Consider the following 57,671-nt stretch of genomic DNA (forward strand, 5'->3'; position numbering starts at 1 on the left):
GTATTGTTGCTGAACTAAAGCGTCTGGAAGAAGCCGGGGAGTTAACGCCGGAGATCTTGGCTGCCTTCATGACAGGCAAGAAAAAGCTTGATCAAAATAGCTGATAATTCCAGCTTGGAATGACATATATTTAAACGGTATCTAATATTAGATGCCGTTTTTTATAGTTGTTTCATTCGTTATCATAATATTGTTATACAAAACGCATTTCCATTACTCCCCAAAACAAAATGTGTCAAATCAATGTATTATGGGTGTCAGTAATTTGGCATTTTGAGAAGATAATTGATTAAAGTCTCATTATGGTGTTTTTAAGGGATAACGGATGAAAATACTGTTTGATACAAAAGGAATGAATAACCGCTTCAAAGTGGTAAAGAAAAATCACTATTATTATTTATATGTCCGAAAGCTTGGTTTTTTCTGGATAAGTGATGGCCACGTGTATGATTCAAAACAAGAGGCGACACATGCCATTCCTTTTTGAATTCTGGTTAATGTAGTGACAAGAATGATTAATTGCTTTAAATAAGCTCCCCAATGTATTGCCCTATTGAGGAGCTTTTTTAAAAGATATTGTTAGTTGTTCAGGTTGCTAGGTTGGTTAGCCCATAGCTGGTTGTTGGATTTTAGCTTGTCGGTTTGCCAGAAACAGGCATGTAAGGATCAATGCGCAAGGAGTCAGCCAGCTTAAGTGCTGCTCGAAAAGCGGCAACCACTGTTTCAGCATTTGTTCTGTTGTGGTATCGAGCATCTCTAGGACTGAAAATGTATCGATTGTGCCGAATACTAAAGCGGTGAAAACCAGATATTTCAATCTTATGTTATTGGTGAGTGACAAAGCTGCAGCTAGAACCAAAGCAATGGAAACCGGACATAGGATCAGGATTAAAGGTAAGCTGAATGTGATTAATTGCTCCAGTCCGACATTAGAAATAATAGCCGTAAGGAGGATGGCAATTGTTGCGCCTTTGGCAAACGGGAATTGATAGGTTTTCTTAAAATATTCAGCATTAGCGTTAGTTAGCCCTATCACCGTGGTCAGGCAGGCTGTCAGAGTGATGGATGCCAGCAGTACCTGGCCTAATGGGCCGAGTATGGCTGCTGCATAACGAGTTAGGATAATGCCGCCATTGCTTGCGTCAGCGGAAATAGCTGACGAACTTGCGCCAAGGTAACCCATAGCCAGATAACACGTTGACATTAAAATCACATAGATTAGTGCAACCAGGTAGCTGTAGTAGCTGATTTTCTTTTTTTCGGTAATGCCTTTATCTCTGATCGCTTGAATGATCACCCAGCCAAAAGCGACGGCAGCAATCGCATCCAAAGTCATATAGCCTTCTAGCATACCGTTCACCAGTGGTGTTTGCTGATAGCTTTCACTTGCCATTGAGGTAGAGCCTTGCGGGTTGAGCATAGCAGTGACTACCAGTACACCAAGCATGATAATCAAAGCTGGTGTCATGAATTTCCCGATAATATCGATAATTTTGCCTGGTTTGATGGCAAGTAGCAGGCTCACAGCACAGAAGCAGATTGAAAAGGGCAATAAATAGTTTTCAGTCGTAAAAGGTTTAATACCCATTTCATAGGCAACTGTGACAGCTCGTGGTAGGACAAAAGCAGGGCCTAATGTTGCAAAGACCGTTAGCCAGAAAGAGCGCTCCAGCCATTGTGGTAAAGCACTGGTCAGTGCATTCACTGAAGAAAGACGGCCAAGTACGATAATTGTCAGTGCCGGTAGCCCGACGGCTGAAATAAGAAAACCTGCCATTGCAACCAGCCAGTTGTCACCGGCTTGTTGGGCCATCATTGGGGGAAAAATCAGGTTACCTGCACCTAGGAACAGCGCAAAAGTAGTAAAGCCAATGGCTGTGATATCACTTTTTCTCAACGGATCCACCTTCAACTTAGTTATCAGCTGGGTGGTGAAAAAAGAGAGGGGGGCTCCGTTTTCGCCAGCCATGCTGACGAAAACAAAGTCGTCAGCGTCAGGATACGACGACGACGACAGAGACAAGTGTGCGAGCAGCACAAGTCATTGCTTGTGGGTAATCAAACTGATTTTCAGCGATTGGATTACGCATGCTACACACCGAGAGTTCATTTAATGCTTATTAACATAATGTTAGGATGATTAACTGTAAAGCATTATTTCTCGCTATGTAACAATAAATATCCAGATTAATATGTCACTGTTTTATCCGTGAGTTATAAGATATTGATATCTAGATATATACACGAAAATGGATAAGGCGGGTTACAGAGTTTTTCTGGTGACCCGCAGAATTGGCTGGTTTAAAATTAACCAGTTAACAATGTGTTTAGCTCATTAAGGGAGCTAACTTGGTAGTTAGGGCTGATACCATTTGGTGTTTGGTGACCTTGAGTATTGAGCCAGCAGGTGTGGATTCCGGCATTCATGCCCCCCAAGATATCTGAATGCGGGTTATCACCGACCATAAGAATATCTTTCTTTTCAGGGTATCCCATTTGTTCGAATGCATAATCGAAGATCCCTCTGTCAGGTTTGGCAACACCGACTTGCTCTGAAATGATAAGTGCCGAGAAGTAATCCTGAAAGCCGGTACGTTCTAGCCGAACTTGTTGCAGCTCGGTGAAACCATTCGTGATAATTCCCAGTTCAACCTTATCTTTCAGGTTATGAAGCAACTCTTTGGCACCGGGAAGTGGAGAGCATATATCAGCCATCGCCATCAGAAATGATCTATTAAGTGTTTGGGTAGTAACTTTTAGTTTTTCGGCCCATGATTCAAACCGAATATTTTGAAGTTGTTTGGCGTTGATCACACCGTTCTGGTAATCCTCCCAAAGAGGCTTATTGATTTTCTGGTACTCGATAAAGTCTAGCTGCGTAAAGTCCACATCAAAATGTGAAAACATTAAATTTAGACCTTTGAAAGCATCAAAGTGAAACAAGGTTTCATCGGCATCAAAGAGGATCCATTTATAATTCATTTGCTATCATCCACTGTTAAATCTTTTTCGAGTAAAGAAAATTTCGGCGTATTTTATCTTTTTTCTTTGCATCAATTCCAGAAGAACCTTTCTACTAATTAAGAGGTATATATACCTAATTGGTATAATTGTGTTGAAATATTGTTAACTTAACTATACTTGAGAGTATTTAATTTAAGGCATTGAGTTGAACTCGATAATCGGCAGTTGTTTATATTAATTTGATGCAAAGGAGTGAAATGAATGATTGATGAGATAAAGTTTTACGAGCCTCAAGATAGTCACGGATTTTTATCAAATTTTTCCCCAAGTCCCATAACTCTGAGTAGTGTTGTTTGGCCTACCAGCGAACATTATTATCAGGCGCAAAAGTTTGTTGACCCTGAAATACGGAAACAAATTTTAAATGCGGAAACCCCGACCGAGGCGTTTAACTTAAGTCGTCAATATACAGATAAGGTCAAGGATGACTGGATGGATGTTCGAGAAGCGGTTATGCGTTATATCGTGTTTGAGAAATTCCGTCAAAACAAGCAACTGGCACATTTGCTTGTCAGTACAGGTGAGCGGGTTATCAAAGAACATTCTCATAAAGATCCCTTTTGGGGAGACGGCGGCGACGGCAGTGGTCGCAATGAACTTGGTAAAATCTTGATGGAAGTTCGTGGATACTTTGCTGATAGAGAACCCTATAACTTTGTCCATTTTGTTGAGAGCGCTAAGCTTCCGACTCAATGGGGAACATTCCAGATGTATGGTTTTGTTGAACAGTCGACGGGAAAAGAACATTTGGCGCTGGTCTATGGAGAACTGGATCCGGAGAGCCCGCCATTGATTCGCTTGCATTCAGAGTGCTTAACAGGTGATGCTTTATTCAGTGCTCGTTGTGATTGTGGCTTTCAGCTTTCTCGGGCGATGGAGAATATCGTCAGTGCTGGTAGTGGTGTTTTATTTTATTTGCGCCAGGAAGGCAGAGGAATTGGGCTGATTAATAAAATTCGTGCTTATCACTTGCAGGATCAAGGTGCCGATACTGTAGAAGCCAATGAGCGACTCGGCTTTGCTGCAGATATGCGCGATTATTCTTTTTGTCGTGGAATGCTGAGTTTTCTTGATATCAAGTCTGTCAACTTAATGACAAATAACCCGCGTAAAGTGAGAGCTTTGGAAAATGCCGGAATTAAAATAGAAAAGCGAGTTCCGTTGCAAGAAGGTAATAATCCTCATAATGAAAATTATCTAAAAACGAAAGCCGTTAAGTTAGGTCATATGTTTGATAAGGAATTTATTAAATAGCAATCTTCAATTGGGTGAATTGTTAGTTAAACAGCCATCATTATTGGTGGCTGTTTTTATTTTTTTTACTTGGTTTGATTCGAGCGTATGAAGAATAGCTTAGTGATAGCTGTTGATTATTTGGCTTATTCTACCCGAGGTTTTTAGCTCTTTAAGTTTTGAATTTATAAAATTTTGAATTTCTGAATCCATCTTAGGATCAAAGGCGAGATAAACTGGGTAGTCAGGAATTACTGAACTAAATGGTTGGAGATCAAATTTTGATAGGTCTTCGTTTTTTTTATTCAGGTTATATTTAACTCGTGATTCCATTTCAACGAATGTAGTATCCCCGGGTAATTTTTTTATTACCCGAAATGCAGCACTGTAATCTTTAACTCGTAATTCTTCGACTTGGCCAGAGTTAAAATATGGAGCAAGCTGCGGATAATCAAAACCGTGGAGAACGACCACTACCTTATCAGTCAGATCATCCATCGTTTTGAATGAAAAAGTGTTTTTATGGCTGCTTACTAACACATGTTTCACATTGTAGATAGGTATATCCGATAGGTTCTCAGCCTGGACGCTTCCCCAGCCTGGGCTGCCATAGGTGATCCAGTTGGGTTTACCACCTGCCTCAAGAAGTGAAATCATTCGGTTGAAGGGGTAAGTATGATAGTCCAGTTCATATTGACTGTCTTTAAAAATGGCTCTTACGATATCAGTGACAATGCCGCTATGGTTTCCTGCGTTGTTCTCAATTTGAAATGGAGCTGCTTGTTTGGCAATAACGTAATAGTTGATCGTTTCAGCATTCACAGTAAAGCTTGAGCAAGCTAACGTAAATACTGATGCAATAGAGAAAAATCGCTTCATTTTGTGTCCTTACCTTAACTATCCTGTTTTAAAAGCTATTATTATACTAGTTGAATAAAAATAAGATGCGAGTTTAAGGATGAATAAAGCGTATCAGCAAATTAAGCCAAAACGAAAACTCGGGATAGCAAAGCAATTATTAATCTCAATTTTGTTGATTAGTTCACTATTTACTTTGTTTACAACCTGTCTGAATCTTTATCTTGACTATCAGGAAGACTTGGCAAGTATTGATGAGCGTTTTGTTCAGATTGAAGAAAGTTTCCTTTCAAGTTTGATTTCCAGCCTTTGGGTTGAAGATCGGGAACAGCTATCTGTGCAAGCTGAAGGAATAATGCATTTACCTGGTATTCATTATTTGGAAATCAAGGATAGTGATGGTGTTATTCTACAATTAGGGGCCGAATTACCTAAATATATGCACGAGAAATCGTGGGGTATGGTGTACCGTTCGGCGAATAAAGACTTCAATCTGGCAACATTAACGGTGCAGTCAGATTTATACGTTATTTATCAAGGTTTGCTAGATAAATTTTTGATTTTATTACTAACCCAGTCGGTTCAGATTTTTGTTGTTGCCGTATTCATTATTCTTATTACCTATCGGCTAATTGTTCAACCACTGACTCAGATGTCTATTGCCGTTAATGAGTTTGATGATGATAAAGTACCGAAGCCTGTTTACCTTCGTGAGCGTTGGTTTAATGATGAGTTTTTGACTTTGTCACAACGGTATAACCTTTCGGTTGGCCAGATTCGTGAACATTATAGTCAGCTCGAAGAAGCCCGTGAATTTGCAGAGCAAGCGAACCGGAAGAAAAGTGAGTTTTTGGCCAATATGAGCCATGAAATCCGGACTCCGATGAATGGCATTATTGGGTTGTCTTCATTAATGAAAGAGATGGAGATGCCGGATGATCAAAAAGAGTATGTGAGTATGCTTCATACATCATCCTTATCTCTTTTGGATTTGATTAACGATATTCTCGATTTCTCAAAGATTGAGGCCGGACGGCTTGAGCTTGAACATAATATCTTGAATTTATTCGAGCTGAATAAAGAAGTGGAATCTGTGTTCTTGGTTCGTGCTGCTGAAAAGAGTCTGGCTTTTCAATGTACTATTGATCGCAATATCACACCAATGTTGCTGGGGGATGCAACTAAGCTTCGTCAGGTACTGAATAACCTTGTCAGTAATGCCATTAAATTTACTGAGCGGGGATATGTTCAACTTCATATTCGCCGCGAAAGTGAAGAGCCGCAATCTGTAACTGTCAGGTTTGAAGTCAGTGACAGCGGAATAGGGGTTTCAGAGGACAAGCACGACGCGATTTTTGATAAGTTCCAGCAAGCGGATGGCAGTACTACCAGAAAATACGGTGGAACGGGGCTTGGGTTGTCGATTTGTCGGGAAATTGTTCGCTTAATGGGGGGAGACCTTCAAATTAGCAGTGAGCCAGGAAAAGGCAGTGTATTTTACTTTTCTGTGACACTTGAAAAAAATATCTTACCTGCCGCTGTCGGGGAAGATAAAAAGCTTCTTTCTGAGCTTTCTGTCTTACTTGTTGATGACAGTATGCTTAATATGCGTATTACTTCGGCACAGTTAAGTAACTTCGGTGCTATATCGACATGTTGTGAGGATGCAAGTAGGGCTGCTGATTATTTACTGGAGGCGATCAATCATCGTAAGCCGTTTGATTTGGTGGTGATTGATAAAATTATGCCTGCAATTAATGGTTTTGATTTGGCCAAGCAACTGAAAGTGCAATTTGCAGAGCGTTGCCCCACAATGATGATGATATCGGCGGGGCCGGAGGTCGGTGACGAAGAAAGAGCGAAGAAGGTAGGAATTGGAACTTATCTGGCAAGGCCATATAAAGAGAGTAATTTGAAGTGGTCGGTACAACATGTGCTTCATACTGCTGATATAGAGGAAAAAGAGGTCAGGCTGGATCTTTCGGCGGAGGGTTTTATTGATGAAAAATCATTGATATCGCCAGTTCAGACGATGCCGGAAGCTTATTTCCAGTCGGTTAAGCAATGTTCTCATTATAATGAGCCGGGTTTTGACAATACTGAAAGTGCTCATTTGTCTGATGTGGAAGTGTCTGAGATTGATGGTGAAAAAGCACAGGCTGTAGTTTTAGTTGTAGAAGATACGACAGTAAATCAGAAGGTTGCCCGTATGATGTTAGAAAAGCTTGGCGTTCGGGTGGTAATTGCCGATAATGGCCGCGAGGCAGTATCAAAGTACAGTGATAACCATTTTGATTTGATATTTATGGACTGCCAGATGCCCGTTCTGGATGGCTTTGGCGCAACGCGAGCCATTCGTGATTTGGAAAGTGAAGGGCGGCGGATACCGATAGTTGCACTGACAGCCAATGTTATTAAGGAAGAAAAAGATAAATGTTTTATAGCAGGAATGGATGATTTTGTTTCCAAGCCAGTTAGCCAGAAAATGCTGGCTTTGATGCTTGAAAAATATTTGCCTGTTACGAATACTAAGCTAAATGACTATCTTGCTTTTCAGCGGGATTAAGTTTTCGATTTAGCGGAGATAAAGCGGGAGCGGCTTTAGCGTTGTTCTCCCGTTTTTAAGATCTTCTGGCGGCTTGAAGTTTTAGTGGTTATATAAACCGACAACGACCGTCAAGGTTTCATTAAATGTGTTCTCAGATAAATTCTGGATCACATAATAGTCTGATTTTTTATTTTTTATCGACTGATTTACCAGACGCTGAAAATTGTCGTCAATGTTGCCATTAATCTTGATTGTTTCGACGAGCTTATATTCACCATGTTGCAATTTTGTTGATGGAATTTCTTTTGGTAACGCTAAAGCTTGCGTTGATAGGCCTAAAAGTAGGAAGGTAAAGGTAGCGCGTTTAATCATGGGGTGACCTTTAAGTCGTGTTGCCAGCCAGGGATTTATAATTTGTTTTCATGGCTTGTTTATCTATTTTCACAGAAAGACAAGCGGGCATTAATACTTTGCCATAGTTAGAGATTGAATTGTCAGGCTAGAGTTAAAAAAAGTTTGTTGTTGCGAGCATGATCAAAACTGATGCTTAGCGGTGATTTTCATAGAGCTTTTCCAAAGCAACAGACAAGCCGTTTTCTGTGACGATGCGGATGTGTGATTTGTTGAGCTCTCTGACATTTTTTAGTCCGCAAGAGTGGGCGATAAGGCCGATTCCGTAATGGATATATTTGTTGTAGTTGGCGACACGTTGCATTTTATCTTCAACATTAAGCCCTTGCTGTAATCGTTTGTTGTGGGTAGTGATGCCGGTAGGGCATGTATCCTTGTTACATTGAAGAGCTTGGATACAGCCAAGAGCAAACATGTGACCTCTTGCTGAGACAACAAAATCAGCACCTAATGCTATAGCCCAGGCCACTTTCGATGGAGTAATGAGTTTACCTGACGCTATAATTTTGATTCGATCTTTCAGTTGGCGTTCTTCAAGCATACTAACAACGATCGGCAAGCTCTCTTTTAGTGGTAAGCCGACGTAATCCATCAAAGGCTGCGGTGCTGCTCCTGTTCCACCATCGGCGCTATCGATAGTGATAAAGTCAGGTGCACAGTCATTGCCACGTCGTTCTATTTCTATCAAAAATTGCTCAAACCAATGCATTGAACCAAATACAGCCTTGAAACCAACGGGTTTCCCGGTAACTTGACGAATGAAGACTATTTTGTCCAGTAAGTCACTGATAGTGCGAATATCTTTATGGCCGTTCGGGCTGATAGAGTCTTGTCCTTCTGCTATACCCCTGATCTGCGCAATCTCGGCGGTGACTTTTTTGCCGGGAAGAATACCGCCTTTGCCTGGTTTGGCACCTTGGCTGATTTTAAGCTCAAACATTTTTACTTCAGGGTGGGCTGCGATTTCTCTGAGTTTTTCTTCGCTTAAATTGCCGCTTTTATCGCGTACACCGTATTTAGCTGTTCCAATTTGAAAGACTAAATCTGCCTGTCCTTCTAGATGATAAGGGCTTAGCCCTCCTTCCCCGGTATTCATCCAGCAACCTGCAATATGAGCGCCTCTGGAAAGGGATCTGACGGCTGGCTTGGATATAGCGCCGTAACTCATACCCGAAATATTAAAAATTGAATCAGTGGTATAAGGATAGCGACAACGAGTACCGATAGTGACGGGGGCTGGGGCAACCGCATCCTCTTTTAGGGTGGGAAAAGCACAGTTCATGAACATGATTGTACCTGTAGGATCCAGGCTGCGGGTTGAGCCAAATGCTATGGTGCGGTCGACATTTTTGGCTGCTTTATAGATCCAGCTGCGCTCGGCCCGGTTGAAAGGCATCTCCTCGCGATCCATGGCAAAGAAGTATTGGCGGAAGAACTCCCCTTGTTTTTCAAAGAGGTAACGAAAACGCCCTATAACTGGGTAGTTATGCCGAATGGCTTGTTTGTGCTGTCTGATATCAACGAAATACATGTAGATCACGAGCAGTACAACGAGTCCTACTAGGAAGACAAATAACCCTGACAGGAAGTCGATAGTTAATAGAATAAAATTACCCATGACCCACCCAAATCTTATTTAATAAAAAACTTGAAAGGTTGCTGAGTTAACTGTGCGTTTAGACACAGAGCCGCTCGGCAGAGGCGCAAAAATCAAACCATACTAATATAGATCACTTATAGCATATGAGTGGCTTGTGCATGTGAAGTTAGTGCTCACATTAATAAGAACGGATAATCCAGGGGATGGAGAATGAGCAAACAACATCACTTGATTGCCATGGATATGGGGATTGATACACACCAAGAACCGGTCGTTTATATGCGAAATGATTGCCATATTTGCCGGGCTGAAGGCTTTATGGCGAACTCTCGGGTCGCAATTGAGCTTCGAGGGAGGCTATTGATTGCGACCCTGAACGTTGTTGAGCAGTATGTACTGCCCCGTCATCATATCGGATTTTCTCAGGTTGCGGCAAAGCGACTGGGTATTGTTTATGGCGATAAGGTACAGGTTAAACATGCGCCTGTACTTTTATCTGTCAGTGCCTTACGTAAGAAAATTTATGGTAATGAACTGAATGAAGCTGAAATTCAGTCGATAATTGGAGATATCAATACCCATCGTTATAGTGATATTGAAATCGCCAGCTTTTTAAGTGCTTGTGCTGGGCATCGCCTGAGTTCTTCTGAGATTATTTTTTTGACTCGATCGATGGTGGATTGTGGTAAGCGATTGGAATGGCCGGGCCATGAACAAGTATTTGATAAGCACTGTATTGGTGGTTTGCCAGGTAACCGGACAACTCCTCTGGTTGTGGCCATTGTGAGTGCTGCCGGATTGATTATCCCTAAAACCTCATCACGTTCCATTACTTCCCCTGCGGGTACGGCAGATACGATGGAAACTTTGACCAATATTGAGTTGAGCCTGGATGAAATCCAGACTGTTGTCGCACATACAGGCGCCTGTCTTGTATGGGGGGGAGCCGTGAATTTGAGCCCTGTTGATGAAGTGTTGATCCGAGTGGAACGCGCTCTGGATCTTGATGGTGAAGGGCAGCTTATCGCATCTGTGCTGTCGAAAAAGATTGCTGCTGGCTCGACCCATGTACTGATTGATATCCCTGTAGGTGAAACCGCAAAGGTGAGGACACAGGTGGATGCGAAGCGAATCTCTGCTTTGTTTGTTGAAGTCGGTGCCGCACTGGGTTTAGCTGTACGTTGTATTATTAGTGATGGTAGTCGTCCGGTAGGTAGTGGTATCGGGCCTGTCGAAGAGATTCGCGATGTGCTTGCGGTGTTGCAAAACCATAAAGATGCACCTCAGGATCTGCGACAGCGTGCATTGTTTTTGGCTGCACAATTACTTGATTTTGCCCACGGTAAAGGCGTCGATGAGGCGTTAATTCTCGCGACTTCGGTGCTTGATAGTGGCAGAGCGTGGCAGCAATTCCAGCATATCATTGATAGGCAGGGAGGCCGGAAAGAATTGCTGCAGGCCAAGCATCAGGATATTCAGCATTCTTTGCAAAGTGGTACTTTGTATGATTTGGACAACCGTCGGCTATCGCGGCTTGCTAAACTGGCGGGAGCGCCTGGAGAAGCCTGTGCCGGCCTGCGCTTGCATGTTAATGTCGGCGATAAGGTGAAACAGGGTGATCCTTTATTCACCTTGTTTACCGCTAGCCTGGGTGAGCGGGATTATGCTTTGTCCTATTACCGGGATAATTTCGATATGTTTGAAATAGGAGACTGATGATGAATACAACGTCAGCTGAAGCGGTTTTGTTCGCCCTTGAGCCACATTCTCTTTTTTACAGCCTTTGTAAGAAACTTTCGCTAAATCCCGGGTTTCATAGTTTTCGGCGCTTTCCAGATAACGAGTCCTATTTGCGGATAGAAAACGACGTTAAAGAAAAGCACTGCATTATTTTGGCCGATTTATCCCATCCTGACAGTAAGTGCTTGCACCTGCTTTTTCTTGCTGAAACACTGCGAGATCTCGGTGCGGCGTCTGTTGGGTTGGTTGCACCTTATTTGTGTTACTTACGCCAGGATAAACGTTTTGTCGCAGGGGAAGCGGTGACTTCCCGGATCTTTGCCAGTTTACTCTCGCAGCATATCGACTGGTTGGTAACGGTTGATCCGCATTTGCATCGTTATCACTCTTTGAATGAGGTCTATTCGATACCGTGCCGAGTGGTTCATGGCGCGTCATTGTTGGCGGCGTGGCTGGCCTCTCAGCAGGATATTTTGTTGGTTGGACCTGATGCTGAAAGCGAGCAGTGGGTAGCCAAAGTAGCAGAACAAAGTGGCCACCCTTATGTTATCGGAGAAAAGCAGCGACTCGGTGATCGCGAAGTTGTGGTAACTTTGCCTGAGCTGGATTCATATAAAGTGAGTTCAGCGGTGGTTATAGATGATGTTATTTCCAGCGGACATACTTTGATGCAATGTATAGAAGCTTTGCATCTTCAAGGAATTGAAGATGTTTCATGCGCAGCTATTCATGGTATTTTTGTTGGCGATGCTGAAGAGCGTTTGTTGGAGACAGGGATAAATAAACTGGTAACAACTAACTCGATTTCACACCCTTCGAATGAACTCGACTTGAGTGAAAGTTTAGTGATGCCAATATCTGCAAGTCTTGCCGAACTTAATGAGTTGAAAACCAAAGGATAGTGGTAACGGTAGTTACTCTTGGAATTCAATAAAGATAAGTAAGCCCACGATGACGTGGGCTTGGATAATTTCGAGTGTTATGAAACTTCACTGGTGTTTATCTGTTCTGCTCCTCGCAACATGGCGTGGATCAGCTCATTGGCTTCAAACTTCGTGAGCGCTTCATGGGCTCCGACCTGATGAGCCTGAGATACACTGATTTCACTGGAAAGTGAAGTGTGCAGGATGATATAGGCATGGTTCAGCTTATCGTTATTTTGCACTTCAAAAGCAAGCTCATAGCCGTCTAGTCCCGGCATTTCAATATCACTGACTAAGATATCAAACGGTGCTCCGACATCAGCGGCATGGTCAAGCATATTGAGTGCATCTCGTCCATTTGTCGCGATGAAGTAGGGGATGCTGATACTGTCTAGTGCTTGAGATAGCTGGCGGCGCGCAACGGCTGAGTCATCGACCAGCAGTATTTTCAATGGTCGCAGAATTTCACGCTGAACATCTGTCAGTACCGGGTGGAGGCTATCAGGGTTATCAGGGAAAACTTTAGATAGCAGCAGTTCTACGTCAAGTAGCTGAACAAGCTTGTTTTCAACATTCATGACACCTGTCACAAATACATTTTTACCGAGTGCACTCGGTGGCGCATCGATTTTGTGCCAGTCACACTCCGTGATCTTGTCGATCCCGCGAACTAAGAAACCTACCAGCATTCGGCGGCAGTCAGTAATGATGATGTAGCAGTCTTTGAGTTCGTCTTTTCTGAGAGGCGGATAGCCCACTGCTTTTGCCATATCGATGATGGGAAGGGTGTCCCCACGTAAGTTTGCAGCTCCGAGAACTGTCGGGTGAGAGTGGGGAATTGCCGTTAGTTGTGTGTAGGGAACAATTTCTTTTACTTTCAGCGTTCCGATAGCAAATGATTGCAATGATGTTAGCTGAAATAGCAGCATACCCTGAGATTGATTTGTCGCGGATTTGATCATTTTTCAATCCCTGTTCGCGCGTTATTAAGATTTGGAACTTTTGACCAATATTCTAGCTGTTTATAGGGTTAATAGGAATCAATGGGTAGCTATTTTCAGGTGTTTATTGATCTGAATCTGATGTATATCGTCACTTCTATTTGTAACTGACTATCGTCTATCTAAATGTTTTGTAAATAATCAATAGCAAAAGATATTCTTATTTTAGCTTGTAAACCTTCTTAGTAATGACTAGCTGAATATTATGCAAGCATTGGTCTTTTTGGGATTAATGATTGGCATTTTGCTTCTTGATTACATCTTAATTGCACCTTTGCTTGAAGTGTTATTGAAAAAAGTCAAATAGTTTCGCTAAACAAAAAAAGATAGCTAACACTTAATTCGTGCTTATTGTACAGGCTTTTAGACAGCCAGTTCGTTGGATATCAAGAAGTAGTTTGGATGATATAACTTGGCCATCTCATAAAGTCGGACGCGATAAGTGTACATCGGTAACCGTAGAGAGAAGTGTTACCAGACTTTATTGATAACCGTTACGTGGAGTAAAACATGCAAAAAGGACTGAACCTTAGCACGATAGCTGGTGCTGTAGCCGCTATGTTGATGACAGGGATTGGGAGTACCGCCATGGCGGCTCCGACTCATGATAAGAATGTGATTGGTTACATTACCCAATGGGAAGCATGGAAAGGCCCTAACGAAGGCTTTACTGCAAAGGGGGAAGCTAACCACTTAAACGTAAATATGGATATTTACTCTATCCTGAACTTTTCTTTCTTCGGTGTTGCTAAAGATGGTTCATTGCACAGTGGCGACTTGAGGAACAAGAGCATTTATCAGCCAAATGCTGTCCAGGAGCCCGGTCCTTTATTGCATCCGGATGTTTATTCAAGCTGGGACTTCCATCTTCTTTGGGGGGAGTTGGAGTATATACATCAATTCCCAAGTAATGAATCCTGGAACCAGGAAAATTATTTAAAAGTAAAAGAACAAGGTTTTGTGCCACACGGCAATGGTTGGTTACATGAACCTACAGGCATCACAGGGCAGTTCCCGATTCCACTGAAAAAGGCTGGTGGGGCTCCTGGTCTGATTGATCTTGCCCATTCAAAAGGTGTGAAAGTTATGGCATCGCTCGGTGGTTGGAGTATGTCTAAGCACTTCCCTGAAATGGCGGCCGATCCAACTAAGAAAGCGCGTTTCATGGCTGATCTCGATAAGTTGATGGCTTTAGGGTTTGATGGTATCGATATCGACTGGGAATATCCGGGAACTGGCGGCATGAACTTCAAGGGGAACCCTGAAGATTACGCTAATTTTGAGTTGCTGATGGAAGATATCCGTAAACGGATTGGTCCTAATAAGCTTCTTACTGCGGCATTCTCCGCTTCGACTGCAAAACTGGAAGGGTTTAACTGGTCACGCCTGTCGTCGAGCATGGATTACTTTAATATGATGACTTACGACCTCAATGGTGGTTGGTCTAATGTTGCAGGCCATAATGCGCCGCTTTATCCGTACCCAGAAGAAGAATATGCAGGTCTGAACCTTGATCACCTTCGTAACTGGATGGCAGCTAAAGGTATTCCTTCCAATAAGATCAACTTCGGTGCGGCGTTCTACGGCCGTGGTGTTCAGACAACAGAGGCTCAGGCTTATGTTGGTGCGCCAACGGATAAACGAACGGTGAACTTCAGTGTGGACGGTCCTACAGAGTCAGCTGTTGACCTGGATAACTGGAAAGTATTTGAAGGCCAGCCTAACTATAACTACATCGTTAAAACGCCGGGATGGGAACATAAGTGGGATGCAAACGCAGAAGTTCCTTATGCTATTAAAGGCAAATACTTCCTGAGCTATGATGACGTTCCTGCGATAGAGAAGAAAGCCCAGTACATCGTCGATAATAACCTCGGTGGTGTCATTGTCTGGCAGGTTCATGGGGATATTAAATGTGAAGGTTCAATTGTCAGCCGTGGCCGTATGCTTAAAGAGTGTACGAAGTTAAGCTCACCACTGGCTGAAGCTATTGACCGTGTATTCAGTGCCGGTAACGGTACTGTTCCGAATAATGCGCCTGTTCTGACTGTACCAGCTGCTCAGTCGACTCAGCCTGGTCAGACTATCAGCTTCACTGTTTCTGCTACAGATGCTGATGCCGGTGATAAGTTGTCTTTCAGTGTTACAAATGCAACTGTTGTTGATAATGGTGATGGCACTGCAACGGTAACTTACAAAGCGCCAAACACTGCAACAAATCTGAAAGAAGTCGTAAGCGTTAAGGTGACAGATGGCCGTAAGAGCGTGACAAAAGATGTGGTTGTGAATGTTAACGTTACTAGCACAGGTGAAACAACCTGGGATGCAGGGAAGGTGTATGTCGGCGGTGACGTTGTCACCTTTGGTGGCGTGAAATATAAAGCCAAGTGGTGGACAAAAGGTGACAAGCCTGGTCAAAGTGATGTTTGGCAACAGATCTGATTGATGTCTTAACAGCGATTGAAAATGTACAGCCCTGATTATTGTCAGGGCTGTTTTTCCTTAAATGATGTCATTGAGCAATTTGTATATTGAAGTTACATCCCTATATTCGTTCAATCTTAGGAAAAATACTCATGTGAGCACTATAGTTAATAAGGTAGTTGGTGATTTGGATATTTTCTGAGGTGGGTGAATATGGAACTACGTAATAAATCAGGAGAAATAGCTAAACTCGCGGATAACCTGACCATAAAAGAGATCATTGATATGGGGTTCTCACTGGATATCTGTGACGAGACCTACGACCCGAATGAACATTGGACAGTGAGTGGTAAAACACCTAAGGGTAAAGAAGAAAAAGACTACCCATCAAGCTGAGATTGAGCCGTACAGTTTTTATAACGGGAGCCGGACATTTCCGGCTCTTGTTTTTTGAGCTTGTAGGAATACCTTACAAGATCTTATGTGATTGTTTTTTAAACGTTTGGTTGTTATTTTTGTGATCTCTGTCATATAAGGGAAAGCAGCACTTTATTTTGCTGCCAGATCTGACATTATGAATCCAGTTCGATGCACATCACGTTGGTATTCAATCAACGAATCAAATAAGCGGGCATCGTATAATGGCTATTACCTCAGCCTTCCAAGCTGATGATGCGGGTTCGATTCCCGCTGCCCGCTCCAAGTTTCTTTTCTTGCAATAACAAATCTATCTACTTGAAAATAAAGCGCCTTGTGGCGTGTTTTGGCGTACCTAGCGTTTGGCTGGTAATGGCTGCAAATCTGCATTGTGGCCAACTTGTGACCAGAATGGTGTCCACTGCTCGTTATTTTTATTTAGAAAATTACTGGCTCAGTAAACACCATGAGTCATCAGCTCAACATGAGCAAAACTAATCATTCCCTTCTTTCTGAAACTCGAACAGTTCACCAACAGAAACGTTAAGGTAGTCGCACAATGTATCGATTACTTCTAAATCCACTCTTGTCGCAGTCTCATTATATAGGCGTGTAATCGTTCCTCTGTTGATACCGGTATCACGCGATACGTCAGAGATCTTCAATCGTTTTTCGCCCATCAACTTCGATAAATGACACTTCAACATGTTCTTCTCCTGATAAAAATGTTCTCCTGCAGGTCAAAAATGGTTGCAATAGGTAATTATTGTGATACATTTTAATCTGTAGGAGGTCATTTGGGCCTTTTGTAAAGCAAATAGTGTTATAGGAGATTCTACGATGAGTAATACCTATCTGACAACTAGTGAGCTTTCAGAGCGGATAAAGTACGACGCGCGCGTTATTCGTGAGCAATTGAAAGACTCCGTGCTATTTGAAGGGGTGCACTACATTCGTCCATTTGGAGGACGAAAAATTCTATTTATTTGGGAGCGTGTTGAAGAAGAAATGCTTCATGGCATCACAACTGATTCACTTTCAACTGGTTTGTGAGCAGGAGGATGTCATGGGAGTCATTAATATAAGAAGCGGCAAGCTAGTTATTGATTTTCGTTTTAAAGGTCAGCGGTGCCGAGAGCAAACCCAGTTAACAGACACGCCAGCAAATCGTAGGCGTTTAGAGAAGTTACTGAAGTGTATAGAAGCTGACATCACACTTGGCACTTTTGATTACGCCAAATATTTCCCGAAAAGTAAAAAAGTCAAAAAGTTCGCTGCACTTGCCGAACGGAAGCGCAAAGCGAAGGCATACTTTGAGTCACCAGATGCCCCAAGACTCAATGAATTTGCTGAAATCTGGTTATCCGAAAAGCAAATTGAGTGGCGCAAAGGCCATTATGAAGATGTTGACGGTATTCTCAGGAAGTACATCATACCGATGTTCGGCAGTAAGAAGATCAGCGCCATCACCAAGCAACAAATCTTAAGCTTTCGATCTACACTCGCCAAAGTCCCAGGTCGAAAGGGGAAGGTACTAAGCCCATCTCGCATCAATCATATCATGACGCCATTAAGGATGATGCTGAACGAAGCCGCTGATCGTTATGAGTTTACTTCGCCTTGGAAGAATATTAAAGCATTAAAGGTTGGCCGTACTGAAGTTGACCCCTTCAATTTACAGGAAGTGGAGTTGGTAATTAAAAATGCGCCTGCAAATTTTCAAGCGTATTACATCACACGCTTTTTTACTGGGTTAAGAACCAGTGAAATTGATGGTTTGATGTGGAAAGATGTCGATCTGAAGAACCAAACGATCACGGTAAATCAGAGTTTGGTTCGCGGTGAATTGTCGGATCTCAAGACAGAAGGCTCTTACCGTGTCGTAATGCTGCCAGATAGGGTAGTGGAAGCATTAGCCGAACATAAGAAAACTTCAATTATCAAAGACAAATATGTCTTTACTAATGCCAAACATCAGCCCCTTAACTATCAAGTGGTTTCCCGCTCCGTTTGGTATCCCACACTGCGCAAAGCCAGGCTACGGCCAAGAAATCCCTATCAGACCCGCCATACCTACGCAACGTTGTTGTTGGCCTCCGGTGAATCTCCGGAATGGATAGCAAACCAGATGGGCCACACCACAACAACAATGCTGTTTCGTGTTTACTCAAGGTATGTGCCGAATCTGACTCGTCGTGACGGTAGTGCTTTTGAACGGTTTCTTCAGCAAGGAGGTGACGTATGAATTACTCGCCATTAACGATTCACTGTGCAAGCTTGTGCCTTGATGTCATTTATTCTCCAAGCTTTATGAAGCTAACTATGCAAGACATTTTGTCAGCAGAGGATGAGATTGCAGATATGGTTTACGAGAGAGCGTGTTTGCTGACTCAAAAGAATGATAGAGAGCGGAGGTTAGCTAGAGTGGTCGCGAAGTGTTTAGTTGAAGTCACGTTAAGTCACCGTTTTGAACCAAGACCTGTTGGAGTTGAATGGTTACTGGGGAGGATAGAAGCAGAGATAGAAATGAATACTCAGTTTGATTAAAAAAGAACATAAGTTGATTAAAAGTACTAGTTCAGGCTAGATTAATATAAATTATCATATAAACTGATTTATGTGCCATTTATATAAAGCCGAACTAGTACTAAATTTCATATAAAGAGTAACTTCTATATTTGTATTAACACATATCCTTACTTATATAGTTGTCAGTGTGGTTATGCGGTTGTGTTACTGGTTCTTTCGGTATGTCTTTGGGCAGCTTAATATGCAAAAGCTCTTCTGCATCGTGGCTAAGTCCAAATGCTAAGGAAAGACGATGAAAGTTACTCTTAACTAAGCCATCAGCTAGCAAATTATTTGGTATAAATAACTCAGTGAGAGTCATCCGTGAACTATAACTAATGTTATCGTTAAAGCAACGAACAAAGTCATTATAAATTGACATGTCGCCAGCTCCACCACAGATAAAAACTTTGGTTGATTTTTCGTGCGGGTGGGCATACTTGTTAACTCCTGGTAGGAAAATATCATGTGAGATAGAATACCCAATGTCATTCTTGAATTTAATGTCAAAGTTATTGCTGTTGATCTTGATAGTATTAACATACTCCTCGATGGATTCAGGGAGAGCTTGTTGTGAGATTTTATGAGAATAAATCTCGTCGAGATAACTAATTATTTCAGGTGCAGAAATGCCATTTTCTGAAATTTTTCTCTTTAGCCAACTTATCCTTCCATCATGAAGGATGAGAGCACCATTTTTCCATACTGCTGCTGTATATATATTATGCTGAGGTTCGTAGTCAGTACCTGTAATCACAAAATAGCATGCATCTACAGTACTTCCTCCAACATCAATAAGCATCATGTTATTTTTTCTTTTGTCCCACTTTCTAGACTTTAGAAAGCCCTGAATTTGAGCTGTCAGTTCAGGAACTACATTAATCATGTCGGATTCTAACTCATTAAAAACTGAGTCATCATGATTAATAAGTCCATTTTCGACAAGTTCAATGTAATATTTAAGTTTTTGGTTAGTAATATCAGAACTGGAGAAACCTAAATTTAATCCAGCAACACCTGCGATTTTGAATACTGTTAGCAGTTCCTGATTATTCATTGAATCTGCTGGGACACCAATATTGACTTCCCAATCAATTTCTGATTGAGAGTAAATTTTGCCTACGTCAGAAAAAAATATATTAATTGAGTGACGAAAAACTAAGGCAATGAAGGCAGTAATGATCACCATTGCTTCATGATTTTTTGGGTTTTCTAGTAAATCTAATTTGAAATTCTTTAGACAGTTTTCTTTTCCTGTCAGAGAGTAAGTGTTTCCATTAAGAAAAACTCTGCTAGGTATGATAAATGGATTAACATTGTCAGTGGTAAGCTTTATTGCATATGCTTGATTTTTATTGTGATCCCTAAAAACAACTTTAGTTGCTGAAGTTCCAATATCTAAACCTACTATAATATGGTCTGAATAATTAGTATTTTCTGGTTTCTTGTATTCTACTTTTGGCTTGGTAATGCTAACTTTATCTTCATGATCGTTGACTAATATCGAGTTTGGTTGAAAAGCCACATCTAAAAGTGTTATGTCTTTTTCTTTTTTTTGTTGCTCTTTGATAATATGAACATGTTGTGTTTTACTTTCTCTGTTAGGTGTTTTTTTCTTCTGTTTTATGGAGTTTGTTTTTTTTGATTTGTTCTTTGATTTGTTCTTTGATGGTGCGATGTTTGTCTTTTTATCAGAGCTCAATGTATTGCGCTCTAGGCCAGCTTTTTTTAGAGCGTTAGACATTATTTTGTTTTTCATGCCAGATGTCCTTATCTTATATTTATTACACCAATTACTACTTTACTTTTTTCGTGAGTTATTTCTTTTTTGCCTTCGTACTTTTCTATAAGAGATAGTTTTCTCTCCTTGAGCTTGTTTAACTTACCTATGTAAGCTGCACGCATTTTTGTATTACCAATGCGATCACGCTCTGCAATAAAGTTCTGAAGCCTTTCTATTTTCCTTCCATAGTGTTGTTCGACGTTGAATATCTGAACATCAGCTCTGTCAATATTTGATAACTTCATTTGGTTGATGAATTCGTTGTAGCGGCTATCTAGCTCATCATCACATTCATCAATATAATTTATAATATGATTAACGTCATCTAGCTCACGAGATGCATCAATCCAATTTGAGCCGTCACTTAAAGAAAGATTGATTACTTTTTCAGCAATAGAACCAGTGTAGAGTTTTTTACTAGAGAGATTGCACAGCGCATATTCAAGTTGCTCAATAGTTGAAACCCCTTCTACTGCCCACCTAGTCACTATAAAGGCATAAGTGTTTTTTTTAATTTCAGGTACAGCAATGCTAGGAAGCATAATAGCAACGGGTGAATTATTGATGTCACGGTTGTTATGTTTTTTGTTAAGTAAGAATTTTATTATTGGGTGGAATTGACCAATTGATATTCTTCTGTCTTTTGTTGCTATTTGTTGGTTATCAAAAACAACTTTAGTTCGTCCATTTGATTCTCTACTTAATATGCTTCTTTCATGTTTGTTTGCTTGAAAGTATTCGCTAATCTCCATTTTAGCATCAGTAGTAAGTTCTATATCACAATTAATGACATTATCAGATTTTTTTTCAATTACCTGTGAACCCGGGAAATACTTATTTAGCACCGAACAGAAGAATAGGTAAAGATCCTTATTTGTTACATAGCGTTGTAGCTCTTTTGCCGCCTTAACTCGATTTAGAATGAAATCCCCATGAGCGACAAGACCTGCAGCCTCATTCTCCAGAATCTCATTTTGTCGTTTCAAGTTGGCGAGAGCTTGTTCTGTTTGCTCGATTCTCTCTATTTCTTCTTCTGCGTTTAAGTGATCTTTAAGGAGTGCAATCGACATTTTCTTTATTTCATCACCGATAACACCTTCCATGCTGCCGATAGCAGATTCAAAGATACCAAGTCGCATCAATAGTCGTTGATAAATTTTTTGATCTATAGTTTGGCCGTAGAAGAGATTCCAAATGGTTATCTTGCTTGATTTTTGACCGAGTCGATCAATACGGCCGATACGCTGTTCTACCTTCATTGGGTTCCACGGAAGATCGTAGTTCAGCAGTACACGGCAAAATTGTAGATCTACACCTTCGCTCGCAACTTCGGAAGAAAGAAGTATTCTTGCTGATGTATCTGAGCGAAATCTCTTGATGATTTCATGCTTGCTTTCTTTCATGCCCCCAACTAGTACGATTGAAGAGATACCTTCTTCTTTTAGTCGTTCTTCGAGGTAATAAAGTGTTTCCCTATAATAGGAAAATAACACCACTTTCTCATCAGGATAGGCCTTGTAGAAATCATTGAGTACAGATTTAAGGCGATTAAGCTTCGTATCGTTTATTGTCAGTTCGTCAAGGTCAGAGTATTTTTCAATGGTTTGTAATAAAGCACTAATTAGGGGGCCAATATTTGGGTTAGCTGTGTTTTCTGGATCCTCAATATCAAGTTCTATATCTTGATTTTGAATGTTGGCTTTTTTTCTCCACGAACGAATAGCTGCGGGCATAGAGCTGCATAGTTGTCGCTGAGGTGTTGCCAGTAAAAAACCTTCAAAGGCATTATGGCGGGCACAATAACATCTGACTTGCTCTGTAACATCTGTATAAAGTTGCTGCTCTAGGGGGGTCATTTCAATGACCTCTGAAATCGGGTCCCTAATGACTCTTTGCTCATGGACATCACGCTTACGTGTTCTTGAAACGACGGAACTAAGAAGATTTATTCGGTCAATCTGATTAAGTAATCTACTCCTTGTGTTGTTATCCTCCAGCTCTTTTTGGGACGGTATATCTTCTACTAATTGTTTTAATTGTCGATTCCTAGAAAAAAGGTTTGAGCGAGCAGCTGTTCTTAATAATGATTCATAGGACGCCTTGGTAACTTTTCCCTGAGACAAATCATCTTTCAGTTGGAGTAAAGGCGTGTTTGCCCGCAACATAGCATCAAAATGGTGCTCACTAAGAAAACTTGTTTCATCAATGATATTGAGCAATGTAAATAAGTCAGATTGCTTAGTCTGTACCGGAGTGGCAGAGAGCAGCAGCAAATTACTTGTAACAGGGCGAAGAATTCGGCCTAGTTTCGATGTCATGCTCTCTGTATTTCGCAAGTAATGGGCTTCATCAATTATCACCATGTCAAACAGCGGATCTGATAACTCATTTTCATCAAGGTATCTTGACAACTGTGAGGCAGCATCTAATGTTTCGTCCTCATTTTTCCACCTTCTCCTTGGCCGAAGCCCTTGCATACTGGCAATAAGACAAAATTCGTGAATGACGCCCTTTTCGTGTTTTTTTAATGTGGTTAGCACTTCACTTGCATCTGCGATTTGAGGCTTTAGGCCAAACCGTAATTGCATTTCATCCCGCCATTTTTCTCGTAACATTGCAGGACATACTATTAAGAGCCTTTTGGCATCGAAACGAGCCCTGACTTCAGTCCAGATGAGGCCAGCTTCGATGGTTTTCCCTAAACCCACCTCGTCGGCGATTAAGAGCCCGCCAGAGGGTGAGTTGAGGAAGTTGAGTACCGGCTTGAACTGAAAGGGGTAGAAGTCGGTGTTGGTTGATTCCATGCTGTAGATTAGATTAGCGAGCCTCCCGTTAAGTCGTTCGAAGGTCAGGCAAAGACGAAGCTGATCTATGCCCGCAAACTGTCCCTTAGCAATTAGATCTTCTGGTGTTTCTTGTTCGATAATGGGTTCGAGGTATTTTTCGAAAAAGTATTCTGCTTTACCATCATTGAAGTGAACCAGAACTTTTTTCTTTTTACCATCGCCGCGGGTTTTCGATAAGTTCATCACACCTATTCGATCTGGTGAGTTTTTGACTCTTACAGTAATTCTTTCTTCCATTTTCTCTCCCCAGTCATTTTCAAATTGCCGTCATCTATTACTTTGAAATAGCCTGTTAGGTTTGTGAATTCCGAAGGTCTATCACTAGTAGGTGTTCTCTTGCCCGAGTTGCGGCGACATAATTAGTAAAGCGCTCGATGCTCTCGACATCATTTTGTGTCAGAATGAGTGCGACGGCTTTAAACTCCAATCCTTTTATTCTCTGACGCGTACCATAGCGAATACCTGGTTCTTCCTGTCCTGTATCTATTTCGCGAGCCTTCAATTCATGGGTTCGTATGTTTGCAGCTTCCAAATCAGTGACGACAGCTTTGTTATGTGGGGTAAAGCATATTTCATGGGTACCCAGTCCTGCATTTAATAGGCCTTTGGCCCAAGCAACGATGGCGGCTGCCGCTTCTTCATCAGAGCTACATGGTTGAATAACAGGAGTGGCACCTTTCATAATAGACTGATCAGCTTGTGTATTCACAATACCGCCATCTAGATCATCGACTTCTAAACCTGTTAGCAGATTGTGAGCGTATTGTCTGATCTCTTCTGTGGTGCGGTAATTGATTTTAAGCCTGCGAGATCGTCCGCGAACATTAATTCCTGCACGAGATAAGGCAACCGGTGTTTTGTTGTAGACTCGCTGATGGCCATCTCCAACTACACATAGAGGATCTGAGAATTCTTCTTTAATTGGGCTGACCGCAGCGATCAGCTTAAGTGCTTCAAGGCCAAAGTCCTGAAGTTCATCTACAAGCACATGGCGAAAACAATCAAATTTCCCTTGCTCTACGGCTAGTCTTGCTTGATGAATAATGCCATCAAAAGTGAGCATATTTCGTTTTCGGAGTTCCTGATTAAACCTGATAAATACTCGCCATAGCTCTTTTCGCTGTTTTCTGCTGATTCTGGGTCGTTTGCTGCGAACAGCTGTGAGGTAGTCTTCCTCGGTATCTATACCCATAGGGGCTATAACATCACTATATTCGGAGGTAATAAATTCGCGAGAGAATCCATCTGGCACTTTTGAAGCCAGAACCGTATTCCAAATAGTTTCAATATCCGCTTGTTCTGCAATTTTCCCGTTCCAATGAATTCGCTGGCAAATTGTACGGGCTAGTGTATGCAGGTTTGTTACCTCAACATTAGCTATAGCTTCAGGTGCCAGCTTTTCTAGCAATGATTTGATGGTGACGGAAAGGTTGGTGGTAAACGTGGTAACCAATACTTTTTCTTGTGTACCTGTTAAATCCTTGGCTAGATAAGCTGCACGATGCATCAATGCCACTGTTTTCCCTGTACCCGCGGCACCATTAATTTTCATTGGACCTTTAGTTTGCCATTCGACGAGTTTGCGCTGATAAGGGTGAAGAAATATTCTCCACTCTTCAATATCTTCAGAAAGGATTTCCCGGAGGTGTTCTTCACCTTCAATTAATACCAAGTCGATATTGGCTGCAGTAGTAAGATGACTGAAGTCACCAGCACTTTGTGGTTTGTCGCTATCGCCTTCAACCCCGAGCATTTCATTCAAGGCGTCATTGAGCGACATCCCAGATATGATTCCAATTAATACCTGGGCTGCCTCTTTTGGTAGGTAATCTGCGAGCTGAACAAAAGCGTCGTCACTTCTTGCTGCCCTAACTGCAGGAATTAATGCGTCAGGTACACCGGCAAGAAATAGTTCCTCATCTGACACTTTGTCGAGTGCGTAATGCTCTTGATATTGAGGAGAAGTTCGAAGCTCCCCTGCAATGGCTGAAGTTTCTTCTATATCAAAAATCTGCAGGGTGCCGGTAGCAATATGTGCTTCAAAAGACTTGTTTTTGCACCATGCATAAGCTTCGTCGTGATGATCGATGTAAACAAGCAGAAAAACATCACCAAGATCTGGTGCGATAACTATCGCGCGGTAGTCATCACCAACACGGGCACTTCGAATTTTGGGATCTCTCGTCATGGGAGATAGGTGTTCAAGGTGAATACTGGCCTGCGTACTGTCTTCTTCAAATTTGCGTGTTAGTTCATAAACTTTCTTTTGTACTTTGGCAGGTAGTTTGCCAAAAATTTTAAGTACATCGCGGTGTAACATTAACTGAGCCATTTTATTTCATCTCCTCTGGTAGCTGACTCAGTAACCACGAGCCGCCTTTAACCTTAATATCTCTATCCGTTATTACCTTCCATCCGGTATCTTGCCAAGTGCTGCAGAAGTTGGTTTGATCGCCCCATAATATGGCAATAGGGGGGGATGCCTCCGGCCATGCGAGCTCTGCGTAGAGTTCCTCAGCAAGATCATCGTTGTAAAACTCCACTTCTGGAACAGCTTTGTCTGCTGCCGCCATGGATTTCACTAGTTTGATCAGGCTAGGTAGCGTGTTATCCAGAACGTCTTGCCACTCTGAGCTAATGGAAGTAGCTATTTTGGGTGTAATAATTGGTGCAGTACCTTCCTCAAATTCAGAGGTGGCAAATGGAATAAATGACTGGGCAAACTGAAACAGGTTCATTATTGCGAGGCATTGCCGCCAGCGTTTCAGGTAAGTTTCGCGTTTACTTCGGATGGCCTCACTATCATCAAGTCGTAGCGATATCTTTAGGTTGGTGTAGTCGTGAAGGATCAGTTCCTTACCATAAGCATAAGCTAGTAGGTCTTCTGTCTCACCGATTCGATTCAACCAAACCCAGTCTCCCTTACTAGTGTGGTCAATTGCAGGTATGGAATAGCCTTGGCTCCAAAGAGTGAACAGGTTGTCCATTTCACTGCCGTCTTGCCCTATGCCTTTTACGGCAAAGGACAGTAAACTCAGGCCTGCTGTCTGTTGTGCCAGTGTTCTCCAGCCGGTTAAATCAGGGCAGCGGATAAATGCCTTCATTTGTTCCATAGGGTTAGCGCAGACTTGAGTAATGTCAGGCATGATATGGCCTTGTTTCAACATGTTTGCTGCAACAGCTGGCAAAACCACTTGCACCATATTGGGTTGCAAGAATGAAAGGAAAGACTTTGTCGGGTCCGTATCAAGGTCATTCCAAGTGATACTCCAAACGTGGAATTGCTCGCTTTCCAGAATTGCCCGACGCTTTTTAAAATCATCGGCAAGGCGGGAGTATGGCTCGCCAGGTTTAACATGTGGCTCAAAGCCGTCGGTGAAAATAACAACTGGTTTTACACTTGGATCATCACAACGGAGCATAAAGTCAGGTTGGCATTTGACTGACACATTATGGAAGCTGGTTAGCATAGGTTGCAGCTCAATACTCCATAACCGCCCATCGCCAAGTGAAAATTCAAACCCTTGGGTACCGGCAATCACCGTGCTGCGCCAGCTGGTCTTGGTACCAATATCTTCCACCCATAATTGAAGGGTTGCGATGAAGCGCTTTTCCAGCACACTGCCAAAAATTGAGGTGATTTTGACTTCATCAAGAGCTTTTTTAACTTTTCTGTGAGAGCCAGCTTCAATTAATTGACGCAACAATCCAATACCACGCTCTCGACTAATATTGTCAGCACGGTGTTGCATGTGATAAGTGCGGATACACCGATAGCAACCGTCTGTGTCGTTACCTGTTTGCTTGAGTTTCCGGCAACTACAGGTCTCCAGCGCATTTAAGGCCAGTTGCAATATTTGCATCACACCTTCACCAATCTCGCATTTGCCATCTTTATTGTCCTGGAACATTTCTTTTAAGAAACCAGTTCCGCCCGGAACGGCATCCAGTAAGACTAAATAGTGGCGACTGATACCTTCACTATGATCAGGCACAATTTGCGGTTTAACCATAAGGTGGGTTGGGTCACCTTGAAAACGTAGCCGCATGCCGAGATAAATTGCCGCTTCCAGGGTATCAAGATCCTCCTGTTCGACATCCGGCAACATCAGGCGAATAGCTTCAGAGCGCAACTCCCGGTATAGATAAAGAGTTTTCCACTCGAAGGCATTTTCAGCTTTTCCTTCACGCTTTCGCTTGAGGGTTTCGCGGAGTCCTGAGCAGCTCCTGCGATGGCGGACATCTTCACGGTGTTTACCCGGGAGCACTGCCATGCCGCAGTGGGCACAGACTTCAAAACCTAGTGACGGAACTTTCTTGTTAGCACCAAAATTCAATTCCGGCGGTAATGAGGCATAGCCGGTGTTAACTTCACGCATCAGCATGGCTGAGCGGTATTCGATACCAAAAGGCAGGGTGTCCTCACCTACTGCACCATTTGGTTGTTCAAGCGTTTGATCAAAACTGATAGCCATGGCGTAGGTTTCGTTGTCTCTTTCCTCTCCCCGGTCGGCAGATAGACTCTCGTAGAACTCCATATAAGAGATTGCCTGCGAACGTTGCATAGGTAGAAATTCTTTGTGCTGCCCGCGGTCACACTGCCCGGTCGGTCCATCGTAGCCACATTGGGGGCACGCTGGTACGGCATCAGGAGCGTCGACTTCCTCACTCCAGTGCATGTGGCCGCATTCACCGCAAATGGCCCATTTTTCGATTAACTGATGGCTTCGAGAGCCGACTTCGAGTTGTTGGATGTCATATTTGTGGCTGTGGGTATAGAAATGATTTCCCGGAGCCAGTTCGCGAATCGCGGAACTGGCTGCTCGAACCAGTTCAATAGAAGGGCGCGCTGTATCTTCTTTTTTATTGTGTTTGTAATAAGTGCTGCCGGAGAAGCGAACTCCACGTTCAGGGAATGCATAGTTAGGTAGTAGGCCGTGTTCGGTTAGTACTTCAAGGCAAGTGATCTGTCCTAGCTTCTGTCTCCGGGCTTTAAGGATTTTTTCTTCGCGTTCAATTTCGGCGAGATCTGCTGTGTCCACGGTGAAATCAAGCTTTGCCTTCTGATCTTTGAGGCGGTTTTGAGCGTTTTGCAGTAGTTGCCGTTGTAACTGGAATTCGGATGCTGCTTGCTCTATACGTTCACGGAGGTTTTCCGTTTTTGACTCGGCCAGGAAGCGGAGACGGGTATCTTCCCGTACTTCATTAAAGCGGGAGAAACGTGCCAGGAATTCTTGTTGCAGCCGGGCCTCTTCTTTGAGTATCCACGCCAATAGGTTAGGAATATGACCCGCTTTATTGATGATCATTTCATCGACAAGTTGTTTCCCGGTTGCAGGTATATCGGTCAGTACACAATAACGGACGCCCTGATCAAAGCAGAAAGCCAGATATTGGCGTACCAGTACCGCACTTGCATCAAGCCAGCAGCCTGGGGGCTCGACATCTCCGCAGAGCAGCTCGTGGGGGCGGGCGAAGAAGAATAGATCGTGCGGGCGCTGGTTGATTACACTTAGTACCAATGCCGTACCTGTTTTTCGTCCAGCCCGACCAATACGCTGTAAGTAGCTGGCGGTTGATGGGGGAATAGAGCAAAGCATGGTAGTAGAAAGATCACCAATATCTATACCCATTTCCAGAGTAGAGGTTGCCGTCAGTACATTGGGATCATCAGCGTGGTCTGCAGCATTAAAGCTCAGTTCAAGGTTTTCCCTTTCTTCAGTCGTCAGCAATCCGGTATGCTCATAGGCGAAAACACGTCGTAGTGCGCCTTTGCGATAGCGTTCGCGGTAGTAGATTTCCCTGTCGTTGAGCTCTTCAACTTGATACCGGCCATGTTCGTCACGGTAGGAAAGGCTGGGCGCTTCTAGCCATACTTCAGTTTCGCCTGCAGGGCGGAATAATTTGTGACCGCCATTAGGGCACTGGAGCTTGATGCCTTTAGGGTATAGGCGCGCAGCCCGGTCACTAATAGCGTAATAGGCCTTATTGCCATCTTCATGAACACATTTGAGTAAACCTGCCTGGGTGGCACAATGGAGGAATACCTCAATCAGATCGATTAAGGTCGCATCATCGACAGAGGGGAGAGCCAGAGTTCGTCGGGCCCATACCAGTTGCCAGGGCAGTTGGTTGCCTGCTCTGGGAGGTGCGAGGGCAAAGTCATGCTGCTTATCACTTGATGTAACGAGCAGTCGAGGTGTGTAGCGTCCGCGGGGGGGATAAGTTTCACGATGATCTGCATCCTGGCCTCGCCAACCAAATTTTCCCCATAAGTTTTGTGCCGCGTAGCTCTGCAGGTACTCATGATAGACACCACCACGCTCACGCTGGCGGTGTAAAATGCCAAAAATCCATCTTCTGAGACTGATATCATCCAAAGCAGTAAGAGTTGGGCTGATTGCCGGAAAGCGATCATGTAGGTACATGATGGTTTGACTGACTAAGGTATCATCCCAGCCCATAGTGGCGCTGGCATGGAGCTCCATGGTCCGGCCATGGGTCAGCATTAGGCTAAATTCACTGGTGGCTTGCCAGTTCAGACGAGTGACAAACTCTTTTCTTAATTTTGCTGGTAACCCTGCTGTAGGATTATCCCTGAAAGCTAGGTAACGGCTGTATTCGCGCAGATCAGGTGGCAGCAAAGTCGAAATCACTTGTTCAATTTTGCCCGGACGCCCGGGCAGAGGCTGAGACCAGTAGTCCAGCAACCGCTCTCCAACTTCATTGAGAGGCACTCCTGTATCACCTGCGTCATCGATGATGTGCTGAAGTGCAGTACGTAAGGTGAAATGATAGGTTCGTGCAGAGAAGAAGCCGGCGCGGTGGCTGGCATCCTGCACACTGTCGGTAAATGCTAGCAGCTTAGGGTCATTATTGAGAACCGAGCCAAAAACTTCGTCGATAGCCACACTGGCAACGGTCGCAGCCCGGCTACCGATAAACATCAAGCTGTCTTCGCTATGACAGTGCGGGCATTTGCGTACGCCTATATGCTGGCCGTTTTCTTTCTGTCTGGTTTCGTGAACCAGTTTAACCGGGAATGTTTTTTCATCGGTAAGCGGACAAGTGCCTGGTCCCATCCGAACAACTAAAGAGCCAGGCGCTAGGTGCCATTGAGTCGCTTCAAAAGATAGCTGGGCATTGTCAGAGTTCGAAGCATCATTTTCATGCCACGGACTGAGTATCACAAGACGCTGTGAAGGGGCGTGGCTTTCGAAACCCCAGCCATCATAGATGGCAGAAACATCATCGCGTAACTCGAACCCAGTGCAACCATGGCTTTGGATCACTGAGTCCATATCCGGGTTGTGTAGAGCGGCCCAGCCAATTTCTCCACATTCGGTACAGTGGATGACCGGGAGCTGCTTGCGGTCAGGAACCGGTTCATCTAACCATGAAAAGCAAGGTTCACTACTTACTACAGAACCGATACGTCGAAGTTCTCTTAACCAGAACTGGACTTGGGTCGGGACCAAGGGAAAGGCTTTCCCACTGCGTAATTCTTTGGATTGGGCTACAAGGGCAAGAAACGCCATCAGGAGCTGGCCTCGTTGCAGAAGGTTACCACTGTTACGGAGCAGGAAGTCGATGTTGCCCAGTTGCTGTACCAGATCGTTCCAACTGATTACTTGCTCTTGGGTTAGTTCCAGCAGATGGTGGAACAGGGGTTGATGACGGATCCATTCACCAAGAGCAATGCCCCAGCGGTTTGTGTCATCGAGCTTTTCTATTGATTCTTTAACTTTATCAAATCCCGGTATCTTGGTCAGCCAGGGATCATCCATACTTACCGGGCTTTGTGGTGCTTCCAACAGGCCGGCAACGCGCTGGGCAAAAGCTGATGCATTCTCACCTTTTTGAAGTTCAAAGAGTTCAGCTGGCGGGTAGGCGTTAATATGCGCTGGTGGGCGAGTTATTTCTTCTATATTGAGCCGATCTTCAGTGATAACGCAATATTTATCGAGTTTTTCTTCGAATAGGTTCTGAGCGAAGTCGCACAGGCGATCAATGGGATCCATGTTTGTTTCATCGTCACCACCGGCTATGGTAGCACTGGTGCCGATGACGCAAAGTTGATTTTGCGGTAGAGCAAGGCGTGATTTGAGCCGTCGCAATAAACAGGCGACATCTGCGCCCTGAGCGCCGTCGTAAGTATGAAGCTCATCCAGTACGAGGTATTGCAACAAAGAGACATCTTGTTGATTGAAACGCCAGATATCCTGATCTTTTGGGCGTAGCAACAGGTAGTCCAGCATCTTGTAGTTGGTCAGCAGAATATCCGGTGGATCCTTTTGCATGCTGGCACGGTTGGTGATAGCCGTATAGCTTTCCTTGCCCGTTTCCGAGTTGGTTTTAATGACGGTAACTTCTTTGTAAGTGCCAGGTTCAGCCCCTTCTTCCTTACCGGTAGATTGCCCCATTCGGCCGGTATAGAGACCAACACGTATCTTGGCGATACGCTTACCGTTATGCTCATAACTGAGGAGATTGGATTTCAGAATCTCCTCGGCAAAACGCCCGGCCTGATCAGCTGCAAGTGCATTCATGGGGTAGAGCACAATGGCCTTGATACCATCACGTTTGCCGACATTGTGCTGGCGCAGGCAGTGGTCAAGCAATGGGTAGAGGAAACATTCGGTTTTGCCCGAGCCGGTCCCCGTAGTAACCAGTGTGTGCTGAGGAGTGTTATTTTTACTACTCAGGCGTTTCCAGCTTTTCCACTGGTGTTTGAATGGTAAAAACGGCACAGGTAAGTTAAAAAACACGCTGCCATGATCATCGGCCAAACGGAACGGGCGCTTTATCTGGACCCAAGGGCCTTTAAACAGGCCGTTCTCAGGATCGTTGAAAAAGTCCTGCAGGGCCTTTTCGGTTTCCGGTAGGCGCATCTGGAAGGTGGCGCCCAAATAGTGCAGTACCTGTTTTTTTACCTCAAGGGCGAGGGTGGCTGGAAGCATTGATATTCCCTTTCAAATCGCGGCGTACTCGCCGCACCTTTAGCCAAGTCAGGCCGCATTTTGATATGCGCCTTTATTTGTATTGTTTGTTGCTTAGTAGTTAACAGAGCAAATAGTTGGATTTGTCCGTCATTAGGCAATTTCCTTTTCAGGTTGGTTTATGCCAACGCGTTCACTAAATACCCGGTATGCAGTTTTATAGTCTTCAATTCGGTCTACATGATGGAAAGGGGGATAGAAGGTACGAGTAACCAGCTGGTTGCCGTTGTCGATTTCCCAACTGACAGTAATTGGTGAGATATCATCATGATTTTTCAAAGCATTTCGAAGCTCTTTTGCACCGGAATCTTTACGAATGGTATTAGGTAGACGACGACCTTTTGCATCGTATTGGTCTGCCTCTTCATAGGCTTTCATTATTGGGAATTGAGTAGAGTAAACTTGAATGAGTTCATTGACTGTAACCCCCAATTCAATGGCTACAAGAACGTCAATTTCTAATTGAGCTTGCCTTCTAACTAATTCATTGCGTAGTGGAGTTTTTATACACCATTCATCTTTAAGTTTGTTCCAAGGTTTTTGAATTATCCTGTCAAGGAATATATTTTTCGAAAAAGCATCTTCATTGAATCTGTGGTTGTAGTTTTCTTTATATAGTGAATCATAATGACGGGTTAAGCAGTTCAGTCTCAAATATCTGGCAGTAATAAGAGTCTTGGTTTTCGCATTGTTAATCAAAGGTAAGCAGCTGACGGTGGGACCAATAATGTCTGTTCTACCAGTAACTTTAACGAAGAAGTCAAAAAGTACGGTAGAAGCCATAGCTGAAAATAAAACTATATCACTCACATTTGGTAGAGCTATTGAGTATGCGGCCGCATGAATATGGCTGGGACCTGGTGGAATTAAAGAAGGCATTAACGTCCTTTCGTTTGCTGGCTGGGCCCTTTTTCTATTTAGATATCTATAATATGAAGTTAGAGGTTTAGGTAAATTAATCATATCTGTTGAAGTTGGGAGAATATGGCGCACCTTAACATCAGGATATATTTTTCGGAATGTAACTACATCAGGACTATTCATATGGCTGACTAACCAACTGATGGCACCCAGTACATCACCATGCCATTCGCTAAAGTAGCCAAATTTGCGTGCGGTTTTGGCGCCAGGCAACGATGGATCGATACCATGTATTACCAAGGATTCACCCAATAACAGTTCCCAAGCTGGGATTTCATATTCTTCTACCGGCCAAAAGCCAGGAATCCAGCTTCCATCGGTAGCCCGCACCGGTTTTGATGGTTTAGGCCACTCGGGAATTGCTGCGTAGAATTCATCCAGGTTGCCGTCTTTATCTCCTGGGCGGTAAACCGCCCGGGGGAGATAATCATCAGAAATGGATTCTAGATTGATGGTGTCATAGTGTCCATTCGCTGTGCAGGTGGTTCGTGGCGTTTTATTAAGTGGATTACCTACATAGAAGTGCGGCCCAGATATCACCCACTCTTCAGCTGACTTTGGTTGGTATGTTGGTTTTTCTGATCTGGTGATTACACCATTTTTCTGAGCATTACTCTCATGAAACATCTCTGTTGCTAGATATTGTTCTTTTAAATCGCCTAAGCGTTGTGGAACTGCAGCAAATTTTTCAAGAACTTTAAGCAATGGTAGGCTATGTATTTGCGGAAGACGAGAGTGGGTTGGTGGTGTACCATCTTCCTCATACAATCTAGTAAAAATTGTCAATTCCGATTTGGTGATTGTGATTATCCGAAGTGGATGCCCTCGGGTTTCCCATTTTCCTTCATCACTTTTAATTCCTGGTATTTCTGAACTGAGGGATGTTATTGCTGTAGAACGTGAAATCGTTTGCGGAGTAAAAAGATTGAATATTGCTTTAAATGAAATCTCATGCTCAATTCCACTGTAAATATTTATACTAAATGACATTACATGGTGTACGTCTTGAAATAGTGTTAACTCGTTTTTTAATTGGTAATGTGCAGATAGCCGAGGATAATATGCTTCCCTAAAGTTGCCTCCTTTTGGATCATCAAAGACCCCTTCAGGATGTAGCAAAGCAGCAATCCCGTCATAGCCTAACAATTTCCATGATCGCTCGATAAAATTCTTATATAGATTGGTTTGCACTCCAGCCAATGCAGGATACATGGTTCGATCATTTAAAAATGCGTTACTACCTTGGGTTGATGTAAAACTATCGCGATAGGTAATTTTGCATTCATCAGCGCGAAGCAGCTTGTTTCGCTCACTGTTATATTTGGCCGACTTGGCATTACGTACCCCCAGTAGTGGCTCAAACTCTGATAGCAGTGGGGCATCTTTCCAAGTTACCTTCATCCAGGGGGGGTTACCAAACATTAAATCAAAACCATGGGGCTGGTTATGCTTGGTTGCTGGGCCGAGAATTTCGGTAAAGATTAGTTCCCAGTGGTGGAAATGCTGCTCGTTGCTAACGGCTTGAGCTACGTCAAACCAAGGCACCAAGTTTGCTAATTCTGTGGTGTCTGGCAGGTTATGCGAGCTATGCTCGGAAAAATGCTCCAGATGATCGCCCAAGATAGGTTTCAGCAGTAGACTGGTTGCTTCATCGCTAGCTGACTCACATCCCAGCAAGATTTCACCGGCTGCCAGCCACTGCTGGCGGCTGGGTAAACCTGCGTGTAGGGTTAACGGCCAGAAATAGAAACTGCACCAGGCATCCATCATCAGTTTGAGACGACGAAATGCACCTGAGTTGGATTCCAATTTGGCTTTGATACTTTCCTGCACATTCAACGCCGGACTGGTTTTAATTGCCTTGAGGCTGTTGGTCGGTTCTGGCCAAACAGTGGCAGTACATTCACTGCCTTTTAGGCCCTTTTCGCGGTGGCTGGCATAATCTTCCCACAGAGCATCGATCTGCTCGCAGATATTGCGGGCACGGGAGATATCTTCTGGTGTCCAGCGCTTTTTCACCTGCTCTTTGCGCCATTCGCGGATAGCAGCACACTCGTTGCCCCAGTAGCTTTTCATTAATTTGTCGTCTGCTGCCGGGCACATGTCCTCATCCCAGACAAGGAAGTGATAGATTTCGCCTTTTTTGCGGTTCTCTCCTGGTTTAAGCTGGCGAGGTGCTTCGGCTTTTTTGCCAAAGAACTTACCAGTTATAAGTTGTTCTTCTGACCAGACTGCACGACGGGCACCTATCAGGCTGTTACCGGCACGCAGGCGCAATCCGAACCAAGGAGTGGCGCCAGGGCGGTATTCATCCGGAGTACCGTTTTCTCCGGTTTTTACCTTCAGCCGATGAATGGTGGTTAGCCACAGCGAGAGAGCGCCAAGTTCTACTGCTGTAGGGTTGAGATCCACGCCATATACATTATGAACAGCAATGTAATGACGGGTACGGCGAAGTTCATCCTCATAATTGCTGGGGTCGATAGTTTTGCCGGTTTGAATCTGTTTAAGGCGCAGGTACTCATGAGCAAGTTGATCAACGGCCTCGACCATGAAGGCCGCTGACCCCATAGCTGGTTCACAGATTTTCATTTCAAGCAGGCTGTCAGCCTCATCAGGACCTATATTTTTCAAGCGCTCTTTTAGTGCTTCCTGCACTAGGCAGCGGGTCAGTACTTCCGGCGTGTAGTATGAGGCACTGTTGACTCTATCCACCCCATTAAGATGGAGAATAAATTCCCCGGTTTTATATATACGTGGTTGCTCTGTGCGGTGTTCTAGCACCACTTCCCCTTTTTTGAACTCACTTTCCCGGGTTTTGGGAACAAACCAAGTAGCGACATCATGTGGGATAGCATTGTCTTTAATGATTTTCCCACCCTTGGGCTTCTGTACTACCTGGATTAGATCTTCACGGGCAAAGAAGCCTTTATATGACAACAGGCCTTCATAGACTGCCCCCAATTGAACAATGCCAAGTTCAGCATAGTTTATGCGGCCAACCCGTTTGGATTTTTCACCTGTTCCAAGGCTAAGGCAGCGGATTACTTTGTGTAATATCCGGTTAGGGAGTTTGACCCGGTGAAGGAGCGGCATTGCATCCGGCGCAAATAGTGTTGCTGTAAGGGGGCTGATAACAAATGTTTTGCATTGCGTAGATTTTTCAAGCACTTTCCCTGTTTCAAGTACAAGTTGCTGTTGGGGGGGATCGTCAAAAAGGGAGCCCTGAATGGGTAACTGTGCAAAATCTTTCCAGTTATCGTTCTCTATTGTTTTGGGCGTCGCATTTTGTTCCGGGTGGAAGCCTATATGGATTAGGTTAAAGAGTCGGTCCAGGTGTTCGGCAAAGTAGTGGCCGTTTTCATTGCTTGTAGTCGGTTCAGTTTGCTCTACTAAATCTCGAAGGGCCTCCAGGCTGTATCCGAGCCGATAGATATCATCACTGATTGGCAAGATACCTAATTCGCCGCCCCGGGCTTCGGCATATAGGCAGAACAATAAACGGTAAACGTAAATCAAAGCATCGTGGCGGAGTTGTTCAGCTGTGACATCTCTTGAGCCATTAGGTAGCGGAGCTTCACGTTCACTTAACTGGCGGTAGCCTTGGCCTGAGAGCCTTCGGGCATCCACCCAGCCATTAGCCAGTGTTTCAATTGCATCACGAACTGCTACCTGCAGTTTTGCGGAGACGCCGTGGGTACTTTTGAGACTACCTTCTCGAAGACGTTCGTGTAGTACTTCATCCGTTTCTGATTCTGGTGCCAGTGCATCTTTGGCTAGAAGTGCACAAATAGCCTCAAAGGTTGCAGTCTGTTTGCGGCCAAACGCATCATCCAGGTCGATGTAGAGATAACGACCCTGTGCCAAGGTGTGACTATCAAAAAGATAAATGCGGCTGCCAGCCAGCAGTATTAGCCAACGAGGGCGATCTTCTTGTTGGAATAGGGACGATACCGCTTTTTCCCAGCTGTCTTTAAAGGTTGGCCACCCCTCAATATGATGGGTACGAGGGATAACATCCGTTTCCAGAGGTTGTTCGTCATTATCACCGTCGGAGAGGCAAAAAGCGGTTTCACAGATCACGAGCCAAGGCTTGGTGTGACGGTGTAGGCGGAGCAAGGCTGGTAATTGTTGTTTTTCACTCTGCAGTTCAAGCATGAAGGGTTCAGGCTGGTAGCCAAGTGCATTAAGTAACAGGCTATGCCAGCTGTCAATCTCATCTGTTTTAGCGCGGGTACGAAGCTGGGGGCCAGGGTAGTCGAGGGCACGGCTTTTGGCTTTGAAGTACTTGTCACTCAATGCCTGTAGCTTTTTCACCACGGAAGAAGAGCCTTGGTTTTTCCAGGCGGCGGTTTTGTCAGCAATATCTTTGGCAAAGCCGTTTTTGTCAGCCAGGTAGTGGGCAGCGTAGTAATCGCCAACGTTTTTTATTGTAGTATCCAATGACATGTTATCTTACTCCCTCTACAACGAGTACCAACCGGGTGGTGGGTTTATCGCTTGCCCGATAGTAGGTTTCCTTCCAGTTTTCAGTGCGGTCCTTGAGGTACTTTTCCATTTCCTCCCGTTTTTGACGCAGTCGAGTAGCGCGCTTTCCCTCGGGTGGAAGGTTTGCAAGCTGGCCTTCAATGTGTGTCGCCCAGCGGTCAAACCAGAGACTTAGGCGTTTTTCCTCTTCTTCAAGGCGGGGCAGAATGAGTTGCTGTCTTTCATCACACAGCGATTCCATATGACGCAAGCTTTGGGTGACGGCAGCGCTGATAAAGCCTTCAACCAGCTTGCGCTTAGCTGCGTTAGCCGCATTGGTTGAAGATGGGAGCGGAGTTTGTGAAGTCTCATTTCCGTCGAACTCATACTGCTGATTTGATTGCTCTGGTTCGACAACGCCTTCAAATAAGTTGCCGGTTTTACCTGTGTTGACCAGTTGCTCAAATTTGACGTTTTCGAGTGCTTCTCTCAGCGGTTTAAACTGGTATCTGCCTCCCTTGCGGAAGGACACAGCATGTGGGTCAACAATCAGTGGCGTACCAGCACGAGAGCTGACTTGTCCGATAAAACAGAATAGTAGTTCCCCCTCATCGAGGTGCGGGGAGCTGATAACAGGCGCTTCACCTCGAGGCTGGAGCATCATCAGGCGCTCGGCCAGCCAGTCCATCACTGGGTGATGCTCGGTTAGTAGCAATTCCTTGGACCATTGGCCTTTTTGTGCCATAGCAGCCTTGATGGCGGTATCGACCCGACGTGGATCTGTTGTGAGGTAAAGTTGTTTTTCGTCCGGCCAGGATTCATCTGGAATAGATGTGGCCCCAAAAACGACCTCGCTATCTGCCCCAGGCATTCCAAGCCGTCTTGCCAGCTCTTTGGGTGGAGTCAGGATATATTGCTGCTGGGTTTTCTCGAGAGGTTGCCAATTATGGGTTTGTAAATGTTCATTCAGTGTTTGGTAACCACGCTCAAAGAAGGTCGCTTCATCCATCAGACGTATTCGCGAGTTGTCTTTATGGTCAGTTTTGGCATTCTCACTAGCTGCTTCTTGGGGAATTTTATCGGAAAAGCTAGCCAGCAGATTGTCCAAGTTAAGCCCAGTTGCAGCTAGAAGCATATCTTCTAACTCGTTGCTTTCAAGGTTTTTTTTGTTTTCTTGGTCAAGTACTTGAGTATTGCCGGCTAAAATTCCATGGGTGGCAATATGTTTTTCCTCTTTCTGTGCATCATAAAGCCTCAATAAGCTTTCGCCGGTTCGGGTAGAGCGGTTGATCTCTTCGACTTTGCCTACTAGCCGCTCGAAGATTTCTTTGTCTCCCGCCATCAGTCCCTCACGGGTATCGACCATGAGATAACGAATCATAGGGTTGTGCTTTTGACCGAAACGGTCGATACGGCCATTGCGCTGGATTAGCGTAATAATTGACCATGGCAGGTCATAATGAATGATATTGTGGCATTGGTGGTGGAGGTTGACGCCTTCGGATGCTACCTCGGTGGCAATCATGATGCGGACAGGGCTTGTGCCGGTTCCAAATGACTCTATTGTACTTGCAAGGGCAATATCGGACATCCCGCCATGGATAGTTGCGATTGCCTGGTTTGCTTGGCTTTCCTGTTTGTCGTTGTATTTTATTGAAAAATGCTTGGCAAGTGCAGCGGCAAGGTGAATTTGAGTTACTCGGCTTTCGGTAAAGAGCAACAGGCGGGGGCTTTGGCTGCCGCTATTCCAATGCATTTCTTCAAGTTGTTTAAGTAGCAGATTAAAGCGTGCACTTTTTTCAATAGACAATGGCTTTAGGCGCTTAACTAATTCCTGTAGAGCTGGTATTTCTGCTGCCGAAGGCGTTTTGCTCTCAAGTTCCTTCAGGCGTTTTTCGGCTGTAGAGCGACATGCTTCCGGGCTAGAGAGAAATGATTTATACATTCCCCATTGCACAATCGCATTTGAAATGATTTTCTTATCCAGAACCTGTTGTCGGATATGTGCGAGCTGTTGGTATACCGCTTCTTCTTTTTCGGTTGCCGGGCAGGTGGTTTTTTCAAGTTCGACAACGATAGGATCTGCGAAATTATCTCCTGCTTCAGCCCGGACATCCTCCTTGAAGCGCATCAAGAAGAAGGGGGCAATGTCTTCTGCTTCGTATTCTTTTAGTTGTGGGTCTGGGACTGCCGAAGGGTCAAGGAGACTGATCAGACGACCAAAGGTTTCCCGCTTGCCGTTATGTGGCGTGGCCGTGGTAAGAACCATGCTGTTGGAGCGTCGTGCCAGGCGTCGTGCTAGGCGATAGCTGAGATGTTTTTCTGGGTTTGTGCCGCCTGCAACATTGTGGGCTTCATCAATAACTACGACATCCCAGCGGGTATCTTCAAGGAAGTGGCTATAGCGACCAACATCTTTTAGGGTATCAATGGAGATAATAACGCGTTGATAGACTTCGAATGGGTTCTTTGATGCCGGGATCTTGAGCTGTAGCTTAGACAAGGTATCGGAGTCCATTCGGATCAGTGGAATAGAAAAGCGGTTCCAGAGTTCTGCCTGGAATTGTGAGAGCATCGATTTTTTCGCCAGAACTAGAATGCGGTCTGCTTGTCCACGTTTCATCAGCTCTCCCAGGATCATACCGACTTCAATGGTTTTCCCTAAACCTACAGCATCAGCCAGTAGTAGCCGCGGACGAAGTTGGCTAAGTGCACGTTGTACCGCTTGCTTCTGGTAGTTCATCGGGCTAAATGCGCCCATACCATCAACGTGTGGGTGAGGATCGGTGAGCGGCATTTTTCGAAGCTGAGCTTCTAGAAACAGCTTAGATTTCATGTAGCCATTAGAATTGTCCCGTACCAGTTTGGTTTTGCGTGGGTCAACCTCGCGGATGGTTTCAATCTGACTCAAGAAGGCTGCTTGATGGCCTCGAGTTAGATCATCAGCACCAATACAGTAGACAATTTGATCATTTTGACTGTTTGCGGGTTCAACACGAGTTACAAGCCACTCGGCATCCCTGCAATCAATCCGCATACCTGGAGTAAAAATGGTCATGTAGCTTTCCCTAACACGGTCTGTAATGTCTAATATTCTAGGCTTATATTATGCCTTTTTGGTATGCTATAAGTTGATATGAATCTTATTGCTCATAATAATGTGTTTTATGGCAATGAGTTACACCACTAGAGAAGGGTGTATAAGTGTGATGAATGTAGTGGTTTGTTAGGTGTTAGGTGAGTAGCGGAATTGTTCTTAGGACGTGATTTACTCTATTTATTAAACCAAAGTGCTAACTACTTACTAGCAGCTTTTAAACATTGGGTTTTGTTGTGCAAGAATTTTCCTACAGGTGAAGTTGGTTTATGAATGATTCAAATTTTCTGTTTTTAAAGTCCGATTTCCCAAAGCTAGCTGAATTAGGGGCCGCCGCTGAACACTATGCTTACAGTGATACTCAAGCTGCTGTGGTTAAACTTCGTTGCCTTACTGAGCTTATGGTTGGGTATCTGTTTGACTATCTGAGTTTGAGCATTGAAGCGAAAACAGATTTGTACAGTCGCCTGAGCCTGCTAAAGAAAAAAGGCCTAGTGGATGAAAATATTCTATCCAAACTTCATGCGTTGCGTATTAAGGGGAATCTCGGTGCTCACAATAGTGGAGAGCTGTCGGTTGATGAGATTCTTTGGTTAATTGAGGAAAGCTATATCATTAGTCGTTGGTTTGTACAAACAATGCGAGCTGAATATATAGACGTTCCAAGTTTTGTGATGCCAGCGAAACCCAGCGATACCGGCCTTCTGCTTGAACAGAACACCGGTTTAGCAAACTCTCTTTCAAAGCAGTCGATAGCTTTAGAATCGGCACAAAAAGAGCTTGAGTTACTAAGAGAAGAATTGGAAGTACTGCAGCTGTCGAAGGCAAACGTTGTTTCTGATGGCTATGTGCTGGAACAATTTACTGAACTGAGCAGAGAGGTAGCAAGCAGTTTTGATTTGAAAATGGCACAGACACGAAGCCGTATTAATATTATGGATTCGTTTTCTGATTATGAGCTTACCCAAAGTCAGCAGTCTCTGGTTAAACAAGTAGGGGAGTTTCTACAGCAAAAAGAACAATCAGTATTTTTGCTTAAAGGCTATGCTGGTACTGGTAAAACCTTTATTACAAAGGGAATTACCCACTATCTGGATGCTATTGGACGGAAATTTGTTTTATTGGCACCGACAGGTAAAGCTGCAAAAGTGATTTCTGATAAAACGGGTCAAACAGCATCTACGATCCATAGAGCTATTTATAACTATGACAATCTTAAAGAGTATACCGATAACGGATTAGAAGGGTCAGAAACGTACCGCTGCTATGCGGAACTTAAAGTTAATGTTGATACCTCTGAAACGGTGTACATAATTGATGAGTCATCTATGGTCTCGGATGTATATTCAGATGGAGAATTTTTCCGCTTTGGATCTGGCTATCTTTTACGTGATTTACTTGATTATATCAATCTTGATCATAACGATCATACAAAGAAAGTTCTCTTTATAGGGGATAATGCACAGCTTCCGCCAGTGAATATGAATATATCTCCGGCTCTCGATGAATCCTACCTTCAGCAAAAGTACAACTTAAGTGCACAATCTTATGAGCTTACAGACGTCGTTCGTCAAAAGGGCGATAGTGGCGTAATGAAGAACGCACAAATGTTGCGAAATGCTTTAGATAAGGAGATATTTAACCAGCTTGATTTTGATACCTCACCACAAGATATTCATGCGCTTTATTTTGATGATGTGCTGACTAATTACCTTAATGCTTGTGACAACAATATAAAGAAAACGGGCAATTCGGTGATCATTGCTTCATCAAATAGGCAGGTGTCTGAGTACAACAAGCTGGTGCGTAATTACTTTTTCCCTAATCAGACTGAGTTGAGCGCTGGCGATAAGATTATTTCTACGGCTAACCATTACACTCGTGATTTTGTAGTAACCAATGGCGAATTTGGCATGATTCGTCAAGTGTTATCGGAAACTGAAGTTCGTAAAGTCTTTATTAGTAAACGTAGTGAAGACAATAAGGTAGAACGGGTATTGGTTGAACTGTGTTTCCGTGATGTTGAAGTAGGCTTTCGTGATGATGATGGCCAGCCTCGGTTCTTCCAATGCAAGATTGTAGAGAACTTACTGTATAACGATGAGCCAATATTGAGCTCTGATGAGCATAAGGCGCTCTATGTCGACTTCCTGCAACGTAACCCTGAATACAAGAGAAAAGGAAATAAGTCTAAGCTACAGGCTGCATTAATGCAGGACCCATACTTTACGGCGTTTAAAGTTAAATTTGGTTACGCCATCACTTGTCATAAGGCGCAGGGTAGTGAATGGCCGCACGTCATCGTGAAATGCCGAACGCATATGAAGACGTTAACTAAAGACTATTTTCGCTGGTTGTACACGGCAATTACTCGTACTTCTAGTACGCTGTGCGTTGTGGATGAACCTCACCTTCGACTTACTTCTGGCATAAAAGAGGTTGGCATTATTCCAAGCCTAGGCAACCAGCCAAAAGCTGCTATTGACGTTGATGGTCCTTCTCAGTCTGATACACCACACATGACGGGTAACAATAATAACGCTAAAGATCAGGGTGTTGCTTCAATAGCCACCGATGATCTTGTGCCTGCAGATCCTAACCTAAAGGTTCTGTTTGACACATTAGTCCATCGCTTGTCAGGCACTGATGTTTTTATAGTTGATATTGTTCATCATCAATATCAAGAAACTTACGTTTTCCAGCGTCGGAACGAATTTGCCAATATTACTTTTTACTATAACGGTAAACTGCAAGTTAGAAACCTGAACGTGCAAACGGAATCTGAATTAGCTCAAGAGCTTGAAGGTCGCTTTATTGATATCAAGGGGATGATTTTGATTGATGAAAATCAGGCTTCACCCCCTTCTTTTGCTCAACCGTTCTTAGAAGAATTCTACAAGCTAGTGGTATCAGCTATAGCGTCACATGGGATTATTGTAACGAATGTAGAAGCTGGAAGTTATAAAGAACGCTACTTTATGGAAGCTAATGGACAGCGCGCAGTGTTTGACTTTTATTATAACGGTAAACAGCAGTTTAATAAATTTAGCCCCTTACCTACATTGTCAAATTCTCCTGAGTTTGTGCGGCAAGTGAGCGACCTGATTCCGGAGGTACTGGGCTGATGAATGTCTTCGTTAATTTTACGAGTAAGGAAGTGTTTGCAAAACGCAAAGAACCTAATGGATTAGATGAAGCCTATCAAATGGCTCAAAAGTTGGTTGCAAGCAACCCGAATGATGATTGGAATTATAAAGCTCTAGCGTGGTGCTTGATTGATCTGGTTAAGCGAGAAGTTGCAAGAAACAATCTGAATGCTGCGTCGCACTATGTACAGCAGTTACAAAGTATCAAAATTGCATCCGATGACAACTATCTTGTAGACGGCACCAAATATGCAGTTAGTTTGCTTGATCCTATTACTAGAATTATCCAACAAGCTAAATGCACAAGCAAACAGGGCAACCACCAACAAGCGATTAACTATTATTACAAGGCTCTACGACATCAACCTCATAATCAAGATATTAAAATTGGTTTAGGTTGGGAGTTATATCGGTTTGCTAAGATTCAATGTTCACATGACAAGATCAACGCGTTTGCAGTAAAGAAACTTCTTAATAATTACTTGAAGCTTGAATGTGAAACTCCATCTCGTTTGCATTCGTCTTTCTTGAGAATTGCAGACAAATTACTAGGGGAGAGCAGGTTCAATCTTGTCGCGTTCATACGTATTTGGGGTATTAATAATTTTACTGAAGAAGACTTTGAACCTTATATTGATAAGCGAACAAACGAGTGCTACCCAAGTTTGGCTCAAAAAGTCGTGCATCATGCAACAAAGCAAGCGTTAGAGCAAAATGACGTGTTTGCGATAAAAAGGTTACTTCCTTTGTTAGAACGGGTTATTTCGTTAACTGATGACGATATTTGGTTAAACCTATGCAAAGCACGTGCTTTGAACTGTGTGGGGCAATATGAAGAGGCATTCAAAGTCGCCATTGGTGTTGCAAAATTAAAGGTTGGAGAATATTGGGCATGGGAACTGCTTGGTGACATTCAATTGAATGTGGATAAAGAAAAAGCGTTTAACTGCTATTGCCGAGCGCTATCTATGAAACCAAAAGAGGACTTTATAGCTAAATTGAGGCTAAAGTTAGCTGATCTGATGGTCAATAAGCAGATGCATTCCGATGCCAAACGAGAAGTGCAAAAAGTGGTAGAGGCTCGAAACAGAGAGGAATGGGCAATCCCTGAAGCTGCTATAAACCTGCAAAACTCAGCCTGGTTTGGGCAAGTAGAGGCTAGCAGCGATAATGAATCAGTCTATATTACGTCATCGAAGCACGCAGAAGAATTGCTCTTTGAATTGGCTCCATGGGTACATGGCTGTTTAGGAAAAATGTTTAGTTTAAAAGAGCAGCCGCATAAAAAGCGACAGTTAATATACCTGAAACATCCCAATAGTAACGAGTTGGTTGAGTGTGCATTGCCTCTCCGTCGATTCGATTTCACTAACACTCACATTGGTCAACCGGTAATGATGAAAGGAGAGTTTGAAGCAGATGGCCATTTTAATGCTTTTCAATTTGCTTTAAGAAGCGACGGGCGAGATTGGGATGTTTTAGGGTTGCATATTGGCGTTGTAGACCACATTAATCGTGAAAAGAAATTAGCTCATATCATTATAGGGAAAGGTTTTGATGGAGTAATTCCTCTCAATATGTTGCCTGAAAATGTTGGTATTGGTGATTGTGTGAAAGTTCGAGCAAAGCAATATAGCTCGAAGAAAGGCACTAGGGCTTTAATTGAATGTATTCAACCAACTGAACAAACAGCGCCTCAATCGATACTTAAACCTTTCTCTTGTAAAGTGAGAATTTCTAACGGTATGGGGTTCACTGATGATGAAATTTTCATTGATAGGGTGTTCGTGTCAAAGTTTGATATTGAAGATGGTCAGGATGTAGAAGGTACCGCTGTTATCAATTTTAATAAGAAGCGAAGTGTTTGGGGATGGAAGGCTATATCCATCGCTGTTTAGCGTCCAAAAAGTAGTTGTTCTCAGGTTCAATAAATAATTAGCAAAAGTAGAGTGCTTTACTGTATTTATTTAGGTTAAATCAAAGCATAAATAACGTGTTTGGAGTTATTAACACTATGAGTGTGATTGGTTGGGTTGATTACTCTTCGTTAGAAAGAGAGCGAGTCTCGCAAGTGCTTGCGATGTTGCAAGAAAAAGGCACATTGGATGAGTTAGGCATAGGGCAGATCCGCGATGCGTTTGCTGATCAACTCTTTCCGGGTTTCTCTACTATCCAAACTCGTGCGAAGTACTTAGTGACTATCCCGTATATTTTTCAGGATTATCGCAATCTCGCCCTTAATGAGAGGGGGGCACTGCAAACTTTTCTGCATCAAAAGGAAGACGAACTTGCTCGCGTATTAATTGCCAATCATGCAGAGCAGATCCCGAACGGCATTATTGGTAAGGATAGCCTGGAGCAAGGTGTTTCACGTAAACCATCTTCCGTGTATTGGAATGGTTTGCGTCAGCTTAGTATTGCTAATACCCCTCTGTCATTGAAAGAATTTGCCCAACATTTTGAGCAGCAGGCAAATTGTTGTTACGAGCAACACGAAGAGGATGACAAGCAAGCCTCAAACCTGTCTCACTTGATGACCAAATCAGCTGAATATCAGCCTGACTGGCTGGAAAAGGTTCGAATTGAGCTAACCAAAAAAGAAGCCGAGTTTCTGAAAGACAAGCTGCTACTGTCAGATAATATTAAACACAGTGTTCCGGCACAGCTTGTTAAACACAACCTGCTTAAAGAAACGTTAAGCTCTGATGCAGCTGTAGCCAATGATGCATGGCGGCTAGAGGCTCTGCATACATGGCTCGGTGATAAAGAAATCTCATCCCAAACTCAGGTAACACTCTCTAAAGCACTTGAGTTTAGCTTTGTGATAGAAGGGGCTCATATTCGCTATAACTATTTGATCGCCAATCGTGCAAAAAACTTTACTCATGCCGAGAAGATAAACGATGAATTTGAACATTGGCTAAATCAGGCAAATAGTTTTCCAGAACGTTTCCGTCAGCAGAGTATTGATGATTGGTATTATTGTGCGTTTGAAGAAAGGAGCAGAGCCAACCACAGAACCAGAACCTTTATTGAAAACTGGTGCCACTTGATTCGTGATAAAGCAAAAGTTGAAGAATTGGATCGCTGTGTAGAAAAGCAGGCCATCGCTAACAAAGGTGCGCGCTGCTTATTGAAGAAAGCCTTGCCCGAAAACCAAGGTTGGGTGGGGATGCGAAGGTTGGAATATCGTTGGCCGACCGTTAAAGTCATTTTGCAAGATATTCAGGAGGGCTTAAATGCTAGCGCCTGATCAAAATCGTATCGACTATGGCGAAAAACTTATTGCTCCAGAAGGGTATGAGCTGACAAGGGCTATTGCGACTACTTTTAGCCTGGATCTTAACACGCTACTTACTGTGCCCATTGCCATGTGTTTTGGACATACGCTGGAAGGGGCGGTGGAGCATATGCGAATTGCCTTGCTCGAAGCATTAGGGCAATTGAAAGATAAGCTTACGGTGTTTTACCAGCAGGGAAATATTAAGGTGCCGGATAAGTACAACAGCTTATTTGGCCTGTTGGAAAACTGCTTAGTTCCCGTGGTACCTGATGCCGGCGAAGAAAACTCTGCTTTTTCGTCTTTTCACCCCAAAGTGTGGTTGCTTCGATTTGAAAGTGTGGAACCAGGGAAAAATGTGAAATACCGTTTGATCGTGTTGTCACGCAACTTAACTTTTGACCGCAGTTGGGACTTGGCCGCCGTGATTGATGGTGAGTCCAGGGGCTGGCGCAAATCAGCTAATCGCCCGTTAATGGCTTTTTTTGAAGAGCAGTTTGAATCCTCCGCTGAGGAGTCTTTTAGCGACTTGATTGATCCTGAAGAGTTTGTGCGCGTGTTGTGGAAGCTGCCGGACAATATCGAAAAAATAGAGTTTCTTTCGACGATTTTTAATAAGCAAAAACACCGTCAACAACCGATATCCATACCTGAAAACAGTAACGCGTTACTCGCGGTTTCCCCCTTTATTCGTGGTGGCAGAAAAGTGGATGCCCTGGACTGGTTAAAAGGGTTCACACCCGATGGGCAACGTTACCTGCTGAGTCGAAAAGAAGAGCTGGATATGGCTGGTGAAGAGGTGTTGTCAGGGTGGCAGTGTTTTGCGCTTAATGAAAGCATTATTGATGCAGAAGAAAGAGCACAGATGGAACTGTCACAGTTTGTGGAGCACGAGCTTAACCTTCACGCCAAGTTGTTGGTAGTCGATGAAACGGATGAGACATCTAGCTGGCATTTGGGCTCTGCCAATATGACTCAGGCTGCATTGGGTGATGCGGAGGCTCCGCCGAGAAATAGTGAATTTATGCTGCGGTTAACTGGTTTGCAGCAGTATATTGGTGTGCAAGCACTCATGCAGCAATGGACAAATGAAGCGGATACCGGGTTATTTGTAAAACATACCTTTTCTCCCATAGAGGCTGATCATGATGAACAGTCGGATCGTTTATTGCGAGAGCTGGAATTTAGCTTAATCAATACCGAGTGGAAATTGAAGGTTGATAGTGATGATGGCGAGTCCTTCGAGTTGACGTTAATGTCGGAGCCACCAAAACCACCTTGTGGTTACGAGGTTCAAGTGACTACATTGAGTGTGTTGCAGCTACAGCCTGTTGCGCCTGAAGTTACATGGGATAAGCTGAAACTTTCTCAAGTAAGTGCGCTACTTCGCTTTGATATCTTCAATAAAGGGGAGTTGATTCAGAGTTTGGTCACTCAAGCGCCTATTGAGTTTAACTATGCGGTAAACAGAGAGAAAGCTATCATCAACGAACTGCTCCAAAACACCTCACAGTTTATGAACTATATCTTTATGCTGCTGCAACTTAAGCCCAGTAAAGGCGATATCTTAGCTAGCATCAATAGGTTAAATGGTACGGGTGAGGGTGATGTGTTCTTTAGTGAAGACAGCGTCATTTTCGAAAAATTAATGAATGCAGCGGCAACCAGCCCAGAGTTACTAACCAGAATCGACAAACTTCGACAACAGGTAGATGAAAAGATCATTCCCGATGACTTTAATGAGCTTTGGTCCGTCTTTTCTCAGTTAATTGATCGTTCTGCAGCCAAGAAATGCGGCAAAGAAGGTGAGCGATGAATCAGACTATTCATGACAAGTTGCACTCTGTATTAGGAGATTTAAAAGACTTTCAACATGCCACAGTGAGTCGTGTGATCGACCGATACGACGATCCGGAACATAGCCATCGCGTATTAGTGGCAGATGAAGTCGGGCTGGGTAAAACCATTGTTGCAAAAGGGGTGATTGCTCGGTTGCTATTGTCTTACCTGTCACAGCAAATAACTCGTCCGCTACGCGTCATTTATATTTGCTCCAACCTTGCGTTGGCAGACGAGAATCGTCAGAAGCTCGCGTTGTTCAAGGGAGATGAGGCACAACAGTGGGTAAAACAACCAGCTTTTGGGCGTTTGGTTGAATTGGCGATATCAAGTAAACATCAGCAACAAAATAGCCAAAATATCATTGAAGTGTGTACTTTAACGCCTTCAACCTCTTTTACCTTAACTGCTGGTGCCGGTAATTGCCGCGAACGGGCCATCCTGGCTGTTTTGCTTTCTGAAGTTGATGAACTGAAAGCCTACGCTGACCCGATTCTTGCAATGTTTAAGACTAACCAAATAACTAAAAAAGATCGCTGGGAAAATGAAACACAATATATCCAACGTGATTTCTGCATTAAAGTTGATGTGCTTGCAGGGTTAGGAAAAAGGCTGCTGGAGAAATGTGGAACCCAAGAGCTTAACAACCGGTACAGTAATCTTTTGCAGGCTGCAGTTCATTTGGCTCAATGTTGGCGTGATGACAGTGGGGAAACTGAAGAAACTAAGAATTTGTTTTATTTATTCCGTGTCGAAATCCGTAAATTGGTGGCACAGTGCTGTGCGGCAAGTTTGGAGGCGGATTTATTTATACTCGATGAGTTCCAACGTTTTCAGTCATTAACTGATAATAGCTCTGACTCTGAAGAGTCGTTGATTGCACAGCAAATTTTCTATGCTGCACATGTAGACAAAGAGCGGAAACCAAAAGTATTACTGCTGTCCGCAACACCGTTTAAGGCAATGACAACGCTAAGCGATGAAGATGATGAGAGTAGTCATCATGAACAGCTCCATAAGTTGCTTGAGTTTATTTCTAATAGCAATGTTGAGTTCATTGAAAGCTATGAAGAGAACCGCGATAAGCTTCATCGTGATGTATTGGCGCTGTCGGTGCCGAACACTGAATCGCTTAATATCAGTGACAAAAACGCCCGTGCTGTTGAAAGCTTATTGCAAACGTATATTTGTCGTACCGAGCGAAGCCAGATCAGCAAGGGATTTGATGAGCTAGTAACGTCCAAGCGGCTTATGTGCGGCAATGAACTGAGTATCGACGAGGTAAAAGGTTATCGAGCAATAGAAGCCTTGCGTGCTGCTTTGCCAAAAGGGCGTGGTGGCGTGCAGCTTTTAGAATTCGCTAAGTCTGCTCCTTGGTGTATGTCTTTTTTACATGGCTATGCTTTTAAAAAACAATTAATTAATAATTTGTCGTCCGAAGGTATTAGGAAACAGTTAAGAAAAACAAAAAGCTCTGATCAAAAATATGCATGGTTATCTCGAAATAAAATACAACATTATTCACTCAATGTAGAAGAGCAAGCACCTAATGCCAAGCTAAGAGCGCTGAGTAAGATTATTTTTGAACAAAGTCCAGAGAACCTGCTTTGGGCGCCACCGTGTAAGCCATATTATGGTTACGATGGCGTTTATAAAAACAGTGAGCATTTTAGTAAAACGTTACTTTTTTCTTCATGGGCACTGGTGCCACGGGCGTTAAGTTGTTTATGGTCTTACGAGGCAGAAAGGCGTGTATTAAGAGGAAAGAGAAAAAAGCCCGATTATTATTCTGAAGGAAGCACTTCGCCACTGTTGCGTTTTGAAGGTAAATCAACTCTAAATACTTGGCATCTACTTTATCCATGTCAATCGATGCGAGACATTGAATTTTCTCAGCAGGAGTTTGGAAGTTTGCTTGCACGGCAAACGGAAATAGTGGGTGAAAAGCTAATCTCACTACGAATGTTTGAGAGTAATGAAAAAACGAGTAGTGACTGGTATCTGCTTGCTCCAATACTGCTTGATATCCAAAATGGAAAGCAGGAGCATGTTCAAAACTGGCTGGATGCAACTGAAAAAGTTATTCGTGAGCGTACGAAGAGTAAAGGTCGATTAAAGCACTTCAGTAAAATCCGCCAATACCTTGTTGATATTGAGTCGTTAAAACTGGGGAAAATGCCAAGTGATTTAGCGAGATTTATTGCTTTTTCTAGTATGGCCAATCCAGCGCTATGCGCGATGCGAACGATTCAGAGACTATGGGGTGATACAGTCAGTACAGGTGAAATCCTATTCTATGCGGTTCGCTTTGCAGACCTAACGACTAAGCTCTTTAATCATGATTATGCGATAGCTATTGTGAAAAGAAGCATTAAGGAGCCTCTTGTGGCTGGTCGAACAAAGTCACCTGCATGGTATAAGGCGCTGGTGTATTCTGCCCATGGAAACTATCAATCCATGCTAGATGAGTATTGTCATTTGCTTGTGACTTCCGGCTGTAATTTGCAAAGGGCTTATGAAAAGTTACAAACGGCCATGGGGATCCGTAGTTCTTCAGAGCATGTTCACTTCTGGGAAGATAGAACCAAGGCAAAAAGGGAAACAGCTTCCTCGATACGTTGTCACTTTGCGGTTCCTCTTGGTAATCAAAAGCTAACCGATGACAGTGGCTTAGATCGTGTTGTTAATGTCCGTGATGCGTTTAATTCACCATTTCGCCCATTTGTTCTAAGTTCCACGTCTATAGGCCAAGAGGGCTTAGATTTCCATTGGTATTGCCGTCGAGTAGTGCATTGGAACTTACCTGCTAATCCAATCGACATTGAACAGCGAGAAGGGCGCGTAAACCGTTATAAGTCTTATGTGGTAAGAAAGCGCATTGCTGAAAACTACACGGCAGATTACAGCTCGGATTCAGATGTTTGGGTTCAAATGTTTGAACAAGCAAGGACACAAGATGTTAATCGTACCAGCGAATTAGAGCCGTTTTGGTTTTATTCCAAAGGAAAAGCCACTATTGAGCGCATTGTTCCCATGTATCCAATGAGCAAAGAAGTTGGCAAGTATGCCAATATTCTAAAAATACTAGTGTTATATCGTCTGGCCTTTGGACAGCCAAGGCAGCAGGAGCTGTTGGATAATTTATTACAAAGGAATATGAGCAATGATGAGCTTCAAAAAATGAAAGAATCATTGATTATTAATTTGGCTCCGCTGAATAAGCGTGATGATTGCGTTGAGACTATTGATACAGAGCTCCTCTTATCCGAAGTTATATGATCCAAATCTTGTGATATGCATATTGGAATTAAAAGCGAATAAGCTCTTAGTAGATAAGGAATAGTAATCAAAGAGCGTTTATTGTGGCCGTGAGTGGTAATCTCGGTAACTGTTGTGCAGGGCAAGAGCATGAAAATCACAAAGTAACAGGAATTCAAGCTGTTACAGGCTAGGGCCGGAATAACCCTAATAGCGTAACATATTGATTCTCTACGTGATTTCATTCTTCGTGCGTTTGCCCTGAACTGTTGTGCTGGTGAACGTTTAGCAAGGAAACTATATTGACCGAATATAACCAAGAGCGCATCGATGCGTTCATCCCCCGCGCAAAAGGCGCACTTCTTGGTCTTGCTCTTGGAGATGCCCTGGGCACGACGCTTGAATTTAAACCCAAAGATAGCTACAGCCCAATTACCGATATGGTAGGTGGTGGTCCTTTTCAGTTAGAGGCGGGCCAGTGGACAGATGACACCTCAATGGCATTGTGCTTAGCTGACAGCTTGCTTGCGGTTGGCGAACACCATGCGCAGGATCAGATTGTTCGCTATCTCCAGTGGCGTGATTTGGGTATCAACTCCGTAACGAGGCGTTGCTTCGATATCGGCAATACCGTCTCCGACGCGTTGGATAGATATGTCACAACCGGTAACCCCAATGCAGGCAGTAGCGGTCCAAATTCTGCGGGCAATGGTAGCTTAATGCGTTTGGCGCCTGTCTCTATTTTCTTTGCCCCTGTAAAACATGTTGAGCTGGCTACCGTACTTGAAAGAGCAAAAGCGAGTTCGGTTGTTACCCATGCCGAGCGGCGTGCGATAGAAGGCTGCCAAATAATGGCCTGGTTGCTTTATCAGGTATTTGACGGGGTGAACTGCAAATCCTCATTATTCGAAAAACTTTCATGTGCTTTCTCTGATTTAAGTGAGGATATGTCGCGTATTACTACGGGGAGCTTTTTGACTAAAACACGGGATCAAATCCGTGGTACCGGCTTCGTGGTCGATTCGCTGGAAGCGGCATTATGGTGTTTTGCCAATAGCGAGAACTTTGAGCAAGGCGCTTTGCTCGCAGCAAGCCTTGGGGATGATGCTGACACAACCACAGCCATCTACGGCCAGTTAGCCGGCGCATTTTATGGGGTTGAACAGCTACCGCTTCACTGGCTGGAGAAACTGGCATGGCGCGAAAAAATGGAGCTGACAGCAGAGATGCTGGCAATAATACCGCCAATCTCGCAGCTAAGCGGCTTTTTTGCAAAAATGGAACAACAGGTTAGACACCATTGTCAGGGTGTTTCACCAGAATCAAGCTTGGGTCTTTCGTCAGAACTTTATGAAGACTTTTATCGCGCTAACCTGATCCTCAGGTATTACTATTCTGAAGATAAGCCTATTTTGTTTGATACCGAACCTTGTGAGTCAAACCTATCAATATCTCAGTTCGATTACACGATGTGCTTGCGTTATATCACTGTCGCAATAAGAAGTGACCGGTTCTGCGAAGGGCTGTTGGATGAGCTTGAGGAAAAGGGGGATATCCTTGCGTGGTGCCAGCGTATCTTGCAACTCCGCCAACAATACTCTTTAGAGGTAGATGAATATTGAAAGATATTAATACATTGAATGGCCAGGTAGATACATTATTTTTTATTGGCGATGTTCACGGGCAGAATAACAAGCTTGAGCTGTTATTGGCTGAAGCTGACTTTGATATTGGCGATATTGAGAACAGCAGCTATCGTTCAAGCCGATTGGTTTTCCTTGGAGATTTGATTGATAACAAGCCCGCTCAAGGCGCTGATCATATCTCTACGTTAGATCATGTTAAGTCACTCGTTGAGCAGGGTTTGGCTTATTGTGTAATGGGTAACCATGAATTTAATGCAATCGGTTGGAGCATACAAAAGCAAGACGGCAGTAGCTGCCGTTGCCACGATAAACCCGGGAACATAAAACAACACCAACTGTTCCTGGAGCAAGTTGGCAAAAACAGCGATGAGCATATCAAGTGGGTGCAATGGTTTAAGGCACTGCCATTGTTCCTTGATTTTGACACGGTACGATGCATTCATGCTTGCTGGGATCAAGATGCTATCGACAGGCTGAAAACCTACCTTAATCCGGATAATTCCTTAAAAGAAGGGTACTGGCTTGATGTTTTTAATCCAGAGCATGAGCTGTATTCCCTTTGTGAGATGTTGCTAAAAGGCCCTGAATTGGCTCTTCCAGATGGGCATTTCTTTTATGATAAGAATGGAGTCCAAAGACAAGAGCTTCGCATGGCCTGGTGGAAGTCTGATGCTGTGACCTATCGTGATATTGGTATTGTGCAGCAAAGCGAGCGAGAACGTATCCCAGAGATCCCTTTGCCAAAGCAACAGCAAGCTAAAGTAATAGATGTGCCGGTAATCGTGGGCCATTATACTTTGCATTCACCGCCAGAAAGACTGCCAACACCGTTAAGTTCTAAAGTGGTGTGCGTGGACTATAACGCTGCCAGCAAAGAGGGCAAGCTGGTGGGCTACTGGATGGAACTGTATTCAAGTGACGAAGACGAAGCTGCTCGTGTAACCGAACGCCAGTTCTGTTATCAAGATGCGCCAATGATTGAGAGTTATATTGATGAAGGTGTTTGTGAGTTGTAGGCCATGAACTTATTCAGTGCTGGAGAACTTTGAACGAGGTGTCAGTGTGAGCACAAAGAAAAAGGCCAATAAGGCATTATTGAAAGAAATTAACGATAGAGATAGGCCACTTCGAGAACTGCATCTGGAGTTGTTTCCAGAGGAGTATGACGAGGTATACGATAGCGTTGTTGAGTATCGAGCCCGAGCTCGCGGTGAAAACCCAATGAATGAGGAGTATCAACGTAAGATAAATTTGCGCCGTCTTGAAATGGGAGTAGAACCATATGGTGGTTCCGTTGGTGTAGAAAATGTTGAAGGGCTTATCTCCAGCTGGGATTATTGCCGCAGGGTTCTATATCAGGAAAATTAGTGCGGTGGAATGATAACAATAAGGTCGGCGCCATTGGTTCCGGCACTGATGAAATCATACAAATTGATTTATAGGGGGCCTGCAATACGCCAGTTCTCGATATGGAGCCTAAGGTTTATCTACACAGTGATTCTTAATTAACTGTAACTCCCTGATGAAGTAATTTACAGGCATTATCCCCCTGTTGTATCTCGTTTTTTGTTGGAGCTACATACAAACTGTATGAGCATGGCTCTATGTTTGACGAAAAGTTACCAAGCAATGTTCGTAAGCTTACGACTTACAATCTACTCGTTATGATTACTACGCTTACCTCAAATGATTGGCGGGGGTGGGTTAAAAATCACCCTTTATTAATTGAAGTGCAATTGAAAGGAAAGCTGGCCGTATACCTGTAGAGTGTCATTGCTACTAGGCTTGTTTGGTAGAATATTACTTTTAATCAATCGATTACGTGACAGCTATCGTTGGTGGCACAAGCCGTTTGGGATAGGTTATGCGAAGATTGATACTTGATCACCAGTTCTTAAATGTCCTATCACGTTGTATTGTCTCAATCTTGATTTACTATCGAGTACACTGCCATTCCCCCCTGGCTACTGGTATGTATGGTGGAGTCATTTAAGCTATAACCTCAAATCAGCGTTTATGACCACATTTACGAAAGGGGCACATCAACCTTGCAAACGTGTACGGTTAGCTGAGTTGCAAAAACTGCTATCGCAATATAAGTGGACAATTGAGCAGGGACGCCTAGTGAATGAATTATGGCCTACTGAGGCAAAGCAAAGTAAGAAAATCGCTTAGTTTTTGTTTCGCATTACTGCGTTCGTAAGCTTACAAAGTAACTCCTACTTATTATTATTTTACTTGCCTCAATTGGTTGGGGGATAAGTTAAAATCATGCTTTCAATTGCAAAACAGAGCTTAGATGGAAGCATTTCAGGGTTTGGTTGATAGGGGACAGGCTGAATCAAAAGACAGGAATGTGACCGGAAGATCAACTTTGGCACATCAAGCGTTCATTCCCACTTCGTTAGTTTTGATGTAGCCTTGAGTTTAAAAAGTCAAACAAGCTGAGGGACCGAGATGAAGATAAACCTCAAGGACTATTGTTGTCAGGGAGTAGACCGGGAAGTCGAAACTGTAACGATCACCCATGAACAGTTGAGCATTCCAGTTGAGGGAACATCATGCAAGACGTTGGTGTTTTCTCCTCTGGGAAACCGACCCAGCCATCCCATCATTGCGTTGATTGGGGTCACACCGGGTTCACAGGCAGATCTTTTTCGTCGCCTTCTCCAGTCCGGTAAAAGTCCTGATGAAGCAGCACATATAGCTGCTTTTTCTTCTGGGCAGGATGAAATTAAGGCGATTCTTCGGGCGCATGGTTTTGCCGAACGCTTAGGGCTTGATCTGGATGCTTACCCTTCGCTTAACGATAACCCCAATATCCTTACGACCTCAGTTATGAAATGCAGTATTCAGGATTCTGGCGATTACCGATTTGCTTCACCCGACCTGATAAAGCTAGCTCCGGCCCGTCACTGTGCTCGCAAGCGGTTGCTCCCTGACTTGAAAGCTCACACTCAGACTTTGCGTGCTGCTGTGGTGTTTGGTGACGATGCTTGGGCTATGATGCAGCAAATGATGATTGGTGAATCAACCTTGGGCCAGACTATCGAGGAGTTAGGAATAAAGCTTTTTCACATGCCACACTTTAGTACTTGTACGCAGCGCCGAGATATTTATAAACAACCAGCCAATATGGTGGACGCCTTCATTGAGCAAAAGGCATTGCAAGGGAAGTTAAGCTTCCCGCGTTACAGACCAAAAGCGGACGCAATGAGGGCAGCTGTATGTGATGCGCTTGATTCTATTTGTTCCTCGCCATAGGTAAAATGTTTTTCTTAACAAAAGCTATTGGGCATTAGCAGGGTAACAATAGGCTCGGCCTGACATATAGAAAAAGCTGTCATTGTCGGCGTACGTTTTTGTACATCGACGACGGCACTTATATGACAATGTAACCTTTAGTGATATTTGAAATTAGAGCTTTTAGGTTTAGCTCTGTTTAGATATTCCCAGGGTGTCATCCAGTGAGTAATGTGGTCACTTTTCTTTATACTGGCGGGTTCTTCTAGTCAATCCACTCATTCTTCACCAACATTACTTCCATTTTTTTGCCAGCGTCGTCGTGCTGAGATTCGTCGATAACGTCAGGGTAGATATCGGGTTATTAGATCCTGCTGGTAAATCCTACCTATATAAAGG

32 protein-coding genes and 1 tRNA gene (1 of these 33 running past the window's edge) are annotated in these 57,671 nt (G+C 43.6%); 20 read left to right on the forward strand and 13 right to left on the reverse strand.

All coding sequences use genetic code 11. The features are described 5' to 3' along the window. Positions 1-104, forward strand: the 3' portion of a protein-coding gene (locus Q0852_RS10930) for an ATPase (RefSeq protein WP_299018058.1). 79 nt of this gene lie to the left of the window's left edge; the window shows 104 of its 183 coding nt (coding positions 80-183); its start codon lies off the left edge, out of view; its stop codon occupies positions 102-104. A gap of 500 nt (positions 105-604) precedes the next feature. Here Q0852_RS10930 and brnQ read toward each other — a convergent pair whose 3' ends face one another. Together brnQ and yjjG are read right to left on the reverse strand one after the other, a co-directional pair. After that, positions 605-1,897 carry a branched-chain amino acid transport system II carrier protein gene (gene brnQ / locus Q0852_RS10935; protein WP_299018107.1) on the reverse strand — a complete coding sequence of 431 codons (1,293 nt, stop codon included), beginning with the start codon at positions 1,895-1,897 and terminating at the stop codon, positions 605-607. 410 nt (positions 1,898-2,307) lie between these two features. Next, positions 2,308-2,982 carry a pyrimidine 5'-nucleotidase gene (gene yjjG / locus Q0852_RS10940; RefSeq protein WP_299018059.1) on the reverse strand — a complete coding sequence of 225 codons (675 nt, stop codon included), beginning with the start codon at positions 2,980-2,982 and terminating at the stop codon, positions 2,308-2,310. Between the two features lie 243 nt (positions 2,983-3,225). Here yjjG and ribA point away from each other — a divergent pair, with 243 nt between their 5' ends. Beyond that, complete coding sequence (gene ribA / locus Q0852_RS10945) at positions 3,226-4,278, forward strand: GTP cyclohydrolase II (protein ID WP_299018060.1); 1,053 nt, start codon at positions 3,226-3,228, stop codon at positions 4,276-4,278. Positions 4,279-4,377: 99 nt separating this feature from the next. On the opposite strand, the gene Q0852_RS10950 is transcribed toward ribA, so the two are convergent. Then, positions 4,378-5,136: an ABC transporter substrate-binding protein gene (locus Q0852_RS10950; protein WP_299018061.1), complete on the reverse strand. Its 759-nt coding sequence runs from the start codon at positions 5,134-5,136 to the stop codon at positions 4,378-4,380. A gap of 79 nt (positions 5,137-5,215) precedes the next feature. Here Q0852_RS10950 and Q0852_RS10955 point away from each other — a divergent pair, with 79 nt between their 5' ends. Next, a complete protein-coding gene (locus Q0852_RS10955; RefSeq protein WP_299018062.1) occupies positions 5,216-7,681 on the forward strand; it encodes a response regulator in 2,466 nt (821 codons plus the stop codon). A gap of 81 nt (positions 7,682-7,762) precedes the next feature. Here Q0852_RS10955 and Q0852_RS10960 read toward each other — a convergent pair whose 3' ends face one another. Together Q0852_RS10960 and Q0852_RS10965 are read right to left on the reverse strand one after the other, a co-directional pair. After that, a complete protein-coding gene (locus Q0852_RS10960; protein WP_299018063.1) occupies positions 7,763-8,035 on the reverse strand; it encodes a hypothetical protein in 273 nt (90 codons plus the stop codon). A gap of 175 nt (positions 8,036-8,210) precedes the next feature. Then, positions 8,211-9,692 (reverse strand): FMN-binding glutamate synthase family protein, encoded by a 1,482-nt coding sequence (locus Q0852_RS10965; protein WP_299018064.1) that lies wholly within the window; start codon positions 9,690-9,692, stop codon positions 8,211-8,213. A 192-nt stretch (positions 9,693-9,884) separates the two neighbouring features. Between Q0852_RS10965 and Q0852_RS10970 the strand changes: the two genes are divergently transcribed. Continuing rightward, on the forward strand, positions 9,885-11,390 hold the full coding sequence (locus Q0852_RS10970; protein WP_299018065.1) for a thymidine phosphorylase family protein: 1,506 nt from the start codon (positions 9,885-9,887) through the stop codon (positions 11,388-11,390). Next, positions 11,390-12,316: a ribose-phosphate diphosphokinase gene (locus Q0852_RS10975; RefSeq protein WP_299018066.1), complete on the forward strand. Its 927-nt coding sequence runs from the start codon at positions 11,390-11,392 to the stop codon at positions 12,314-12,316. The genes Q0852_RS10970 and Q0852_RS10975 overlap by 1 nt, the downstream gene beginning before the upstream one ends. Positions 12,317-12,393: 77 nt before the next feature. Here Q0852_RS10975 and Q0852_RS10980 read toward each other — a convergent pair whose 3' ends face one another. Continuing rightward, positions 12,394-13,299: a chemotaxis protein gene (locus Q0852_RS10980; RefSeq protein WP_299018067.1), complete on the reverse strand. Its 906-nt coding sequence runs from the start codon at positions 13,297-13,299 to the stop codon at positions 12,394-12,396. Between the two features lie 549 nt (positions 13,300-13,848). Here Q0852_RS10980 and Q0852_RS10985 point away from each other — a divergent pair. From Q0852_RS10985 to Q0852_RS10995, 3 genes are all read left to right on the forward strand, one after another. Then, entirely contained in the window at positions 13,849-15,780 is a 1,932-nt protein-coding gene (locus Q0852_RS10985; RefSeq protein WP_299018068.1) for a glycosyl hydrolase family 18 protein, read from the forward strand. Between the two features lie 195 nt (positions 15,781-15,975). After that, positions 15,976-16,158: a hypothetical protein gene (locus tag Q0852_RS10990; RefSeq protein ID WP_299018069.1), complete on the forward strand. Its 183-nt coding sequence runs from the start codon at positions 15,976-15,978 to the stop codon at positions 16,156-16,158. Positions 16,159-16,389: 231 nt separating this feature from the next. Continuing rightward, positions 16,390-16,464 (forward strand) — tRNA-Gly (locus Q0852_RS10995). Positions 16,465-16,673: 209 nt separating this feature from the next. On the opposite strand, the gene Q0852_RS11000 is transcribed toward Q0852_RS10995, so the two are convergent. Next, entirely contained in the window at positions 16,674-16,886 is a 213-nt protein-coding gene (locus tag Q0852_RS11000; RefSeq protein WP_039456022.1) for a helix-turn-helix transcriptional regulator, read from the reverse strand. Positions 16,887-17,019: 133 nt separating this feature from the next. Between Q0852_RS11000 and Q0852_RS11005 the strand changes: the two genes are divergently transcribed. Genes Q0852_RS11005 through Q0852_RS11015 form a run of 3 tightly spaced genes read left to right on the forward strand, consistent with a single transcriptional unit; the run spans position 17,020 to position 18,726 of the window. Then, positions 17,020-17,232 carry a hypothetical protein gene (locus Q0852_RS11005; RefSeq protein WP_299018070.1) on the forward strand — a complete coding sequence of 71 codons (213 nt, stop codon included), beginning with the start codon at positions 17,020-17,022 and terminating at the stop codon, positions 17,230-17,232. After that, on the forward strand, positions 17,195-18,424 hold the full coding sequence (locus tag Q0852_RS11010; protein WP_299018071.1) for a site-specific integrase: 1,230 nt from the start codon (positions 17,195-17,197) through the stop codon (positions 18,422-18,424). Before Q0852_RS11005 ends, Q0852_RS11010 begins: the two co-directional genes overlap by 38 nt. Beyond that, the gene (locus Q0852_RS11015) at positions 18,421-18,726 is read left to right on the forward strand and encodes a hypothetical protein (protein WP_299018072.1); all 306 of its coding nucleotides are present in this window, start codon (positions 18,421-18,423) and stop codon (positions 18,724-18,726) included. The genes Q0852_RS11010 and Q0852_RS11015 overlap by 4 nt, the downstream gene beginning before the upstream one ends. 136 nt (positions 18,727-18,862) lie before the next feature. Here the strand turns inward: Q0852_RS11015 and Q0852_RS11020 are convergent, their stop codons facing one another. The 6 genes from Q0852_RS11020 to Q0852_RS11045 all read right to left on the reverse strand — a co-directional run bounded on the left by Q0852_RS11020 (position 18,863) and on the right by Q0852_RS11045 (position 40,821). After that, positions 18,863-20,506, reverse strand: a complete 1,644-nt coding sequence (locus tag Q0852_RS11020; RefSeq protein ID WP_299018073.1) for a hypothetical protein — start codon at positions 20,504-20,506, stop codon at positions 18,863-18,865. Positions 20,507-20,517: 11 nt separating this feature from the next. Continuing rightward, positions 20,518-23,613 (reverse strand): SNF2-related protein, encoded by a 3,096-nt coding sequence (locus Q0852_RS11025; RefSeq protein ID WP_299018074.1) that lies wholly within the window; start codon positions 23,611-23,613, stop codon positions 20,518-20,520. Positions 23,614-23,668: 55 nt separating this feature from the next. Further along, on the reverse strand, positions 23,669-25,708 hold the full coding sequence (locus Q0852_RS11030) for a UvrD-helicase domain-containing protein (RefSeq protein WP_299018075.1): 2,040 nt from the start codon (positions 25,706-25,708) through the stop codon (positions 23,669-23,671). Between the two features lies 1 nt (position 25,709). Beyond that, positions 25,710-32,336 carry a DEAD/DEAH box helicase gene (locus Q0852_RS11035; protein WP_299018076.1) on the reverse strand — a complete coding sequence of 2,209 codons (6,627 nt, stop codon included), beginning with the start codon at positions 32,334-32,336 and terminating at the stop codon, positions 25,710-25,712. Between the two features lie 132 nt (positions 32,337-32,468). Beyond that, positions 32,469-37,745, reverse strand: a complete 5,277-nt coding sequence (locus Q0852_RS11040) for a hypothetical protein (RefSeq protein WP_299018077.1) — start codon at positions 37,743-37,745, stop codon at positions 32,469-32,471. A gap of 1 nt (position 37,746) precedes the next feature. Then, positions 37,747-40,821 carry a DEAD/DEAH box helicase gene (locus Q0852_RS11045; RefSeq protein ID WP_299018078.1) on the reverse strand — a complete coding sequence of 1,025 codons (3,075 nt, stop codon included), beginning with the start codon at positions 40,819-40,821 and terminating at the stop codon, positions 37,747-37,749. 308 nt (positions 40,822-41,129) lie between these two features. Between Q0852_RS11045 and Q0852_RS11050 the strand changes: the two genes are divergently transcribed. From Q0852_RS11050 to Q0852_RS11090, 9 genes are all read left to right on the forward strand, one after another. Then, positions 41,130-43,985 (forward strand): ATP-dependent RecD-like DNA helicase, encoded by a 2,856-nt coding sequence (locus tag Q0852_RS11050; RefSeq protein WP_299018079.1) that lies wholly within the window; start codon positions 41,130-41,132, stop codon positions 43,983-43,985. Beyond that, positions 43,985-45,904 (forward strand): tetratricopeptide repeat protein, encoded by a 1,920-nt coding sequence (locus Q0852_RS11055; protein ID WP_299018080.1) that lies wholly within the window; start codon positions 43,985-43,987, stop codon positions 45,902-45,904. The genes Q0852_RS11050 and Q0852_RS11055 overlap by 1 nt, the downstream gene beginning before the upstream one ends. Positions 45,905-46,020: 116 nt before the next feature. After that, positions 46,021-47,259, forward strand: coding sequence for a DUF6361 family protein (locus Q0852_RS11060; RefSeq protein ID WP_299018081.1), 1,239 nt, complete (start codon positions 46,021-46,023; stop codon positions 47,257-47,259). After that, positions 47,246-49,102 (forward strand): phospholipase D family protein, encoded by a 1,857-nt coding sequence (locus Q0852_RS11065; protein ID WP_299018082.1) that lies wholly within the window; start codon positions 47,246-47,248, stop codon positions 49,100-49,102. Before Q0852_RS11060 ends, Q0852_RS11065 begins: the two co-directional genes overlap by 14 nt. Beyond that, positions 49,099-52,404, forward strand: coding sequence for a DEAD/DEAH box helicase (locus Q0852_RS11070; protein ID WP_299018083.1), 3,306 nt, complete (start codon positions 49,099-49,101; stop codon positions 52,402-52,404). The genes Q0852_RS11065 and Q0852_RS11070 overlap by 4 nt, the downstream gene beginning before the upstream one ends. A 281-nt stretch (positions 52,405-52,685) precedes the next feature. Next, positions 52,686-54,005, forward strand: coding sequence for an ADP-ribosylglycohydrolase family protein (locus Q0852_RS11075; protein WP_299018084.1), 1,320 nt, complete (start codon positions 52,686-52,688; stop codon positions 54,003-54,005). Further along, positions 54,002-55,045 (forward strand): metallophosphoesterase, encoded by a 1,044-nt coding sequence (locus Q0852_RS11080; protein ID WP_299018085.1) that lies wholly within the window; start codon positions 54,002-54,004, stop codon positions 55,043-55,045. Before Q0852_RS11075 ends, Q0852_RS11080 begins: the two co-directional genes overlap by 4 nt. A gap of 46 nt (positions 55,046-55,091) precedes the next feature. Then, positions 55,092-55,397: a hypothetical protein gene (locus tag Q0852_RS11085; protein ID WP_299018086.1), complete on the forward strand. Its 306-nt coding sequence runs from the start codon at positions 55,092-55,094 to the stop codon at positions 55,395-55,397. Positions 55,398-56,486: 1,089 nt separating this feature from the next. Then, entirely contained in the window at positions 56,487-57,293 is an 807-nt protein-coding gene (locus Q0852_RS11090) for a hypothetical protein (protein WP_299018087.1), read from the forward strand. The last annotated feature ends 378 nt before the right edge of the window (positions 57,294-57,671 follow it).

The organism is uncultured Photobacterium sp. (assembly GCF_947502415.1).
In the GTDB taxonomy this organism is placed as follows: domain Bacteria; phylum Pseudomonadota; class Gammaproteobacteria; order Enterobacterales; family Vibrionaceae; genus Photobacterium.

Bases quoted from the DNA above. Each gene is read 5' to 3' on its own strand.
- Q0852_RS10965 (WP_299018064.1), bottom strand. From the start codon at position 9,692: ATGGGTAATTTTATTCTATTAACTATCGACTTCCTGTCAGGGTTATTT.
- Q0852_RS11015 (WP_299018072.1), top strand. From the start codon at position 18,421: ATGAATTACTCGCCATTAACGATTCACTGTGCAAGCTTGTGCCTTGAT.
- Q0852_RS11030 (WP_299018075.1), bottom strand. From the start codon at position 25,708: ATGGCTCAGTTAATGTTACACCGCGATGTACTTAAAATTTTTGGCAAA.
- Q0852_RS11035 (WP_299018076.1), bottom strand. From the start codon at position 32,336: ATGCTTCCAGCCACCCTCGCCCTTGAGGTAAAAAAACAGGTACTGCAC.
- Q0852_RS11070 (WP_299018083.1), top strand. From the start codon at position 49,099: ATGAATCAGACTATTCATGACAAGTTGCACTCTGTATTAGGAGATTTA.
- Q0852_RS10950 (WP_299018061.1), bottom strand. From the start codon at position 5,136: ATGAAGCGATTTTTCTCTATTGCATCAGTATTTACGTTAGCTTGCTCA.
- ribA (WP_299018060.1), top strand. From the start codon at position 3,226: ATGATTGATGAGATAAAGTTTTACGAGCCTCAAGATAGTCACGGATTT.
- Q0852_RS11005 (WP_299018070.1), top strand. From the start codon at position 17,020: ATGAGTAATACCTATCTGACAACTAGTGAGCTTTCAGAGCGGATAAAG.
- Q0852_RS11020 (WP_299018073.1), bottom strand. From the start codon at position 20,506: ATGAAAAACAAAATAATGTCTAACGCTCTAAAAAAAGCTGGCCTAGAG.
- Q0852_RS10980 (WP_299018067.1), bottom strand. From the start codon at position 13,299: ATGATCAAATCCGCGACAAATCAATCTCAGGGTATGCTGCTATTTCAG.
- Q0852_RS10990 (WP_299018069.1), top strand. From the start codon at position 15,976: ATGGAACTACGTAATAAATCAGGAGAAATAGCTAAACTCGCGGATAAC.
- Q0852_RS11055 (WP_299018080.1), top strand. From the start codon at position 43,985: ATGAATGTCTTCGTTAATTTTACGAGTAAGGAAGTGTTTGCAAAACGC.
- Q0852_RS11065 (WP_299018082.1), top strand. From the start codon at position 47,246: ATGCTAGCGCCTGATCAAAATCGTATCGACTATGGCGAAAAACTTATT.
- Q0852_RS11090 (WP_299018087.1), top strand. From the start codon at position 56,487: ATGAAGATAAACCTCAAGGACTATTGTTGTCAGGGAGTAGACCGGGAA.
- Q0852_RS10970 (WP_299018065.1), top strand. From the start codon at position 9,885: ATGAGCAAACAACATCACTTGATTGCCATGGATATGGGGATTGATACA.
- Q0852_RS11045 (WP_299018078.1), bottom strand. From the start codon at position 40,821: ATGACCATTTTTACTCCAGGTATGCGGATTGATTGCAGGGATGCCGAG.
- Q0852_RS11040 (WP_299018077.1), bottom strand. From the start codon at position 37,745: ATGTCATTGGATACTACAATAAAAAACGTTGGCGATTACTACGCTGCC.
- yjjG (WP_299018059.1), bottom strand. From the start codon at position 2,982: ATGAATTATAAATGGATCCTCTTTGATGCCGATGAAACCTTGTTTCAC.
- Q0852_RS11000 (WP_039456022.1), bottom strand. From the start codon at position 16,886: ATGTTGAAGTGTCATTTATCGAAGTTGATGGGCGAAAAACGATTGAAG.
- Q0852_RS10955 (WP_299018062.1), top strand. From the start codon at position 5,216: ATGAATAAAGCGTATCAGCAAATTAAGCCAAAACGAAAACTCGGGATA.
- Q0852_RS10960 (WP_299018063.1), bottom strand. From the start codon at position 8,035: ATGATTAAACGCGCTACCTTTACCTTCCTACTTTTAGGCCTATCAACG.
- Q0852_RS11025 (WP_299018074.1), bottom strand. From the start codon at position 23,613: ATGGAAGAAAGAATTACTGTAAGAGTCAAAAACTCACCAGATCGAATA.
- Q0852_RS10975 (WP_299018066.1), top strand. From the start codon at position 11,390: ATGATGAATACAACGTCAGCTGAAGCGGTTTTGTTCGCCCTTGAGCCA.
- Q0852_RS11060 (WP_299018081.1), top strand. From the start codon at position 46,021: ATGAGTGTGATTGGTTGGGTTGATTACTCTTCGTTAGAAAGAGAGCGA.
- Q0852_RS11010 (WP_299018071.1), top strand. From the start codon at position 17,195: ATGGCATCACAACTGATTCACTTTCAACTGGTTTGTGAGCAGGAGGAT.
- Q0852_RS11050 (WP_299018079.1), top strand. From the start codon at position 41,130: ATGAATGATTCAAATTTTCTGTTTTTAAAGTCCGATTTCCCAAAGCTA.
- Q0852_RS10985 (WP_299018068.1), top strand. From the start codon at position 13,849: ATGCAAAAAGGACTGAACCTTAGCACGATAGCTGGTGCTGTAGCCGCT.